The sequence below is a fragment of the Streptomyces caniscabiei genome, assembly GCF_014930365.1.
GTDB classification, from domain to species: Bacteria; Actinomycetota; Actinomycetes; order Streptomycetales; family Streptomycetaceae; genus Streptomyces; species Streptomyces caniscabiei.
The window spans coordinates 1-57,671 of the sequence record NZ_JABXWI010000018.1; the positions used below are offsets into that span (position 1 = coordinate 1).

The 57,671-nt window shown below is 71.3% G+C and carries 46 protein-coding genes and 1 pseudogene (1 of these 47 running past the window's edge); 30 read left to right on the forward strand and 17 right to left on the reverse strand.

Annotated features, from left to right (window positions below; all coding sequences use genetic code 11):
* Positions 1 to 102 (forward strand): annotated as a pseudogene (locus HW837_RS49140) (rodlin); the annotation flags it as partial.
* Between the two features lie 88 nt (positions 103 to 190).
* Here HW837_RS49140 and HW837_RS37995 read toward each other — a convergent pair.
* Positions 191 to 2,116 carry an AMP-dependent synthetase/ligase gene (locus tag HW837_RS37995; RefSeq protein WP_045557621.1) on the reverse strand — a complete coding sequence of 642 codons (1,926 nt, stop codon included), beginning with the start codon at positions 2,114 to 2,116 and terminating at the stop codon, positions 191 to 193.
* Between the two features lie 119 nt (positions 2,117 to 2,235).
* Between HW837_RS37995 and HW837_RS38000 the strand changes: the two genes are divergently transcribed.
* On the forward strand, positions 2,236 to 2,874 hold the full coding sequence (locus HW837_RS38000) for a chorismate mutase (RefSeq protein ID WP_093790971.1): 639 nt from the start codon (positions 2,236 to 2,238) through the stop codon (positions 2,872 to 2,874).
* A gap of 41 nt (positions 2,875 to 2,915) precedes the next feature.
* On the opposite strand, the gene HW837_RS38005 is transcribed toward HW837_RS38000, so the two are convergent.
* The 3 genes from HW837_RS38005 to HW837_RS38015 all read right to left on the reverse strand — a co-directional run bounded on the left by HW837_RS38005 (position 2,916) and on the right by HW837_RS38015 (position 8,282).
* On the reverse strand, positions 2,916 to 4,562 hold the full coding sequence (locus HW837_RS38005) for a vWA domain-containing protein (protein ID WP_045557623.1): 1,647 nt from the start codon (positions 4,560 to 4,562) through the stop codon (positions 2,916 to 2,918).
* A 169-nt stretch (positions 4,563 to 4,731) separates the two neighbouring features.
* A complete protein-coding gene (locus HW837_RS38010; RefSeq protein ID WP_045557624.1) occupies positions 4,732 to 5,628 on the reverse strand; it encodes an ABC transporter permease in 897 nt (298 codons plus the stop codon).
* Positions 5,625 to 8,282 (reverse strand): alpha/beta fold hydrolase, encoded by a 2,658-nt coding sequence (locus HW837_RS38015; protein WP_045557625.1) that lies wholly within the window; start codon positions 8,280 to 8,282, stop codon positions 5,625 to 5,627. The genes HW837_RS38010 and HW837_RS38015 overlap by 4 nt, the downstream gene beginning before the upstream one ends.
* 252 nt (positions 8,283 to 8,534) lie before the next feature.
* On the opposite strand from HW837_RS38015, the gene HW837_RS38020 reads away from it, so the two are divergent.
* Positions 8,535 to 8,711, forward strand: coding sequence for a hypothetical protein (locus HW837_RS38020; RefSeq protein WP_159040881.1), 177 nt, complete (start codon positions 8,535 to 8,537; stop codon positions 8,709 to 8,711).
* 85 nt (positions 8,712 to 8,796) lie between these two features.
* Here HW837_RS38020 and mmsA read toward each other — a convergent pair whose 3' ends face one another.
* From mmsA to iolC, 5 genes are read right to left on the reverse strand one after another with little or no spacing between them, the layout of a single operon-like run.
* A complete protein-coding gene (gene mmsA, locus HW837_RS38025) occupies positions 8,797 to 10,299 on the reverse strand; it encodes a CoA-acylating methylmalonate-semialdehyde dehydrogenase (protein WP_045557626.1) in 1,503 nt (500 codons plus the stop codon).
* A gap of 16 nt (positions 10,300 to 10,315) precedes the next feature.
* The gene (gene iolD, locus HW837_RS38030) at positions 10,316 to 12,217 is read right to left on the reverse strand and encodes a 3D-(3,5/4)-trihydroxycyclohexane-1,2-dione acylhydrolase (decyclizing) (protein WP_093790973.1); all 1,902 of its coding nucleotides are present in this window, start codon (positions 12,215 to 12,217) and stop codon (positions 10,316 to 10,318) included.
* Positions 12,214 to 13,062, reverse strand: coding sequence for a 5-deoxy-glucuronate isomerase (gene iolB, locus HW837_RS38035; protein ID WP_045557628.1), 849 nt, complete (start codon positions 13,060 to 13,062; stop codon positions 12,214 to 12,216). Before iolB ends, iolD begins: the two co-directional genes overlap by 4 nt.
* Positions 13,063 to 13,069: 7 nt before the next feature.
* Positions 13,070 to 13,942, reverse strand: a complete 873-nt coding sequence (locus tag HW837_RS38040) for a Cgl0159 family (beta/alpha)8-fold protein (RefSeq protein ID WP_093791020.1) — start codon at positions 13,940 to 13,942, stop codon at positions 13,070 to 13,072.
* A 38-nt stretch (positions 13,943 to 13,980) separates the two neighbouring features.
* A complete protein-coding gene (gene iolC / locus HW837_RS38045; protein ID WP_045557630.1) occupies positions 13,981 to 14,931 on the reverse strand; it encodes a 5-dehydro-2-deoxygluconokinase in 951 nt (316 codons plus the stop codon).
* A 125-nt stretch (positions 14,932 to 15,056) separates the two neighbouring features.
* Here iolC and HW837_RS38050 point away from each other — a divergent pair, with 125 nt between their 5' ends.
* The 3 genes from HW837_RS38050 to HW837_RS38060 all read left to right on the forward strand — a co-directional run bounded on the left by HW837_RS38050 (position 15,057) and on the right by HW837_RS38060 (position 17,170).
* Positions 15,057 to 15,974: a sugar phosphate isomerase/epimerase family protein gene (locus HW837_RS38050; protein ID WP_193382438.1), complete on the forward strand. Its 918-nt coding sequence runs from the start codon at positions 15,057 to 15,059 to the stop codon at positions 15,972 to 15,974.
* Between the two features lie 338 nt (positions 15,975 to 16,312).
* Complete coding sequence (locus HW837_RS38055; protein ID WP_045557632.1) at positions 16,313 to 16,516, forward strand: helix-turn-helix transcriptional regulator; 204 nt, start codon at positions 16,313 to 16,315, stop codon at positions 16,514 to 16,516.
* Between the two features lie 63 nt (positions 16,517 to 16,579).
* Positions 16,580 to 17,170 carry a GNAT family N-acetyltransferase gene (locus HW837_RS38060; protein WP_045557633.1) on the forward strand — a complete coding sequence of 197 codons (591 nt, stop codon included), beginning with the start codon at positions 16,580 to 16,582 and terminating at the stop codon, positions 17,168 to 17,170.
* Here the strand turns inward: HW837_RS38060 and HW837_RS38065 are convergent.
* Together HW837_RS38065 and HW837_RS38070 are read right to left on the reverse strand one after the other, a co-directional pair.
* Positions 17,151 to 18,194, reverse strand: coding sequence for a zinc-dependent alcohol dehydrogenase family protein (locus HW837_RS38065; RefSeq protein ID WP_193381083.1), 1,044 nt, complete (start codon positions 18,192 to 18,194; stop codon positions 17,151 to 17,153). The genes HW837_RS38060 and HW837_RS38065 overlap by 20 nt on opposite strands.
* A gap of 240 nt (positions 18,195 to 18,434) precedes the next feature.
* Positions 18,435 to 20,663, reverse strand: coding sequence for an MMPL family transporter (locus HW837_RS38070; RefSeq protein WP_193381082.1), 2,229 nt, complete (start codon positions 20,661 to 20,663; stop codon positions 18,435 to 18,437).
* A gap of 314 nt (positions 20,664 to 20,977) precedes the next feature.
* On the opposite strand from HW837_RS38070, the gene HW837_RS38075 reads away from it, so the two are divergent.
* The 3 genes from HW837_RS38075 (at position 20,978) to HW837_RS38085 (ending at position 24,283) form a co-directional block, all read left to right on the forward strand.
* On the forward strand, positions 20,978 to 21,559 hold the full coding sequence (locus tag HW837_RS38075) for a TetR/AcrR family transcriptional regulator (RefSeq protein ID WP_045557779.1): 582 nt from the start codon (positions 20,978 to 20,980) through the stop codon (positions 21,557 to 21,559).
* Between the two features lie 155 nt (positions 21,560 to 21,714).
* Positions 21,715 to 21,954: a heavy-metal-associated domain-containing protein gene (locus HW837_RS38080; protein WP_045557636.1), complete on the forward strand. Its 240-nt coding sequence runs from the start codon at positions 21,715 to 21,717 to the stop codon at positions 21,952 to 21,954.
* A gap of 34 nt (positions 21,955 to 21,988) precedes the next feature.
* Positions 21,989 to 24,283 (forward strand): heavy metal translocating P-type ATPase, encoded by a 2,295-nt coding sequence (locus HW837_RS38085; protein WP_193381080.1) that lies wholly within the window; start codon positions 21,989 to 21,991, stop codon positions 24,281 to 24,283.
* A gap of 727 nt (positions 24,284 to 25,010) precedes the next feature.
* Here the strand turns inward: HW837_RS38085 and HW837_RS38090 are convergent.
* Positions 25,011 to 26,300 carry a citrate synthase gene (locus HW837_RS38090; protein ID WP_060884628.1) on the reverse strand — a complete coding sequence of 430 codons (1,290 nt, stop codon included), beginning with the start codon at positions 26,298 to 26,300 and terminating at the stop codon, positions 25,011 to 25,013.
* A 258-nt stretch (positions 26,301 to 26,558) separates the two neighbouring features.
* Positions 26,559 to 28,820 carry an SF1B family DNA helicase RecD2 gene (gene recD2 / locus HW837_RS38095; protein ID WP_045557638.1) on the reverse strand — a complete coding sequence of 754 codons (2,262 nt, stop codon included), beginning with the start codon at positions 28,818 to 28,820 and terminating at the stop codon, positions 26,559 to 26,561.
* Between the two features lie 189 nt (positions 28,821 to 29,009).
* On the opposite strand from recD2, the gene HW837_RS38100 reads away from it, so the two are divergent.
* From HW837_RS38100 to HW837_RS38180, 17 genes are all read left to right on the forward strand, one after another.
* Complete coding sequence (locus HW837_RS38100; protein WP_143110752.1) at positions 29,010 to 29,579, forward strand: hypothetical protein; 570 nt, start codon at positions 29,010 to 29,012, stop codon at positions 29,577 to 29,579.
* A gap of 159 nt (positions 29,580 to 29,738) precedes the next feature.
* Positions 29,739 to 30,755, forward strand: coding sequence for a LacI family DNA-binding transcriptional regulator (locus HW837_RS38105; RefSeq protein WP_193381079.1), 1,017 nt, complete (start codon positions 29,739 to 29,741; stop codon positions 30,753 to 30,755).
* Positions 30,752 to 32,281 carry a sugar ABC transporter ATP-binding protein gene (locus HW837_RS38110; RefSeq protein WP_045557640.1) on the forward strand — a complete coding sequence of 510 codons (1,530 nt, stop codon included), beginning with the start codon at positions 30,752 to 30,754 and terminating at the stop codon, positions 32,279 to 32,281. The genes HW837_RS38105 and HW837_RS38110 overlap by 4 nt, the downstream gene beginning before the upstream one ends.
* Complete coding sequence (locus HW837_RS38115) at positions 32,271 to 34,232, forward strand: ABC transporter permease/substrate-binding protein (RefSeq protein ID WP_093790978.1); 1,962 nt, start codon at positions 32,271 to 32,273, stop codon at positions 34,230 to 34,232. The genes HW837_RS38110 and HW837_RS38115 overlap by 11 nt, the downstream gene beginning before the upstream one ends.
* Positions 34,233 to 34,345: 113 nt before the next feature.
* Entirely contained in the window at positions 34,346 to 35,251 is a 906-nt protein-coding gene (locus tag HW837_RS38120; RefSeq protein WP_045557642.1) for a ribokinase, read from the forward strand.
* Complete coding sequence (rbsD, locus tag HW837_RS38125) at positions 35,248 to 35,637, forward strand: D-ribose pyranase (protein WP_045557643.1); 390 nt, start codon at positions 35,248 to 35,250, stop codon at positions 35,635 to 35,637. Before HW837_RS38120 ends, rbsD begins: the two co-directional genes overlap by 4 nt.
* A 314-nt stretch (positions 35,638 to 35,951) precedes the next feature.
* Positions 35,952 to 36,284, forward strand: coding sequence for a hypothetical protein (locus tag HW837_RS38130; protein ID WP_045557644.1), 333 nt, complete (start codon positions 35,952 to 35,954; stop codon positions 36,282 to 36,284).
* 33 nt (positions 36,285 to 36,317) lie between these two features.
* Entirely contained in the window at positions 36,318 to 36,629 is a 312-nt protein-coding gene (locus tag HW837_RS38135) for a pore-forming ESAT-6 family protein (RefSeq protein ID WP_193381078.1), read from the forward strand.
* 41 nt (positions 36,630 to 36,670) lie between these two features.
* Entirely contained in the window at positions 36,671 to 36,988 is a 318-nt protein-coding gene (locus HW837_RS38140; protein WP_093790980.1) for a hypothetical protein, read from the forward strand.
* Positions 36,989 to 37,004: 16 nt separating this feature from the next.
* Positions 37,005 to 38,390 (forward strand): type VII secretion integral membrane protein EccD, encoded by a 1,386-nt coding sequence (gene eccD / locus HW837_RS38145; protein WP_093790981.1) that lies wholly within the window; start codon positions 37,005 to 37,007, stop codon positions 38,388 to 38,390.
* A gap of 655 nt (positions 38,391 to 39,045) precedes the next feature.
* A complete protein-coding gene (locus HW837_RS49145) occupies positions 39,046 to 39,984 on the forward strand; it encodes a CpaE/TadZ family protein (RefSeq protein WP_063819898.1) in 939 nt (312 codons plus the stop codon).
* Between the two features lie 70 nt (positions 39,985 to 40,054).
* On the forward strand, positions 40,055 to 44,089 hold the full coding sequence (gene eccCa / locus HW837_RS38155; RefSeq protein ID WP_093790982.1) for a type VII secretion protein EccCa: 4,035 nt from the start codon (positions 40,055 to 40,057) through the stop codon (positions 44,087 to 44,089).
* Positions 44,086 to 45,621, forward strand: coding sequence for a DUF6177 family protein (locus tag HW837_RS38160; RefSeq protein ID WP_193381076.1), 1,536 nt, complete (start codon positions 44,086 to 44,088; stop codon positions 45,619 to 45,621). Before eccCa ends, HW837_RS38160 begins: the two co-directional genes overlap by 4 nt.
* A gap of 128 nt (positions 45,622 to 45,749) precedes the next feature.
* Positions 45,750 to 46,904 (forward strand): ABC transporter substrate-binding protein, encoded by a 1,155-nt coding sequence (locus HW837_RS38165; RefSeq protein ID WP_193381075.1) that lies wholly within the window; start codon positions 45,750 to 45,752, stop codon positions 46,902 to 46,904.
* 49 nt (positions 46,905 to 46,953) lie between these two features.
* On the forward strand, positions 46,954 to 48,726 hold the full coding sequence (locus tag HW837_RS38170; protein ID WP_045557651.1) for an ABC transporter permease: 1,773 nt from the start codon (positions 46,954 to 46,956) through the stop codon (positions 48,724 to 48,726).
* Positions 48,719 to 49,846 carry an ABC transporter ATP-binding protein gene (locus tag HW837_RS38175; protein WP_193381074.1) on the forward strand — a complete coding sequence of 376 codons (1,128 nt, stop codon included), beginning with the start codon at positions 48,719 to 48,721 and terminating at the stop codon, positions 49,844 to 49,846. Before HW837_RS38170 ends, HW837_RS38175 begins: the two co-directional genes overlap by 8 nt.
* A 117-nt stretch (positions 49,847 to 49,963) precedes the next feature.
* Positions 49,964 to 50,668, forward strand: a complete 705-nt coding sequence (locus HW837_RS38180) for a hypothetical protein (protein ID WP_193381073.1) — start codon at positions 49,964 to 49,966, stop codon at positions 50,666 to 50,668.
* Here the strand turns inward: HW837_RS38180 and HW837_RS38185 are convergent.
* Positions 50,595 to 51,125 carry an ATP-binding protein gene (locus HW837_RS38185; RefSeq protein ID WP_193381072.1) on the reverse strand — a complete coding sequence of 177 codons (531 nt, stop codon included), beginning with the start codon at positions 51,123 to 51,125 and terminating at the stop codon, positions 50,595 to 50,597. The genes HW837_RS38180 and HW837_RS38185 overlap by 74 nt on opposite strands.
* A 157-nt stretch (positions 51,126 to 51,282) precedes the next feature.
* Here HW837_RS38185 and HW837_RS38190 point away from each other — a divergent pair, with 157 nt between their 5' ends.
* Entirely contained in the window at positions 51,283 to 52,134 is an 852-nt protein-coding gene (locus tag HW837_RS38190; protein ID WP_045557655.1) for a helix-turn-helix domain-containing protein, read from the forward strand.
* Positions 52,131 to 52,316 (forward strand): DUF397 domain-containing protein, encoded by a 186-nt coding sequence (locus HW837_RS38195; protein ID WP_193381071.1) that lies wholly within the window; start codon positions 52,131 to 52,133, stop codon positions 52,314 to 52,316. The genes HW837_RS38190 and HW837_RS38195 overlap by 4 nt, the downstream gene beginning before the upstream one ends.
* On the opposite strand, the gene HW837_RS38200 is transcribed toward HW837_RS38195, so the two are convergent.
* The 3 genes from HW837_RS38200 to HW837_RS38210 all read right to left on the reverse strand — a co-directional run bounded on the left by HW837_RS38200 (position 52,291) and on the right by HW837_RS38210 (position 56,457).
* Positions 52,291 to 54,780 carry a hypothetical protein gene (locus HW837_RS38200; RefSeq protein ID WP_193381070.1) on the reverse strand — a complete coding sequence of 830 codons (2,490 nt, stop codon included), beginning with the start codon at positions 54,778 to 54,780 and terminating at the stop codon, positions 52,291 to 52,293. The genes HW837_RS38195 and HW837_RS38200 overlap by 26 nt on opposite strands.
* Before the next feature lie 301 nt (positions 54,781 to 55,081).
* Entirely contained in the window at positions 55,082 to 55,651 is a 570-nt protein-coding gene (locus tag HW837_RS38205; RefSeq protein ID WP_045557657.1) for a dienelactone hydrolase family protein, read from the reverse strand.
* Between the two features lie 86 nt (positions 55,652 to 55,737).
* Positions 55,738 to 56,457: a DUF6333 family protein gene (locus tag HW837_RS38210; protein ID WP_078853428.1), complete on the reverse strand. Its 720-nt coding sequence runs from the start codon at positions 56,455 to 56,457 to the stop codon at positions 55,738 to 55,740.
* A gap of 140 nt (positions 56,458 to 56,597) precedes the next feature.
* Here HW837_RS38210 and HW837_RS38215 point away from each other — a divergent pair, with 140 nt between their 5' ends.
* Together HW837_RS38215 and HW837_RS38220 are read left to right on the forward strand one after the other, a co-directional pair.
* Complete coding sequence (locus HW837_RS38215) at positions 56,598 to 57,599, forward strand: helix-turn-helix domain-containing protein (protein WP_193381069.1); 1,002 nt, start codon at positions 56,598 to 56,600, stop codon at positions 57,597 to 57,599.
* 46 nt (positions 57,600 to 57,645) lie between these two features.
* On the forward strand, positions 57,646 to 57,671 hold the 5' portion of the coding sequence (locus tag HW837_RS38220; protein WP_177262017.1) for a hypothetical protein. 121 nt of this gene lie beyond the right edge of the window; 26 of the gene's 147 nt are visible here — the first part of the coding sequence; the start codon lies at positions 57,646 to 57,648; the stop codon falls past the right edge of the window.

The window sequence follows — 57,671 nt, forward strand, 5'->3', positions numbered from 1 at the left end:
TGCACCGAGAACTCCACCCAGGCCAAGGGTGACGAGCCGCTGTCGCACATCCTGTCCGACATCCCGATCCTCTCGGACAACGGCAACGGCGGCGGCAAGTAGCCCCCACGCCACCACCGGACAGCGAAAGCGGGTCGCCGAGCATCGGCGGCCCGCTTTCCTGTGCGCGCAGGGGTGCCACGCCCCCGGCTCACTTCCTGGCGTACAGCGATTCGATCGCCGCCGCGTACGCCGCTGTGACCGCGTGGCGTTTGACCTTCATGGAGGGGGTGAGCAGGCCGTTCTCCTCGCTGAACTCGCCTTCCACCAGTTTGAACTCGCGGATGGACTCGGCGCGGGAGACGGCCTGGTTGGCGTAGTCGACAGCCTGTTGGACGTCGGCGCGCATCCGGGGGTCGGTGACGATCTCGGCGAGCGGGGTGTCCGGGGACATGCCGCGGACGTGCAGCCAGTGGGTGACGTCCTCGGGGTCGAGGGTGATGAGGGCGGCGACGAAGGGGCGGTTGTCGCCGACGACGATGCACTGCCCGACCGGGGGACGGCTGCGCAGCCGGTCCTCCAGGACGGCCGGGGAGACGTTCTTGCCGCCGGAGGTGACGAGGATGTCCTTCTTGCGGCCGGTGATGGTGAGGTAGCCGTCGTCGTCGAGGGCGCCGAGGTCACCGGTGGCGAACCAGTCGTCGGTGAGGGCGGCGTCGGTGGCGACCGGGTTGTTCCAGTACGTGCCGAAGACGATGGCGCCCTTGATGAGGACCTCCCCGTCGTCGGCGATGCGGACGGCGGTGCCGGGGACGGGCTGGCCGACGGTGCCGGGGCGGGGCTTCAACGGCGGGACGATGGTGGCGGCGGCGGTGGTCTCGGTGAGGCCGTAGCCCTCGTAGACGATGATCCCGGCGGCGTAGAAGAACAGGTTGAGGTCGCGGTCGAGGGGGGAGCCGCCGCTGATGGCGTACCGCATGCGGCCGCCCAGCTCCCTGCGGACGCGGCGGTAGACCAGCAGGTCGTACAGGGCCCAGGCGGCGTACAGGCCGGGGGTCGGGCCGGGGCCCCGGTCCAGGAACTTGTCGAGGTAGGCGCGGGCGAAGCGGACGCCGAGGCGGTGGGCGCGGTCGAAGGAGGCGCCCCGGCCGAGGCGTTCGGCGGTGGCGCGGCCGGTGGCGTGGATCCGCTCGAAGAGGTACGGGACGCCGACCAGGAAGGTGGGGCGGAACTTCTTGAGCGCGGGCCGCAGTTCGTCGGGCTTGATGCTCGGGCAGTGGCCGATCTCGATGCGGGCCAGGAGACAGGCGATCTGGATGGTGCGGCCGAGGATGTGGGCGAGGGGGAGGAAGAGGAGGGTGGAGGCGACCTGGCCGGAGATCTCCTTGAAGATCGGGTGGAGCAGTTCGACCGTGTTGGCGGCCTCCGCGTGGAGGTTGGCGTGGGTGAGGACGCAGCCCTTGGGGCGGCCGGTGGTGCCGGAGGTGTAGCAGATGGTCGCCGCCGTGTCGGGGGTGAGGGCGGCGCGGCGCTTGGTGACCTCGTCGTCGGGGACACCCCGGCCGAGGTCGGCGAGGTGGGCGAGGGCCTCCCGGTCGATCTGCCAGACGTGCGGGGGCTGGGAGTGGCGGGCGGTGGCGGTGGCGACGGCCTCCGCGTTCTCGGGGGTCTCCACCACCACGAAACGGGAGCCCGAGTCGCGGACGATCCACTCGATCTGGTCCGGCGAGGACGTGGCGTAGACGGGGACGGACTGGCCGCCGGCCGCCCAGACGGCGAAGTCGACGACGGTCCACTCGTAGCGCGTACGGGACATCACCGCCACCCGGCCGCCGGGTTCGAGGCCGGCGGCGATCAACCCCTTGGCGGTGGCGGCGACTTCACGGGCGAAGGCGGCGGCGGTGACCGGGTGCCAGGTGCCGTGGCGGTCGGCGCGGCGCAGGACGACCGCGTCCGGGGCCTCCGTCGCGTTGCGGAAGGGAAGATCGGCGATGCTGCCACTGGTGGGCTGCGGGGCGAGGGCGGGCGTGCGCGCCTCACGGACGACTCCCCGCGCGTCCTTGACGACCTCGACCTCGACCCGGTCGAGCAGGGCGCCGCGCTGCTTCGCCCGGTTCAGGTCCTTGCGTACGCCCATCACGGCTCCCGAGGCCGACCCCTACATTACTGGCGAGTCAACTTACCCGTAAGTAAGAGATTTTCAAGGGTTTCGCCCCACTCCGGAGGCGGGTGGGGCACGTGTGATAGGCGTGGATCATGCGCCCCCCACGCCTCAGGTCCGTCCTGATATCCGTCGTATCCGTCTGCGTCTCGTCCGCCGTGGTGCTGACCGGTGTCGCACCGGCCGCCGCCGATTCCTCTTCCACTCCCCCTCGTACGGTCGCGGGCGCCCGGTCGCTCACCGTGCTGACCGATCTGTTCGCCGAGCGGCTGCTCGTGGCGGACAAGGTCGCGGCGGCGAAGTACGGGACGGCCACGCCGATCGACGATCCCGTGCGGGAGAAGGCGATCCTGGACGACGTGGCGGCGCGGGCCGTCGGGCTCGGCCTCGATCCGGACGCCGTCACCGCGGTCTTCCGGGACCAGATCGAGGCCAACAAGCTGGTGCAGCGCGGTCTTTACGCACGGTGGGACGCGCACCCCGAGGAGCGGCCCACCGAGCGGCCCGATCTGGTGAAGGAGGTGCGGCCGGTGCTCGACCGGATCACCACCGAGGTGCTGAGCGCGCTCCGGGAGACGGAGTCCTCGCGGGCCGGGGCGTCGTGCGGGCCCCGGCTGCGGGTGGCGGCGGTGCGGTCCGCGGTCGAACACCGGCTGGACCGGCTGCACGGGGAGGGGCTGGCGCGGGCGCTGCCCTCGGTCTGCGCGCCGAGGTCCTACGCCGTCAGCCCCTGACCCATCAGGTCCCAACCCATCAGGTCCTCACCCATCAGGTCCTAACCCATCAGGTTCTCCGCCGTCCTGATCGCCTCGGCCAGGGCGCGGAGGTCCTTGTCCTCGCGGTCCCTCGCCAGATCGTCCGCCCGGTCGCCCAGCCGGTTCAGGGAGGGGCGGGCCGGGAGGTCGGTCCAGCGGCCGTCCGTCTGGCGGAGGGCGTCGGCGAAGTACGCGGCCACGGCGGCGACCTGGAGACCGTACGGTGCGGAGGTCCACAGGCCGCTGTGGACCTCCGAGGCCTCCAGACCGGCCGATTCCTCGTGCGGGGTACGGGTGTCGGGGTCGAGCCAGCGGACGGTGGCGGTGGCGAGGTGACCGGCGTCGGTGCCGTCCTCGGTGCGGACGGCGTAGAGGGCGGTGACCGTGTGGCCGGGGCCGACCTCGCCGCCGTCGACGCGGTCGTCGCGGAAGTCCTCGTCGGCGACCTGCCGGTTGTCGTAGCCGATCAGGCGGAACTCCTCGACCGTCGCCGGGTCGAAGGAGACCTGGACCTTGGCGTCGCGGGCGGTGAGGTCGACGTGGCGCGGGAGTTCCTCGCAGAAGACCTCCTCGGCCTCCTCCTCGGTGGACACGTAGGTGGTGTGGCCGTCGCCCCGGTCGGCGAGCTGTTCCATGAGGTCGTCGCCGTAGTCGCTGCCGACACCGACGCCGAAGAGGGTGATGCCGTGCTCACGGCGTTCGCCGGCGATGCGTTCGAGGATGGTGTCGGCGTCGGTGGCGCCGGTGTTGGCGAGGGCGTCGGAGAGCAGGACGACCCGGTTCGTCGCGCCCTTGCGCAGGCCCTCGACGGCGGTCTCGTAGCCGGTCTCGACGCCCGCCGCGAGGTTGGTGGAGTCGGTGGGCTCCAGGCTGTCGACCGCGTCCAGGATCTCGTCCCGGTCCTCGTCGAGGCGGGTCATCGGCAGCACGGTCTCGGCCTCGTCGCTGAAGGTGACGATGGCGACCGAGTCGTCGTCGCGCAGCCGGTTCGTCATCGTGCGCAGGGCGTCCTGGGCGAGGTCGAGGCGGCCCGGTTCGGCCATCGAGCCGGAGACGTCGATGACGAAGGTGAGGGCGGCGGGCGGGCGTTCGCGGTCGCCCCCGGCGGCCCGGGTGGCGAGGCCGACGCGGACCAGGGACCAGGGCCCGTCCTCGCCGGTGGTGCGGGCGCCGTCGACGGTCACCGAGAAGCCGTCGCCGTCGGGGCGTTCGTAGTCCTGGCGGAAGCTGTTGACGAACTCCTCCGGGCGGACGGTCGACGGGTCGGGCAGGCTGCCGTCGGCCAGGGTGCGGCGGGCGTAGCCGTAGGAGGCGGTGTCGACGTCGAGGGCGAAGGTGGACAGGTGGTCCTCGGGGGTGGGTGCGATGTCCTCGGACTCCTCGTCCCCCTCCCGCTGTTCACGGGGGCCGGTGCCCTCGGGGGCGGGGGCCGGGAAGCCGTCCGCCTTGCCGCCGTTCCCTCCCCGGTCGTACGAGGAGGAGTTGCCCCCGTCACCGCTGTTGCCGCAGCCGGTGAGGAGCAGGGCGCAGGCCGCGCCCAGGGCGATGAGTGCGGTGCCGGTCCGTCGTCGTGCCGTACGCCTCGATCCCGTACGCCTCGATTCCGTCGGCCTCGATTCCGTCGGCCTCGTCGTCGGCGTGCTCCTGGTATGGCGATACGTGTGCATCCGGGCCCCCTAGCCACGTCGTCCGTCGCCTTGTCGCGGGTTCTCGCAGGCGACTGTTGTGACTGTGACGGCGGTGGGGGCCCGGATGTGCGCCACGGGGAGTTGCGGATGCGTCTCGAAGCGGCCACGGCGGGGGCCCGTCGAGACCGGTGGGTGATCCTCCGGTGACCTAGGAGACGACGTCCTTGCGGCCGAAACCCCTGAAGGCCAGGGCGAACAGGATCAGGGCGTACGTTATCGAGATCGAGACGCCCTGGATCATGTCGGTGTACTCGGGCTGGGGGCGGACGACGTCCAGCCAGGCGTACTGCCAGTGCGCGGGCAGGAAGTCGCGCCAGTCGCCGAGGGCCGTCACCGAGTCGAGCACATTGCCGACGATGGTGAGGCCGACGGCGCCGCCGACCGCGCCCAGCGGCGCGTCGGTCCGGGTGGACAGCCAGAACGCCATACCGGCGGTGACCAGTTGGGACACGAAGATGTACGCCACGGTGATCACCAGGGCCTGCGCGGCGGCGCCCGCGGCGAGTTCACCGCCGGTCGGCAGCTCCAGCGGGCCCCAGCCGTAGGCGGCGGTGCCGACGGCGAGGGCGACGACCGGCAGCAGCACCAGCGCGGCGAGGCTGAGGGTGAGGCCGACGACGAGCTTGGACCACAGCAGCCGGGCGCGGGGCACGGGCGCGGCGAGGAGATAGCGCAGGGAGGACCAGCTGGCCTCCGAGGCGACCGTGTCGCCGCAGAACAGCGCGACGGGGATGACGAGGAGGAAGCCCGCCGCGGCGAAGAGGTTCACCGCGGCGAAGTTCGCGCCGGACGCCGTCGCCGTGTCCATCAGGTTGACCCGGTTGTTGCCCTCACCGGGCGAGCCGCCGACCTGGAAGGCGATCAGCAGCACGAGGGGCAGGGCGAACAGGATGCCGCCCATGACCATGGTGCGTCGGCGCTTCAGCTGGCGGACCAGCTCGACCCGCAGCGGGAGGGTGCGGCCGGCACGGTAGCCGTCGGCGACCTCGACGGGCCGCGTGGACCCGGGTTGTGCGTGCTCGGCACGCTCGGCCAGCGTGCTCATGCGGACTCTCCGATCAGGGTGAGGAAGGCGTCTTCGAGGCGGCGGTGGGGGCCGACCGACGACACGGGGACCTCCAGCCGTACGAGGTCGGCGACCAGGCGCTGGGCGCTGCCGTCGGCGTCGAGGCGGACCACCAGTCCGTCGTCGGCGCGGACGGCCGAGTCGACGCCCGGCAGGGCCGCGATCTTCTCGACGACCGGCTCGTCCACGGGCTCGGACGTGCCGATCAGCAGCGTGTCGCCGGAGCCGACGATCTCGCTCACGGGGCCCGCCTGGACGAGCTGCCCGTGGTCCATGACGACCAGATGCGTACAGGTCTGCTCGACCTCCGCCAGCAGGTGGCTGGAGACGATGACCGTGCGGCCGGCGGCCGCGTACCGGATCATGACCTCGCGCATCTCGCGGATCTGCGGCGGGTCGAGTCCGTTGGTCGGCTCGTCGAGGATCAGCAGGTCGGGCAGGCCGAGCATGGCCTGGGCGATGGCGAGGCGCTGGCGCATGCCCTGGGAGTAGGTGCGGACCGCGCGGGCCAGGGCGTCGCCGAGACCGGCGATCTCCAGGGCCTCGTCGAGGTGCGCGTCCTCGGCGGGGCGGCCGGTGGCGGCCCAGTACAGCTCCAGGTTCTCGCGGCCGGAGAGGTGCGGGAGGAAGCCCGCGCCCTCGACGAACGCGCCGACCCGGGAGAGGACCGGGGCGCCCGGCACGATCGCGTGGCCGAAGACCCGGATCCGGCCGCCGTCGGGCTGGATCAGGCCCATCAGCATGCGCAGGGTCGTCGTCTTGCCCGCGCCGTTCGGTCCGAGCAGGCCGAGGACCTGGCCCTTCTCGACCCGGAAGGAGAGGTCGCGGACGCTGTAGCGGTCGCCGTTCCTGTACTTCTTGCTGAGGTCGGTGATCTCCAGCGGGACCTCGGCGAGCGCCGGGTCGGGGGCCGGGGTGACGATCCGGCGGCGGCCGGTGACCAGCAGGACGGCGGCGATCACGGCGCCGGCGACGGGCAGGTACCAGACCCAGGCGGGCAGCGCGTCCGCGCGGTCGGCCCGGCCGAGGGGCGTGGGCACCTCCAGGTCGCCCTTGAGGGAGACGGTGTACGTCGCCGGGCTCGTCGGCGAGGCGTAGCCGAGGTCGGTGGAGGCGAGGACCAGGCGCAGGCTGTGGCCGTCGTCGAGTTCGTGGTCGATGGCCGGGAGGGTGAGGCGGACGTCCTTGCCGGACTTGGCGCCCTCGACGCGCAGCGGTTCCACGAGCTGGGAGGGCAGGACCTGGGACCTGCCGTCCGGGCCGACGTCGTACACCTTGGCGAAGAGGACGGCGTCGTCGCTGGTCGACTTGATGTGGACCGTGGCCGTGGGCGAGCCGGTGATCTGGAGGTCGTCGGCGACGGGCTTCGACTGGAACGCGGCGAACTGGCCGGGGAAGTCCAGGGAGATGCTGACGCCGAGCGAGGAGAGCTGGGCGAGGCCGCCGCCGGCGCCGAGGCCGGGGAGGGCGGAGATACCGGGCGGGTTGGCGCCGGCCGGGTTCTCGAAGCTCTGCTCACGGCCGGCGAGGGCGATCTTGGTGGGGTCGCTCTCCAGGCCCGGGTAGGTGTCGTCGGTGGTGCCGGCCAGGCGGGGCTCGCCGTCGCCCGAGCCGGTGCCGAGGGTGCGGGTGACGCGGAAGGCGGAGCCGGTGTCGGCGCCCTTGTCGTCCTTGAGGTAGCGGTCGAACCAGGCGTCCGTCCGGGCCTGGACCCGGCTGGTCTCCATGTCGCCGCCGTCGTGGCCGCCGGAGATCCAGTCGACGTCCACGGGAGCGCCGTTGGCCTTGATCGCCTCGGCGGCGGCGTCGGCCTGGCCGAGCGGGAAGAGGGAGTCGGTCTGGCCCTGCATCAGCAGGGTGGGCACCTCGATGCGGTCGCCGACGGCCTCGGGGCTGCGCGCGGCGAGCAGCTTCACGGCCTCCGCGTCGGGTCGTCCCGACTCGGCGACCCGCTGGTACATCTCGCACAGCTGGGTCTCGAACTTCTCGCAGCCCCCGCCGGTGTTGACGAAGAGCCCGGCCCACAGCTTCTTGAAGACGCCGTTCGGGAAGAGGGCGTCCGCCAGGTTCCAGTACGTGATCGCGGGCGCGATGGCGTCGACGCGGTCGTCGTACCCGGCGGTCAGCAGCGCGATCGCGCCGCCGTAGGAGGCGCCGGCCATGCCGAGGCGGGGGTCGCCCTTCTTGTCGAGCTGCACCTCGGGGCGTTTCGCCAGCCAGTCGATCAGTTTCGAGACGTCGGCGACCTCGCCCTCGGGGTCGTTCAGCCCGATCTTGCCGGTCGACTTGCCGAAGCCGCGGGCGGACCAGGTCAGCACGGCGTAGCCGTCACGGGCGAGGGCCTCGGCCTGCTGGCGGACGTCGTTCTTGCTGCCGCCGAAGCCGTGGCCGAGCAGGACGGCCGGGCGGCGGCCGTCACCGCCGGAGGTGAAGTACGAGGTGTCGATGCGTACGCCCTCGGCCGTCTCCATGGCCTGGTCGGCGCGTTTCACCGGCGCCGCTTCGTCCGAGGCGGTGGCCGTCCAGGTGCCCGCGCCGACGAGCACGACGACGGCGGCCACGGCGGCGACGGCCCGCCTCGGCCTCCGCCGCAGCGCTCCGCGCAGGCGCGGCCCGGTCAGTCGAAGATCCATGCGTCAACGGTACGGGGCCCCTACCGTGCCCCAGGGCCCCCTGAGGGGGGAAGAGTGGGACATCCCACGGTCGTACGGGGGGAATTCGGCATACAGCGGGTGCGGTATGCGGGGGCGGCGGACGGACTCGACAGCAACCTGATAAGTCAGCCCTTCAGAGTTGCTTGAAGTTTCACATTGACTCGTGGGGCAGTGATCCAACAAGCTGATGATCTATCGCAACCCCCACTGCGCGAAGGGATCAACGCAGCGATGCAACGACTCATCACCAAGGCCCTGACCACGGCCGCGGTCACCGCCGCCCTGATCGCCACGGCCGTCGGCATCACCTCCACCGACACCGGCCGGACGCCGTCGAACGGTCACTCCGTCTCGGCGGCGTGCTGGCCGAACACCCCGTGCTGGAAGGGTTGGGACGACAGGGGCTAGGTCGGCACGGTCGGCTCCTCCGACCCCCAGGTGACGTGACAGAGGGGGCGGCCGGTGCACGGCCGCCCCCTCGCCACAACAGGGCTCAGTGGTTGCGCGGGAAGCCCAGGTCGACCGCCGACGGGCCGTCGGCCGGGTCGGGCCAGCGGGTGGTTACCACCTTGCCTCGGGTGTAGAAGTGGGTGCCGTCGTTGCCGTAGATGTGGTGGTCTCCGAAGAGGGAGTCCTTCCAGCCGCCGAAGCTGTGGTAGCCGACGGGAACCGGGATCGGGACGTTGACGCCGACCATGCCGGCCTCGACCTCCAGCTGGAAGCGGCGGGCGGCGCCGCCGTCGCGGGTGAAGATCGCGGTGCCGTTGCCGAAGGGGGAGGCGTTGATGAGGGCGATGCCCTCGTCGTAGGTGTCGACCCGCAGCACGGTCAGCACCGGGCCGAAGATCTCGTCCTGGTACGCCTTCGCGGACGTGGGAACCTTGTCGAGGAGGGAGATGCCGATCCAGTGGCCGTCCTCGTGGCCCTCGACCGTGAAGCCGGTGCCGTCGAGGACGACCTCGCAGCCCTCGGCCGCCGCGCCCTCGACGTAGGACGCCACCTTGTCGCGGTGGACCGCCGTGATCAAGGGGCCCATCTCGGACGTCGGGTCGTTGCCGGGGCCGATCTTGATCTTCTCGGCGCGCTCGCGGATCTTCTCCACCAGTTCGTCGCCGATCGCGCCCACGGCCACGACCGCCGAGATCGCCATGCAGCGCTCGCCCGCCGAGCCGTACGCCGCACTCACAGCGGCATCCGCCGCCGCGTCCAGGTCCGCGTCCGGGAGGACCAGCATGTGGTTCTTGGCGCCGCCGAGGGCCTGGACGCGCTTGTGGTTGGCGGAGGCCGTGGTGTGGATGTAGCGGGCGATCGGGGTCGAGCCGACGAAGGAGATCGCCTTGACGTCCGGGTGCTCCAGCAGGGCGTCGACGGCCACCTTGTCGCCGTGGACGACGTTGAAGACGCCGTCCGGGAGACCGGCTTCCGCCAGCAACTCCGCGATCTTGATCGACGCCGACGGGTCCTTCTCCGACGGCTTCAGCACGAACGTGTTGCCGGTCGCGATGGCGATCGGGAACATCCACATCGGGACCATCGCCGGGAAGTTGAACGGAGTGATGCCCGCGACGACACCCAGCGGCTGGCGGATCGAGGAGACGTCCACGCGGCTGGCGACCTGCGTCGACAGCTCGCCCTTCAGCTGCACGTTGATGCCGCAGGCCAGGTCGACGATCTCCAGGCCGCGCGCGACCTCGCCGAGCGCGTCGGAGTGCACCTTGCCGTGCTCGGCGGTGATCAGCTCCGCGATCGCGTCCCGGTTGGCGTCGAGCAGCGCGCGGAAGCGGAACAGGATCTCCGTGCGCTTGGCCAGCGAGGACTGGCCCCAGGTGGCGAAGGCCTCCTTGGCGGTGCGGACCGCCGCGTCGACCTCGTCGACGGTCGCGAAGGCGACCTTGGTGGTGACCGCGCCGGTCGCCGGGTCCGTGACCGGCCCGAACGTACCCGACGCGCCTTCGACGGTCTTGCCGCCGATCCAGTGGTTGACGATCTTCGTCATTCCAGAAACTCCTTGCTTACAGATGGCGGCGTCGGGTTGAGACGTGCCGGTCGTACTCCTCGCGTGCCTTGACCGCCGACGCGCGCGTCGCGGTCTCGGCCACAGGTACATCCCACCAGGCCTGCGCGGGAGGCGGGCCCGACACTGTGTCTGCCGTTTGGGTCTCCACGTAGACACAAGTGGGAGTGTCGGCCGCCCGTGCCTCGGCGAGGGCGGCGCGCAGCTCACGGACGGTCTTGGCGCGCAGGACGCGCATGCCGAGACTGGCCGCGTTGGCGGCGAGGTCCACGGGCAGCGGGGCGCCCGTGAACGTGCCGTCGTCGGGATCGCGGTGCCGGTAGGCGGTGCCGAACCGCTCACCGCCGACCGACTCCGAGAGGCCGCCGATGGAGGCGTACCCGTGGTTCTGCACCAGCAGCACCTTGATCGGGACGTTCTCCTGCACGGCCGTGACGATCTCGGTCGGCATCATCAGATACGTGCCGTCGCCGACCAGCGCCCACACCGGGCGCCCGGGAGCGGCCAGCCGGACACCGATCGCGGCCGGGATCTCGTACCCCATGCAGGAGTAGCCGTACTCCAGGTGGTACTGGTCCCGCGACCGCGTCCGCCACAGTTTGTGCAGGTCACCGGGGAGGGAACCGGCCGCGTTGATGAGGATGTCGGACTCGTCGACGAGCTCGTCGAGGAGGCCGAGGACCTGGGCCTGGGTGGGCCGGGTGTCCGGCTCGTCGGCCTCGTAGCAGGCGTCGACGCGGTGCTCCCAGCGCTGCTTGTCCTCCGTGTACTCGGCGACGTACCCGTCCGCGACCCGGTGGCCGTGCACCTCCAGCGCCTCGGAGAGCGCTTCGAGACCCGCCCGCGCGTCCGCGATCAGCGGCAGAGCGGAGAGCTTGTGGCCGTCGTAGGGCGCGATGTTGAGGTTGAGGAAGCGGACGCCGTCGGCGGCGAAGAGGGTGTTCGAGGCCGTGGTGAAGTCCGTGTATCGGGTGCCGACGCCGATCACCAGGTCGGCGGTGCGGGCGAGTTCGTCGGCGGTCGCCGTGCCGGTGTGGCCGATGCCGCCCACGTCCTGCGGGTGGTCGAAGCGGAGGGAGCCCTTGCCGGCCTGGGTGGAGGCGACGGGGATGCCGGTGGCGTCGGCCAGTTCGGCGAGCGCCTCCTCCGCGCGGGCGTGGTGGACGCCGCCGCCGGCGACGATCAGCGGGCGGCGGGCCGCACGGATCGCGTCGATCGCGCCGGCCAGTTCGGCGACGTCCGCCGCCGGGCGGCGCACGGTCCAGGTGCGCTCGGCGAAGAACTCCTCCGGCCAGTCGTACGCCTCCGCCTGCACGTCCTGCGGCAGGGCGAGGGTCACCGCGCCCGTCTCGACGGGGTCCGTGAGCACGCGCATCGCCTGGAGCGCGGCCGGGATCAGGGCCTCGGGGCGGGTGATCCGGTCGAAGTACCTCGACACCGGGCGCAGCGTGTCGTTGACGCTGATGTCGCCCGCGTACGGCACTTCGAGCTGCTGGAGGACCGGGTCGGCCGGGCGGGTGGCGAAGATGTCGCCGGGGAGCAGCAGGACCGGCAGGTGGTTGATGGTGGCGAGGGCGGCGCCGGTGACCAGGTTGGTGGCGCCGGGGCCGATGGACGTCGTCACGGCGTGCGTCGACAGGCGGTTCGACTGGCGGGCGTAGCCGACGGCCGCGTGCACCATCGACTGCTCGTTGCGGCCCTGGAGATAGGGCATGTCGTCGGCGTACTCGATCAGCGCCTGGCCGAGGCCCGCGACGTTGCCGTGGCCGAAGATGCCCCAGGTCGCGCCGATCAGCCGCCGCCGCTCGCCGTCCCGCTCGGTGTACTGGGCGGACAGGAAGCGGACGAGCGCCTGGGCGACGGTGAGCCGCGCGGTGGCCGTGGTCGTGGTCGGGCTCATCGGTAGCCCTCCGTGTGGTCGGGGTGGAAGCAGATCTGCCACTTCCGCTCGGGGCCGGGGCCCGCCATCACGTTCAGGTAGTACATGCTGTGGCCGGGCTGCGCGATGGACGGGCCGTGCCAGCCGTCGGGCACGAGCACCGTGTCACCGGAACGGACCTCGGCGAGCACCTCGGCGCCGCCCTCGCGGGAGGGCGACACCCGCTGGTAGCCGAAGCCGTGCGGACCGTCGATCTCGAAGTAGTAGATCTCCTCCAGCTCGGTCTCCTCCCCCGGCCGGTTCTCGTCGTGCTTGTGCGGCGGGTACGAGGACCAGTTGCCGCCGGGGGTGATGACCTCGACGGTGATCAGCTTGTCGCACTCGAAGGCGTCGGCGGAGGCGAAGTTGCGGACCTGGCGGGCGCAGGTGCCGCTGCCGCGGTCCTCCACGGGGACCTCCGGCGCGGGGCCGTAACGAGCGGGGAGTCGTCGCTCGCACTTCGCTCCTGCCAAAGCGAAGCGGCCTCCCGCGCCGGAGGCGATCTGTACCCGGGCGTCGCGGGGCGCGTAGACGAAGTCGGAGACTCCGGCGAACACGCTCTCCCTGCCCAGGATTTCGAACTCGGTGCTGCCGCCACCGTCTGAATTGCCCGGTTCCTCCGACACCTGAACCGTACAACCGCCGCTCAGGGACAGCACGATCCACTCACTGTCCTCGGTCGCGAACGTGTGCGAGCCACCCGGCTCCAACTCCACGACGCGCAGGCTGCTGTGGGTCCAGCCGGCCCGCTTCGGGTCGATGTCCACGGCGTACCGGGCGTTCGCGGTGGCGCCCTTGGGTACGTACAGCTCGGTCTTCTGTGTCATGCGGCCCTCACAACAGTCCGACGGCGGTGTCCACGGCGGCGGTCACGTCGTCGTCCGCCGGGTAGAGCAGCGAGCGGCCGACCACCAGGCCCTGCACGGTGGGCAGTTGCAGCGCGCCGCGCCACTTCTCGTACGCGCCCTCCTGGTCCTCGCCGACGTCGCCGCCGAGCAGGACGGCGGGCAGCGTCGCGGTCTCCATCACACGGGCCATGTCGTCGGGGTTCTCGGTGACGGGCACCTTCAGCCAGGTGTACGCCGAACTGCCGCCGAGGCCCGCCGCTATGGCGATCGACCTGGTGACGGCCTCGGCGCTCAGGTCGTTCCTGACCTTGCCGGTGGCCGGGTCGCGGCGGCTGATGAACGGCTCGACGAACACCGGGAGTCGGCGCTCGGCCATGGCGTCCACGGCACGGGCGGTGGACTCCAGGGTGGTCAGGGAGCCCGGGTCGTCGTAGTCGACGCGCAGCAGGAGCTTGCCGGCGTCGAAGCCGAGGCGCTTCATGTCCTCGGGGCGGTGGCCGGTGAAGCGGTCGTCCAGTTCGAAGCTGGCGCCCGCCAGGCCGCCCCGGTTCATCGAACCCATGACGACCTTGCCGTCGAGGGCACCGAGGAGGAGCAGGTCGTCGAGGATGTCGGCGGTCGCGAGGACGCCGTCCACGCCGGGGCGGGACAGCGCGAGGCACAGCCGACCGAGGAGGTCGGCGCGGTTCGCCATGGCGAGCTTGCGGTCGCCGACGGAGAGGGCGCCACGGGCCGGGTGGTCGGCGGCGACGATCATCAGCCGGCCGGAGTCGCCGATCAGGGGGCGCCGGACGCGGCGGGCGGCGGCCTCGGCGATCGCCTCGGGGTGGTGGACCCGGGTGCGGACGAGGGCGGACACGTCGACGGGGCCGAGGGGGCCTGCTTGGCGGGTGGAGGTCACAGCACCGCTCCCGCCGCGACCGCTGTCTCGATCTCTTCCACGGTCGGCATCGCGGAGGAGCACTCCAGGCGGGAGGCGACGATCGCGCCGGCCGCGTTGGCGTACCGCATGATCTTCTCCAGGTCCCAGCCTTCGAGCAGGCCGTGGCAGAGGGAGCCGCCGAAGGCGTCACCGGCGCCGAGGCCGTTGAGGACGTTCACGGGCAGCGGCGGGACCTCGGCGGACTCGCCCTTGCTGTTGACCGCGAGGACCCCCTTGGGGCCCTGCTTGACGACCGCCAGTTCGACGCCGGCGTCGAGCAGCGCGCGGGCGGCGGCCTGCGGCTCGCGGACACCGGTGGCGACCTCGACCTCATCCAGGTTGCCGACCGCGACGGTGGTGTGCCGCAGGGCCTCCTCGTAGAAGGGGCGGGCCTCGGCCGGGTCCTTCCAGAACATGGGGCGCCAGTCGAGGTCGAAGACCGTCGTGCCTGCCCTGGCGCGGTGGGCGAGGGCGGCGAGCGTCGCCGTGCGGCTGGGCTCCTCGCTCAGGCCCGTGCCGGTCACCCAGAAGATCCTGGTTCCGGCGATCGCGTCGAGGTCGAGCTCGTGGGCGTCGATCTCCAGGTCGGGCGCCTTGGGGCGGCGGTAGAAGTAGAGCGGGAAGTCGTCCGGGGGGAAGACCTCGCAGAAGGTGATCGGGGTCGCGAGGCCCGGCACCGGGGTGACCCAGCGGTCGTCCACCCCGAAGTCGCGCAGCGCCTGGTGGAGGTAGTCGCCGAACGGGTCCTCACCGGTGCGGGTGATGACGGCGGTGGAGCGGCCGAGACGGGACGCGGCCACCGCGACGTTCGTCGCCGATCCGCCGAGGAACTTCCCGAAGGACGTCACCTGCGGCAGCGGAACCCCCGTCTGCAACGGGTAGAGATCCACACCGATCCGCCCCATGGTGATCAGGTCGTACGCCATCGAGTTCCCTTCACGCGCCGGTTCCCGTCAAGGTCTAGTCGCGCGGGAGCGACCCTGTCAATACTTTGTCCAGACATTCGGACTACCTATTGACACCCTCAGCTCCGGGGCTGAAGCTGACTCCCATGACGTCGTTGTCACCTCAGTCCTCACTTTCGCGCATCCGAGTCGGCTCGGCGCCCGACTCCTGGGGCGTCTGGTTCCCCGACGACCCCCAGCAGGTCCCCTGGCAGCGCTTCCTCGACGAGGTCGCCGCTTCCGGCTACGAGTGGATCGAGCTGGGCCCGTACGGCTATCTGCCGACCGACCCGGCGGTCCTCGCCGAGGAGACGGCCAAACGCGGCCTGAAAGTGTCGGCCGGCACCGTCTTCACCGGCCTGCACCACGGTCCGGACGTCTGGGAGAAGACCTGGGCGCACGTGGCCGACAACGCGGTCCTCGCGCAGGCCATGGGCGCCAAGCACCTCGTGGTCATCCCGTCGTTCTGGCGGGACGACAAGACGGGCAAGGTGCTGGAGCCCAGCGAACTGACCGTCGAGCAGTGGCGGCACCTCACCCAGCTCACCGAGCGGCTCGGGCGGGAGGTGCGGGAGAAGTACGGCCTCCAGATCGTCGTCCACCCGCACGCCGACACCCACATCGACAGCGAGGAGAACGTCGTCCGCTTCCTGGACGGCACCGACTCCTCCGTGGTCTCGCTCTGCCTCGACACCGGGCACTACGCCTACTGCGGCGGCGACAGCGTCAAGCTGATCGAGACCTACGGCGAGCGCATCGGGTATCTGCACCTCAAGCAGGTCGACCCCGAGATCCTGGCCGACGTGCGGGCGAACGAGGTCCCGTTCGGGCCGGCCGTCGCCCGGGGCGTGATGTGCGAGCCGCCGAAGGGTGTGCCCGAGCTGGGGCTGGTGCTGGCCGCCGCCGCGAAGCTGGACGTGGACCTGTTCGCGATCGTCGAGCAGGACATGTACCCGTGCGAGCCGGACGCTCCGCTGCCGATCGCCCAGCGGACGCGGGCGTTTCTGAGGTCCTGCGGGGCGTAACGCTCCGCTGGGGGCAGGGCGCCGAGAAGCGTCGGGGAACTGCGGGTTGTCGGCGGGCTGCGGGTTCGTCGTGGCTGGTCGCGCAGTTCCCCGCGCCCCCGAAGGGCGCTGCCGTCGGGCCCTTGTCATGAGGTGCTCGGCACTTGTGTCACAAAAGTTCCCCTTCTGTCACGTGTGTCACGTGTACGCGGGTTTTCCGTCACACATGACCCACGAGGGCGCGCGTCGATCACCGAGGGTCGTTGACCGGTCACAGGTTTGTGAATCGCCAGCGCAGCGCCCGGCTCCCCCTACGGCCTTCCCGGCCGCGCCGTGGTGCGCGCAGGGAGGTGCCACTGATGACGACCGACCGACTTCTCTGGTCGTACAAGGACATCGCGGCGCACATCCGTGTGCAGCCCGACACCGTCCGCTCGTACCGCAAACACGGGCTGCTGCCGCCGCCGGACCATGTGGAGAGCGGCAAGCCCTACTGGTACGCCGACACCATCCGCGCCTGGGTCGCCTCCAGACCGGGCAACCGGGGGCGGAAGGTCGACTGAGACGGTCCCTCGTCGCGTTCTATTCGCTTGTCCCCGGGTCCGCGCCTTGTCCAGGATCCGGGGATGAGCCTTTTCGAGAACCCCGTCCTCACCGGTGAGAAGGCCGTGCTGCGGCCGTTCAGGGAGGACGACGCGCCCGTGATGGCGCGCATCCTGGCCGACCCGGAGGTCGTCCGGCTCACCGGCAGCCCGACCGAGAGCTTCGAGCTGGACCGGCTGCGGTCCTGGTACGGCAGCCGCAACGACCAGACCGACCGCCTCGACCTCGGCATCGTGGACCGGGCGAGCGGTGACCTGGTGGGTGAAGCCGTACTCAACGAGGTCGACGAAGCCAACCGCAGCTGTTGCTTCCGGATCCTGATCGGTCCCGGCGGGCAGGACCGGGGGGTGGGCACGGAGGCCGTTCGGCTCACGGTCGGCCATGCCTTCGAGCACATCGGTCTGCACCGCGTCGCGCTGTACGTCTTCACCCACAACCCAAGGGCCCGGCGCGCCTACGAGAAGGTCGGCTTCGTGGCCGAGGGGATCGAGCGGCAGACCCTGTGGCAGGGCGGGGAGTGGATCGACGCCGTGCGGATGTCGATCCTCGCCCCGGAGTGGGCGGCCCATCGGGGGCGACCCGAGGGGGACCGGGTCAGCTCCACGGTTCGATGACCGTCACCCCGCTGCCCGGAGCCGTGCCCATCGCGGCGAGTGCCGTCGGTGCCGCGTCCAGGCCGATCGTCGCGGTCACCAGGAGGTCGGGGCGCAGGACGCCCTCTTCGACCAGCTTCAGCATCGTGGGGTAGGCGTGGGCCGCCATGCCGTGGCTGCCGAGGAGTTCCAGCTCCAGGGCGATCGCGCGGGCCATCGGGACCGGGGTGGTGCCTGTCTCCGAGGGCAGCAGCCCCACCTGGACGTGGCGGCCCCGGCGGCGGAGGCCGTTGACGGAGGCCGCGCAGGTGGCCGGGGAGCCGAGCGCGTCCAGGGAGAGATGGGCGCCGCCGCCCGTGAGGTCGCGGACCGCCTCGGCCGTGTCCTCGACCGCCGACGCGTCCACGCACTCCGCCGCCCCGAACTTCCGGGCCAGCTCCAGGGCCCGGGGCGACACGTCGACGGCGATCACCCGGGCTCCGGACGCCGCCGCCACCATCACCGCCGAGAGGCCCACACCGCCGCAGCCGTGGACGGCGACCCACTCCCCCGCCGCGACGCGGCCCTGCGCCACCACCGCGCGGAACGCCGTGGCGAAGCGGCAGCCGAGCGAGGCCGCCGTGCCGTACGACAGGTCGTCCGGCAGCGCCACCAGGTTCACGTCGGCGTGGTCCAGGGCGACGTACTGGGCGAACGAGCCCCAGTGGGTGAAGCCGGGCTGTGTCTGCCGCTCGCACACCTGCTGGTCGCCGGCCGCGCAGGCGGGGCAGGTGCCGCAGGCGCACACGAACGGGACGGTGATCCGGTCGCCGGGGCGCCAGTTCTTGACCGCCGCGCCGGTGGCCTCGACGGTGCCGGCCAGTTCGTGGCCGGGGATGTGCGGGAGTGTGATGTCGGGGTCGTGGCCCTGCCAGCCGTGCCAGTCGCTGCGACAGAGGCCGGTTGCCTCTACGCGGACGACTACGCCGTGGGGGGTGGGGGTGGGGGTCGGGACGTCTTTTGTCTTGGGCGTCTTTCCGAACTGCTCGAACACTACTGCGCGCATGTGCCCCATCCTTCGAATCGGGGCCGGTGATCGTCGGCGGCCCGGCCCCGGTCAGCATCGCATCGTGGGTGCTTGGGGTTTTCTCGCCCCCGCCGCCCCTACCCGTCCCATCCACCAGGGGGCTGCGCCCCTTCGACCCCCACGCGTCCGTCCGGTGGGGGCTGGTCGCGCAGTTCCCCGCGCCCCTGAAAAAGCAGGGGCTGCGCCCCGTGCTTTTTCAGGGGCGGAAGGCCCGTGGCTTCAGGGGGCCGAATGCGTCGCTACCGGCTCCGGTTCTGGTTGAGGGGTGGGGGTGGGCTTCGGTGGGGCCGCTTCTGTCAGGCCGAACCTGTTGTGGAAGCGGCGTAGTGGGGGTGGAGCCCACCATGTCGCGCGGCCTGTGAGGCGCATGACCGCGGGGACCAGGAGGCTGCGGATGACCATGGCGTCCATGAGGACGGCCAGGGCTATGCCGAGGCCGAGCATCTTCGTGTTGGTGACCCGGGAGGTGCCTATGGCGACCATGACGACGGCGAGGATGACGGCGGCGGCGGTGATCAGCCCGCCGGTGCGCTGGAGTCCGAAGCGGACCGAGGCGGTGTGGTCGCCGGTGTGGTCGTACTCCTCCTTGATGCGGGAGAGCAGGAACACGCCGTAGTCCATGGAGAGTCCGAAGGCCACGCAGAACATCAGGACCGGGAGGGTGGTCTCTATGGAGCCGGGGCTGGTGAAGGCGAGCAGGCCGGAGAGGTGGCCGTCCTGGAAGACCCACACCAGCGCGCCGAACATCGCCGTCAGGCTGAGGGCGTTGAGAAGGACCGCCTGGAGGGGGATCAGCACACTGCCGGTGAGCAGGAAGACCAGGATCAGGGTGACGATCACGATGAAGGAGAGGGCCCAGGGGAGACCGTCCCCTATCGCCGCCTTGGTGTCGACCAGCACCGCCGCCGTGCCCGTCACCGAGGTGTCGAAGGGGGCGTCCGTCGCCCGGATCTCCTCGACCAGGTGCTGCGCGCCCTCGTCGACCGCCTCGCCCTTCGGCTGCACGGTGAAGTAGGCCCAGTCGCCCTCGACCAGGGGACCCTCCACCCTGAGCGCCTCGGGGAGGTCCGCCAGACGCTCCTTGTAGGCGGCGTACTCCGCCTTCGTCGCCTCGCCCTCCGCGAGCACCGACAGGCCGCCGCCGGGAGTGCCCGGGAAGCCCTCGCGCAGATGCTGCTGGACCACGTGCGACTCGGCGGTGGAGGGGAGTTGGCGGTCGTCGGCCGTGCCGAACCTCACCCCCAGGAAGGGCAGGCCGAGGAGAAGCAGACCGGCGGTCGTGGCGACGGCGAAGTACGGGGCGCGGCGCATGACGAGGGCCGCCGTGCGGCCCCAGGCCGCGCCCTCCTCCTTGGCCGGGGAGCCGTCGCCGGTCTTCGGCCCTCGGCGCTTGAACAGCTTGCGCAGGTCCAGGGCGTTGACGCGGTCGCCCAGGAGGACGAGCGCGGCCGGGAGGAGGATCAGGGCCGCTGCCGCCGCCAGCAGGACCACCGCGATGCCCGCGTAGGCGAAGGACTTCAGGAAGTACTGCGGGAAGACCATCATCGCGGCGAGGGAGACGGCGACCGTGAGGGCGGAGAAGAGGACCGTGCGGCCGGCCGTGCGCAGGGTGGTGGCGACGGCCGTCAGGGAGTCTGCGCCGGTGGACAGCTCCTCGCGGAAGCGGCGCACGATGAACAGGGCGTAGTCGATCGCGAGGCCCAGGCCCATGGCCGTGGTGAGGTTCAGGGCGAAGACCGACACGTCGGTGACCTCGGTGAGGCCGCGCAGGATGGCGTTGGTGCCGAGGATCGCGACGATGCCCACGCCGAGCGGCAGCAGGGCGGCGACCGCGCTGCCGAAGACCATGACCAGCAGCACGAGGGTCACCGGCAGGGCGATCATCTCGGCCCGCAGCAGGTCCTCCTGGATGGTCGTCTGCATCTCGTGGCGCACGGCGAGGATGCCGCCGACCTTGACCTCGACCGGGCCGTGCGTGCCGCGCAGCTCGGGGGCGATGCGGTCCAGGGTCTTGTTCACGGCGGTGTCGTCGCCGGTGAGGCGGGCCGCTATCAGTGCCTCGGTCCCGTCCTCCGAGCGCAGCGTCGGGGCGCCGGTCAGCCAGTAGGAGCCGACGCCCGTGACGCCCTTCTCGGCGGTCAGCCGCTCGGTCAGCTCCTTCGCCTCGGCGGCGACGGCCGGGGCGTCGACCGAGGTCTCGCCCGCGTCGACCAGCAGCAGGAAGTTCGGCTGGGAGTCGGGGAACTCGCGCTCCAGAGCCTTGGTCGCGTAGGTGGACTGGGCGGCCGGGTCCTCCCAGCCGCCGCTGCCGAGCCGGTCGGCGACATCGCTGCCCGCGACGACCGCGAGGGCGGTGAGCACCAGGGCGACGAGGAGGGAGAGCCGGGGGCGGGCGGTCACGAACCGGGTCCAGCCTCCGGGTCGGGGTGGCCGGTTGACTTCGGTCATGGTGCGGTGTCCCCTTCACTCTGACTCACTGTGATCCGCGCTGTGATCCACGCTGTGCGCAGCCGGGCAGCAGGAAGCGCCAAGCCATACACTGGCAAACACGAGAGATCGCTCGCGTTTCTCCAGAATGCGAGCGGCCACTCGTGTTTGTCAATCACGTCCGGAAAGCTGGGGATAACCGCGTGCCCACCCACCAGGAGAAGGAACAGCCCCAGGCCGCAGAGCAGCCCCGGAGCGACCGGCGGTCTCCGGCCGAGGAGGGATCCCGGGCCAAGGAGCAGCCGCGCCGCCGCCAGGCCCGCGGCGAGCGCCGTATCGCCCAGCTCCTCGAAGCGGCGGCCTCCGTGTTCACCTCCACCGGGTACGCCGCCGCCAGCACCAATGCCATCGCCCGCGAGGCGGGAGTCTCACCGGGGACGCTGTACCAGTTCTTCCCGAACAAGGAAGCGATCGCGATCGAGCTGAGCGAGCGGCTCATGCGGGAGATGCGCGAGACGTACGGCGTGGCGCTCGCCCCGGTGGATCCGGCGACCCCGCTGGAGGCGGCCGTGTCCGCCGCCGTCGACCGTTTCATCGACTTCAACCACCGCCACCCGGTGGTCTACACGCTGATGCACGGCCCGGACGTCCCCGGCCGGATCGCCGAGCAGCACGACGCCCTGCACGCGGCCCTGGCCGCGCGGATCGAGGCGCTGCTCACCCCCCTCCTGCCCGGCACGCCGGCCGCCGACATCACGCGCACCGCGCACGTCTGCATGGCCATGTACAAGGCCGGCCTGGAGCTGGTGCTCGGCCGCGAGGGCGAGGAGCGCGAGGCGTACATCCAGGAACTGAAGAACGTGCTGCTCCGCTACCTGGAGCCCCTGGTCTGCGACCGCCCGCCCGCGGGCCCCTAGGGTCCCCCGCGCCCCACGGCCCCGCGCCGCCCCCTCTTGGATTCATACCCCTAGGGGGTATAAGGTGGTTGTCCTGAAGGGTTACCCGACCCCGACACGGCCCGGGACACGGGTCGCGGATTCCGCCCCCACACGCCCCGATGAGGAGTAACGACATGACCACCGAGACCGACACCCAGGGCACCGTCACCGCCGTCTACAAGGTGAGCGGCATGAGCTGCGGGCACTGCGAGGGCGCTGTTTCGGGCGAGATCACCCAGCTCGACGGCGTGTCCTCGGTGAAGGCCGTCGCGTCCACCGGCGAGGTCACCGTGGTCTCGGCCGCCCCGCTCGACGAGGAGGCCGTGCGCGCCGCCGTCGACGAGGCGGGCTTCGAGCTGGTCGGCAAGGCCTGAGGCCGGGCGCCGCCACGGACGTACGGGCACGGACATGACGAGCACCACCGCGGCCGCCGCCATAGGAGACCCCGTCCACGAGGTCGAGCTGACCATCGGCGGAATGACCTGCGCCTCCTGCGCGGCCCGCGTCGAGAAGAAGCTCAACCGCCTGGACGGGGTAACCGCCTCGGTGAACTACGCGACCGAGAAGGCGAAGGTCACCTACCCCGCCGGGACGGAGGTCGCCGACCTCATCGCCACCGTGGTGAAGACGGGCTACACGGCCGAGGAGCCACCGCCCCCGACCCCTCCCCCGACCGAGGAGGACGAACCCCTCCCGGCGACGGAGGCGGAGGCGGAGGCGGACCCCGAACTCGCCTCGCTGCGGCAGCGGCTGGCCGTCTCGACGCTGCTCGCGGCGCCCGTCGTCCTGATGTCCATGATCCCCGCCCTCCAGTTCGACAACTGGCAGTGGCTCTCCCTGACGCTGGCCGCGCCCGTCGTCGTCTGGGGCGGGCTGCCCTTCCACCGGGCCGCGTCCACCAACCTCCGGCACGGCGCGGCCACGATGGACACCCTCGTCTCCGTCGGCACGCTCGCCGCCTTCGGCTGGTCCCTGTGGGCCCTCTTCCTGGGGCACGCGGGCATGCCGGGCATGCGGCACGGCTTCGAGTTCACCGTCTCCCGGACGGCCGCCTCGTCGACGATCTATCTCGAAGTGGCCGCCGGGGTGGTCGCGTTCATCCTGCTCGGCCGCTATCTGGAGGCCCGCTCCAAGCGCCGCGCGGGCGCCGCCCTCAAGGCGCTGCTGAAGCTGGGGGCCAAGGACGTCTCGGTGCTGCGGGAGGGGCGGGAGGTGCGCATCCCGGTCGGGCGGCTGGCCGTGGGCGACCGTTTCGTCGTACGCCCCGGGGAGAAGTTCGCCACCGACGGCACCGTCGTGGAGGGCGCCTCCGCCGTCGACGCGTCCATGCTGACCGGCGAGTCGGTGCCGGTGGACGTGACCGTCGGCGACACCGTCACGGGCGCGACGGTGAACGCCGGCGGGCGGCTGGTCGTCGAGGCGACCCGGATCGGCGCGGACACGCAGCTGGCCCGGATGGCACGGCTGGTGGAGGACGCGCAGAACGGCAAGGCGGAGGTGCAGCGGCTCGCCGACCGGATCTCGGCGGTGTTCGTACCGGTCGTCATCCTGATCGCGGTCGCCACGTTCGGCGCCTGGCTCGGCGCCACCGACGACATCACCGCCGCGTTCACGGCGGCCGTCGCGGTGCTGATCATCGCCTGCCCGTGCGCGCTCGGTCTCGCCACCCCGACCGCCCTGATGGTCGGCACCGGCCGGGGCGCCCAGCTCGGCATCCTCATCAAGGGCCCCGAGGTCCTGGAGTCCACCCGCCGCGTCGACACCGTCGTCCTGGACAAGACCGGCACCGTCACCACCGGCCGGATGACGCTGAAGCGGGTGTACGTCGCCGGGGACGCCCACGCGGGCAGCGGTGACATCGGCGAGGCGGACGTCCTGCGGCTCGCCGGTGCGGTCGAGCACGCCTCCGAACATCCGGTGGGCCGGGCGATCGCCGCGGGCGCCGAGGAGCGCGTGGGCACGTTGCCGCCCGTCGAGCGCTTCGAGAACCTGCCCGGAAGGGGCGTACGCGGCCTCGTGGAGGGCCACGACGTCCAGGTGGGCCGATTCCCCGGCCGGCCGCTCCCCGAGGCCGTACAGAGCGCCAAGGAGGCCGCGGAGGACGACGGGCAGACGGCGGTCGTCGTCCTCCGCGACGGCGTGGCACTCGGTGTCGTCACCGTCGCCGACGCGGTCAAGGAGACCAGCGCCGAGGCGGTACGGCGGCTGCGGGCCCTCGGGCTCACCCCGATGCTGCTGACCGGGGACAACGAACGCGTGGCCCGGTCCGTGGCCGCGGCGGTCGGCGTGCGGCCCGAGCACGTGATCGCGGAGGTGCTGCCCGAGGACAAGGCCGACGTCGTCCGTGGGCTCCAGGGCGAGGGCCGCACGGTCGCGATGGTCGGCGACGGGGTCAACGACGCCGCCGCGCTGGCCGTGGCCGACCTCGGGCTCGCGCTGGGCACGGGGACGGACGCGGCGATCGAGGCGGGCGATCTGACGCTGGTGCGCGGGGACCTGCGGGTGGCCGCCGACGCCATCCGGCTGTCGCGGCGGACCCTGTCCACGATCAAGGGCAACCTGGCCTGGGCCTTCGGATACAACGTGGCCGCGTTGCCGCTGGCCGCCGCCGGATTGCTCAACCCGATGATCGCGGGGGCGGCTATGGCCTTTTCGTCCGTTTTCGTGGTAACGAACAGCTTGCGACTCAGGACATTTTCGTGACCGCCGGGCAAAAGTCCCTCTAGAGTCCGGAAGCAGCACCACATAAGCTCTTCACAAGGCTCGCGCATCATCCTTACGCTGGGACCTCGATCACCGATTTGGGTCTCTTGCGCATCTTCAGGACATTTCGCAAGAGACGCAGATCACAGTGGAGTGAACGTAACCACCGAAGGGGTTCGTGAGTCTAAGTTGGCGATGTCAGAAGCGTCTTGGGGGGCGTGACTGGCATCTGGGGATGTCTTGGGGGACGTTCCCGGAATTGCGTTGCCGGGGCACGTGCACCGGGGAGCTTTGAGCGGCCCTCCCGTACGTACGCGTCCCGGCAGACCGCACGCCGCAGCAGAACAGACACATACAGGTAGGACGACGAGCTCCGCTCGTCAGCTCAGCGAATTCAGGCGCTGTGCCCACCAGACGCCCGGCCGGATCCCGTGGGGGGAATCCGCACCGGGACATGGGAAGGCGCCCTGCTCGCCGGCCCGTGGGGGGACCAGCGTTGCAGGGCGCCTTCCTCTATTTTTTGGGGCTCGGTTCGCCTCCGGGGCGCTTCAGCCTGTGTCGAGAGGCCGATCGTGCTCGACCCTTCGGGCCTCCGCGCGTTCGGCCTCTCGACACAGGCGCGCCCCTTCGGCTCACTCGCCGTAGGGCGCCCTCTGCTTCAGCGGGCATGCAGTGGGCCCGTGCGGAACAGTTCTCCGCACGGGCCCCCTTGCTACAAGTACTCGGCTCAGCGGGCCTCTACCGGCACGAAGTCGCGCTCGACCACGCCCGTGTAGATCTGGCGCGGGCGGCCGATGCGGGAGCCGGGCTCCTTGATCATCTCGTGCCACTGGGCGATCCAGCCCGGCAGGCGGCCGAGGGCGAAGAGGACCGTGAACATCTCGGTCGGGAAGCCCATGGCGCGGTAGATCAGGCCCGTGTAGAAGTCCACGTTCGGGTAGAGGTTGCGCGAGACGAAGTAGTCGTCGGAGAGCGCGTGCTCCTCCAGCTTCAGCGCGATGTCCAGCAGCTCGTCGGACTTGCCGAGGGCCGAGAGGACGTCGTGCGCGGCGGCCTTGATGATCTTGGCGCGGGGGTCGAAGGACTTGTAGACCCGGTGGCCGAAGCCCATCAGGCGGACGCCGTCCTCCTTGTTCTTCACCTTGCGGATGAAGGAGTCGACGTCGCCGCCGTTGGCCTGGATGCCCTCCAGCATCTCCAGGACGGACTGGTTGGCGCCGCCATGCAGCGGGCCCCAGAGCGCGGAGATGCCGGCGGAGATCGAGGCGAACATGTTCGCCTGCGAGGAGCCGACCAGGCGGACCGTGGAGGTCGAACAGTTCTGCTCGTGGTCCGCGTGCAGGATCAGCAGCTTGTCGAGCGCGGAGACGACGACCGGGTCGAGGTCGTACTCCTGGGCCGGGACCGAGAAGGTCATGCGCAGGAAGTTCTCGACGTAACCGAGGTCGTTGCGCGGGTAGACGAACGGGTGACCGATCGACTTCTTGTACGCGTAGGCCGCGATGGTCGGCAGCTTGGCGAGCAGGCGGATCGTGGAGAGGTTGCGCTGCCGCTCGTCGAACGGGTTGTGGCTGTCCTGGTAGAACGTCGACAGGGCGCTGACCACGGAGGAGAGCATCGCCATCGGGTGGGCGTCCCGGGGGAAGCCCCGGTAGAAGTTCTTGACGTCCTCGTGCAGCAGGGTGTGCTGCGTGATCTCGTTCTGGAAGGTGGAGAGCTCGTCGACGGTCGGAAGCTCGCCGTTGATCAGCAGGTACGCCACCTCGAGGAAGGTGGAGCGCTCGGCCAGCTGCTCGATCGGGTACCCGCGGTACCGAAGGATGCCCTGCTCACCGTCGAGATAGGTGACGGCGGATTTATAGGCGGCGGTGTTCCCGTAGCCGCTGTCCAGGGTGACCAGACCGGTCTGGGCCCGGAGCTTCCCGATGTCGAAGCCCTTGTCGCCGACGGTGCTGTCGATCACCGGGTAGGTGTACTCGCCGTCGCCGTACCGCAGTACTACAGAGTTGTCGCTCACGTCATCCCTCACCGACGTAGTGCCTCTTCTTCGAGGTGCCCTGACTGTCTCTACCATCCCCCAATTGGCTCTGGAGAGTGCACTCGGGGTCGACCATCGGGCCCATCGACGGCACTCAGTGCCGCCAACTTGCTCATCCTGCCCCCTCCGTCCGACATCTGGAAGGGCTGTGTGACCTTTACGACTCATTTGATCGATCAAATTTCACTCACGGGTCACCGGAACCGCACGAGAGGTTCCCCCGAACGCGGCCCATGGCTACAAAACCCGTGGTGCGAGCCGGAAGTCGAGAGCCGTGCAGCGCCGGCCCGCCGAGACCGTGCGGACCGCCTGGCCGATCGCCTTGCGGGAGCCGACGAGGACGACCAGCTTCTTCGCCCTGGTCACCGCCGTATACAAAAGGTTGCGCTGGAGCATCATCCAGGCTCCGGTGGTGACCGGGATCACCACGGCCGGGTACTCACTGCCCTGGGACCGGTGGATCGTCACCGCGTAGGCGTGCGCCAGCTCGTCCAGTTCGTCGAACTCGTACCCCACCTCCTCGTCCTCGTCGGTGAGGACCGTCAGCCGCTGGTCGACCTGGTCGAGCGCGGTGACCACCCCGACGGTGCCGTTGAAGACGCCGTTCTCGCCCTTCTCGTAATTGTTGCGAATCTGGGTGACCTTGTCGCCGACGCGGAAGACCCGGCCGCCGAACCGCTTCTCGGCCAGGTCGGGGCGGGCGGGGGTGATGGCCTGCTGGAGCAGCCCGTTGAGGGTGCCCGCGCCGGCCGGGCCCCGGTGCATGGGCGCGAGGACCTGGATGTCCCGGCGCGGGTCGAGCCCGAACCTGGCCGGAATGCGACGGGCCGCCACGTCGACCGTGAGCCGCCCGGCCTCCTCCGTGTCGTCCTCCACGAAGAGGAAGAAGTCCTTCATGCCGTCGGTGACCGGGTGCTGACCGGAGTTGATCCGGTGCGCGTTGGTCACCACACCCGACTGCTGGGCCTGGCGGAAGACCTTGGTGAGGCGGACGGCGGGGATCGGGCTGCCGTCCGCCAGCAGATCGCGGAGTACCTCGCCGGCGCCGACGCTCGGGAGCTGGTCGACGTCTCCGACGAAGAGGAGGTGGGCCCCCGGGGGCACCGCCTTCACCAGCTTGTTGGCGAGGAGGAGGTCCAGCATGGAGGCCTCGTCGACGACCACCAGATCGGCGTCCAGGGGGCGGTCCTTGTCGTAGGCCGCGTCGCCGCCGGGCTTCAGTTCCAGCAGCCGGTGGACGGTGGAGGCCTCGGCGCCGGTCAGCTCGGCGAGACGCTTGGCGGCCCGGCCGGTGGGCGCGGCCAGCACGACCTTCGCCTTCTTCGCGCGGGCCAGCTCCACGATCGAGCGGACCGTGAAGGACTTGCCGCAGCCCGGGCCGCCGGTCAGCACGGCCACCTTCTCGGTGAGCGCGAGGCGTACGGCGGCCTCCTGCTCGGGCGCCAGCTCCGCGCCCGTACGCCCCCGCAGCCAGGCCAGCGCCTTGTCCCAGGCGACGTCGTGGAAGCCGGGCATACGGTCGGCGTCGGTGCGCAGGAGACGCAACAGCTGGGCGGAGAGGGAGAGTTCGGCACGGTGGAAGGGGACGAGGTAGATGGCGGTGACCGGGTCCGCGCCGGGGTCGGCGCCGGGGACCTTCTCCCGTACGACACCGGGGTCCCCCGAGTCCTCGTCCGGCAGGGCGAGTTCGGCCAGGCACTCGATGACCAGGCCCGTGTCGACCTGGAGGAGCTTGACCGCGTCGGCGATCAGGCGCTCCTCCGGGAGATAGCAGTTGCCCTGGTCGGTGGCCTGCGAAAGGGCGTACTGCAGGCCCGCCTTGACGCGCTCCGGGCTGTCGTGGGGGATGCCGACGGACTGGGCGATCTTGTCGGCGGTGAGGAAGCCGATGCCCCATACGTCGGCGGCGAGCCGGTACGGCTGGTTCTTCACGACGCCGATCGAGGCGTCGCCGTACTTCTTGTAGATGCGGACCGCGATGGACGTGGACACCTCGACCGTCTGGAGGAAGAGCATGACCTCCTTGATCGCCTTCTGCTCCTCCCAGGCGTCGGCGATCTTCTTGGTGCGCTTGGGGCCGAGGCCCGGGACCTCGATGAGGCGCTTCGGCTCCTCCTCGATGATCTGGAGGGTGTCCAGGCCGAAGTGCTGGGTGATGCGGTCGGCGAAGATCGGACCGATGCCCTTGACCAGCCCGGAGCCGAGGTAGCGGCGGATGCCCTGGACGGTGGCCGGGAGGACGGTCGTGTAGTTCTCGACGGTGAACTGCTTGCCGTACTGCGGGTGGGAGCCCCAACGGCCCTCCATCCGCAGGGACTCGCCGACCTGGGCGCCGAGCAGCGCGCCGACGACCGTGAGGAGATCGCCGCCGCCCCGGCCGGTGTCCACGCGCGCGACCGTGTAGCCGTTGTCCTCGTTGGCGTACGTGATGCGTTCCAGGACGCCTTCGAGTACGGCGAGACGTCGTTCGCCCGGGGGGTTCCCCGCCTGCTGAGCCATGATCCGACGGTACCGGGGTGGTGTGACAGGGGCGGAGGAACGTACGGCCGGCGGTGCGCTTCGGTGGGGGTGGCCGAAAGTGATGCACACAAGCCGAGTTCCATGGAGATACTGGTGCCACTGATCATATGTATCCGGCCCAGGGCAGTGCGGTCGGCTGCTTTCGGCACGTCGACCGTGGGAGCCGACTTGACGCCTCGCAAGGGAACTGGTCGGTGCGCCGCCTTCCTGTTGACGACCGTGCTGGCGACCGGAGCGCTCGCCGGGTGCGAACTTCTTGACGCCGCTTCCACCTCGGGCTGCGAGGGCACCGAGAGCCGGGTCGACAAGCTGAAGTCGTACGGCGTTCTCGACTCCCGGCCTACGGGGACGATCCTGCCCCAGGGCTTCGAGGACCTCGACGCCGGCTGCTGGGCGGACAGCGGCGAAGCCTGGTTGTACGCCGAGCGGACCTACGTGTTCCCCGGCGACAGGACCGAAGTGATCCAGTACTACCGGGCCGCGGCGGAGCGCGAGGGGTGGAAGCTGTCCCGGGACACGCGACAGGCCTTGGAGAAGGACCCGTCCGCGAGCCTGTGCTTCACCCGCGGCGGGACGGACGACGCGACGACGCTGGACGTCTATTTCCTGACCAAGGCGACCCTTGACGCGGAGGAGACCGAGACCGGGCCCGAGTTCGCCTCCGGGTTCGGCTACCGGGTGTCCGTCGGTTCCGCGGCGTCCACGGCCGACGATTCCCCGGCCGGCTGCTCGGACTGAACGGGCCCGCCCGCGCCTGGGGCATCGCCCCGGGTGGTGACCGGCCCCCCGGTCACGATTGGATTTCGGCCATGGCCGGGCCCTTGCCCCAGCTCCGTGTAATCGATTCCAATCCTCCATGACGTCGATGTAATCGATTCCACGAGGAGGTGGGCGGCGGTGGCGAGTATCAAGGACGTCGCGGCTGAGGCGGGGGTGTCCGTCGCCACGGTGTCGCGGGTGCTCAATGACCATCCGTCGGTCAGTGCGGACGCGCGGGCGCGGGTGATGGCCGCCGTCGCGGCGCTGGGGTACCGGCCGAACGCCGTCGCGCGGTCGTTGCGCACCGACCAGACCCACACCCTCGGGCTGGTCATCAGTGACGTGATGAACCCGTACTTCACCGAGCTGGCGCGGTCCGTCGAGGAAGAGGCGCGGGCGCTCGGGTACAGCGTGATCATCGGGAACGCCGACGAGCGGCCCGAGTTGCAGGACCACCATGTGCGGAACCTGCTGGACCGGCGGATCGACGGGCTGCTCGTGTCGCCCACCGACGGTGGTTCGCCGCTGATGCTGGACGCGATCCGTGCGGGCACTCCCATGGTGTTCGTGGACCGGTGGATCCCGGGCGTGGACGTGCCGGTGGTGCGTGCCGACGGTCGCGGCGCGGTACGGGATCTCGTCGCCCATCTCCACCGGCTCGGGCACCGGCGGCTCGCGATCATCGCGGGGCCGGCCGCGACCACGACCGGTCGGGAGCGCGTCGAGGTCTTCCGCGAGGCGCTCGCCGAGCACGGGCTGCCGCTGCCGGACGCCTACATAGGGCAGGGCGACTTCCAGGCCGAGAGCGGGCGGCGGGTGACGGAGGGGTTCCTCGATCTGGCCGAGCCGCCGCAGGTCGTCTTCGCCGCCGACAACCTGATGGCGCTCGGCGCGCTGGACGCCGTCCGCGCGCGCGGGCTGCGGGTTCCGCAGGACGTCGGGCTGGCCGCGTTCGACGACATCCCCTGGTTCGTGCACACCGATCCGCCGATCACGGCGGTGGCCCAGCCGACGGGCGAGCTGGGGCGGGCCGCCGTGCGCGCGCTCGTCGACCGTATCGAGGGGCGGCCCCCGCAGTCCGTCACCCTTCCCGCCCGTCTCGTCGTACGCCTCTCGTGCGGCGAGAAACACGCACAGAACAGGAGCACGTCGTGAGCGACCCTGACGAGTTGCTGCGCATCGAAGGCATACGCAAGACCTTTCCCGGTGTGGTCGCGCTGGACGGCGTCGACTTCGAGCTGCGCCGGGGCGAGGTGCACGTCCTGCTCGGCGAGAACGGCGCGGGCAAGAGCACGCTGATCAAGATGCTCTCCGGCGCCTACACGCCCGACGCGGGGCGGATCCTGGCCGGCGGCGAGGAGGTGCGCATCCATGGTGCGCAGGACTCCGAGCGGCTCGGGATCGCCACCATCTACCAGGAGTTCAATCTCGTTCCCGACCTGACCGTCGCCGAGAACATCTTTCTGGGGCGGCAGCCGCGCCGCTTCGGGCTGATCGACCGGAAGCGGATGGAGGCCGAGGCCGCCGAGCTGCTGGAGCGGGTCGGGGTCAGCGTGTCCCCCCGCGCGCGGGTGCGTGAACTCGGCATCGCGCGGCTCCAGATGGTCGAGATCGCCAAGGCGCTGAGCCTGGACGCCCGGGTGCTGATCATGGACGAGCCGACGGCCGTGCTGACGACCGAGGAGGTCGAGAAGCTCTTCTCGATCGTGCGCCGGCTGCGCGAGGACGGCGTCGGGATCGTCTTCATCACCCATCACCTGGAGGAGATCGCCGCCCTGGGGGATCGCGTGACGGTCATCCGGGACGGGAAGAGCGTCGGGCAGGTGCCGGCCACCACGCCGCAGGACGAGCTCGTACGGCTCATGGTCGGGCGGTCGATCGAGCAGCAGTACCCGAGGGAGCGGGCGGAGTCGGGTGAGGCGTTGCTCGTCGTCGAAGGGCTCACGCGGGACGGCGTATTTCACGACGTCAGCTTCGAGGTGCGGGCCGGTGAGGTCGTCGGCATCGCGGGGCTCGTGGGGGCCGGGCGTACGGAGGTCGTGCGGGCGGTGTTCGGCGCCGATCCGTACGACGAGGGCGCCGTGCGGGTCGCCGGTTCCGCGGTGCCCGGGGACGACGTGGGCGCCGCCATGGCCGCCGGGATCGGGCTGGTGCCCGAGGACCGCAAGGGCCAGGGGCTGGTGCTGGACGCGTCCGTGGAGGAGAACCTCGGCCTGGTGACCCTGCGGGGCGCGACCAGGGGCGGCTTCGTCGACCTCAAGGGGCAGCGGGCGAACGCGGCCCGGGTCGCAGAGCGGCTCGGGGTCCGGATGGCCGGGCTGCACCAGCATGTGCGCACCCTCTCCGGCGGCAACCAGCAGAAGGTCGTCATCGGCAAGTGGCTGCTGGCGGACACCAGGGTGCTGATCCTCGACGAGCCGACGCGCGGCATCGACGTCGGCGCGAAGGTCGAGATCTACGAACTGATCAACGAGCTGACGGCCGCCGGTGCCGCCGTGCTGATGATCTCCAGTGACCTGCCCGAGGTGCTCGGTATGAGCGACCGGGTGCTGGTCATGGCCCAGGGGCGGATCGCGGGCGAACTCGCCGCCGCCGAGGCCACCCAGGACGCGGTGATGGCGCTCGCCGTGTCCCACCCCACCACCCCTGTGACTGGAACGGAGGCCTCCGATGGCCGCTGACACGCTCAAGAGCACGCCGGGCGCGCGTGGCGCCTCGGGGACGTCGGGGCTTCGCCGGCTCCTGCTCGACAACGGCGCGCTGACCGCGCTCATCGTCCTCGTCGTCGCGATGTCGGTGCTGTCCGGCGACTTCCTGACGGCCGACAACCTGCTCAACATCGGCGTCCAGGCCGCCGTCACCGCGATCCTCGCGTTCGGTGTGACCTTCGTGATCGTCTCGGCGGGCATCGACCTGTCGGTGGGTTCGGTGGCGGCCCTGTCGGCCACCGTGCTGGCCTGGAGCGCGACTTCGGAGGGTGTCCCGGTCCCGATAGCCGTGCTCCTCGCCGTCGTCACCGGCATCGCGTGCGGTCTCGTCAACGGCTTCCTGATCTCGTACGGGAAGCTGCCGCCGTTCATCGCGACGCTCGCCATGCTGTCGGTGGGGCGCGGTCTGTCTCTGGTGATCTCGCAGGGCAGCCCGATCGCGTTCCCGGAGTCGGTATCGCACCTCGGGGACAACCTGGGCGGCTGGCTGCCGGTGCCGGTCCTGGTGATGCTGGTCCTGGGCGGTGTGACGGCCGTGATCCTGGGCCGTACGTACATCGGGCGTGCCATGTACGCGATCGGCGGCAACGAGGAGGCGGCCCGGCTGTCGGGGCTGCGGGTGAAGCGGCAGAAGCTCGTCATCTACGCGCTGTCCGGGCTGTTCGCCGCCGCCGCGGGCATCGTGCTCGCCTCCCGGCTCTCCTCGGCGCAGCCGCAGGCCGCGCAGGGCTATGAGCTGGACGCGATCGCTGCGGTCGTCATCGGCGGTGCCTCGCTGGCCGGCGGTACGGGCAAGGCGTCGGGGACGCTGATCGGCGCGCTGATCCTGGCGGTGCTCAGGAACGGCCTCAACCTGCTGTCCGTGTCCGCCTTCTGGCAGCAGGTCGTCATCGGTGTCGTGATCGCGCTGGCGGTTCTGCTGGACACCGTGCGGCGGAAGGCGGGGGCGACCCCGGTGGCGGCCGGTGCCGGTGGCTCCGGGGACCGGAGGAAGCAGGCGCTGACGTACGTGCTGGCCGCGGTGGTCGCGGCGGCCGTCGTGGGCGCGACCTCGTTCCTGCACACCGGGTCGTCGGCGGCGAAGAGCGAGAAGATCGGGCTGTCGCTGTCGACGCTCAACAACCCGTTCTTCGTGCAGATCCGGGCCGGCGCCCAGGACGAGGCGAAGAAGCTGGGCGTGGACCTGTCCGTCACCGACGCGCAGAACGACGCCTCGCAGCAGGCCAACCAGTTGCAGAACTTCACCAGCGAGGGCCTCGGCACGATCATCGTCAACCCGGTGGACTCCGACGCGGTGACCCCGGCGGCGAAGGCCGTCAACAAGGCGGACATCCCGCTGGTGGCCGTCGACCGCGCGGTGAACGGCGCGGACACGGCCGCGCTCGTCGCCTCCGACAACGTCAGCGGCGGAAAGCTGGCCGCCAAGTCGCTCGCCGAGAAGCTCGGCGGCAAGGGCGAGATCGTCATCCTCCAGGGCCAGGCGGGCACCTCCGCCAGCCGGGAGCGCGGCGCCGGCTTCGCCGAGGGCCTGAAGGCCTACCCGGGCATCAAGGTCCTCGCCAAGCAGCCGGCCGACTGGGACCGCACCAAGGGGCTCGACGTGATGACGAACATGCTCCAGGCCAACCGTGGCGTCGACGGTGTCTTCGCCGAGAACGACGAGATGGCGCTCGGCGCGATCAAGGCGCTCGGCGCCAAGGCCGGAAAGTCCGTCCAGGTCATCGGGTTCGACGGCACCGCCGACGGGCTGAAGGCCGTGGAGGCGGGCACGCTGTACGCGTCGGTCGCGCAGCAGCCCGCCGAACTCGGCAGGATCGCGGTGCGCAACGCGGTCGAGGCCGCCAAGGGCGAGAAGGTCGAGAAGTCGGTGATGGTGCCGGTGAAGGTGGTCACGTCCGAGAACGTGGCCGAGTTCAGCGGCTGACACGATGCGGTGGCCGGACGGGAGCACGCGGACCCGTCCGGCCGCCTCGGCGTTTCCGCCCGCGGCGCGACCGGCCGTCGGCGGCTCACTCCACCTGCACAGGGAGATGGATCATGTACGACTACGACCTCCTGGTCGTGGGATCGGCCAATGCCGACCTGGTGATCGGTGTCGAGCGCCGGCCGGGGGCCGGTGAGACCGTGCTCGGCTCCGACCTGGCCGTGCACCCGGGCGGCAAGGGTGCCAACCAGGCCGTCGCGGCGGCCCGGCTCGGGGCACGCACGGCGCTACTGGCGCGGGTCGGCGACGACGGCCACGGGCGGCTGCTGCTCGACTCGCAGCGCGCGGCCGGGGTCGACACGGCCGGCGTGCTGGTCGGCGGGGCGCCCACCGGGGTCGCGCTGATCACGGTGGACCCGTCGGGCGACAACAGCATCGTGGTGTCGCCGGGCGCCAACGGGAGGCTGACCCCCGAGGACGTACGGGCGGCGGATCCGCTGCTGCGGGCCTCGCGGGTGGTCTCGGCGCAGTTGGAGATCCCGTTGGAGACGGTGGTGGAGGTGGTGCGGCGGCTGCCGGAGGGGACGCGTTTCGTGCTGAACCCGTCGCCGCCCAGGGAGTTGCCCGCCGAGGTGCTGGCCGCCTGTGATCCGCTGATCGTCAACGAGCACGAGGCGCGGATCATCGTCGGGGGTGAGCCGTCGGGATCCCCTTCGCCGGAGGACTGGGCGCGGGCGCTGCTGGCGCTCGGGCCGCGTTCGGTGGTGGTGACGCTGGGCGCGGAGGGTGCGCTGGTCGCGACCGCCGAGGGCAGTGCGCGGGTGGCGGCGGTGAAGGTGGAGGCCGTGGACACCACGGGCGCCGGGGACGCGTTCACGGCGGCGCTGGCGTGGAGGCTGGGGGCGGGGTCGGCGCCGGCCGAGGCCGCCGCGTACGCGGCCCGGGTGGGGGCCGCCGCCGTCACCAGGGCCGGGGCGCAGGTGTCGTTCCCGACCGCCGAGGAGGTCGCGGCGCTGTGAAGCGGAGCGGGATACTCAACCGTCATCTGGCGGGCGCCATCGCCGAGTTGGGGCACGGGCACGGGGTGCTGGTGTGCGACGCGGGGATGCCGGTGCCGCAGGGGCCGCGCGTGGTCGACCTGGCGTTCCGGGCGGGGGTTCCGTCGTTCGCGGAGGTGCTGGACGGGCTGCTCGACGACATCGTGGTCGAGGGGGCGACGGCGGCGTACGAGGTGCGGGAGGCCAATCTGGAGGCGACGGCGCTGCTGGAGGACCGCTTCCCGGAACTGGAGCTGGTGTCCCACGAGAAGCTGAAGGAGCTGTCGGCGGGCGCGCGGCTGGTCGTACGGACCGGGGAGGCGCGGCCGTACGCGAACGTGCTGTTGCGGTGCGGGGTGTTCTTCTGATCCCCCTGCTCCGACCACCGGCATATGTTTCGAGGGGCCCGGTTCAGTGGACCGGGCCCCTCGGCTTTCCCCTCCGTATCAAGACCCCCGCGATCCCCCCGGATCCCCCTCCGAGAAGTCCTGATGCCACGTACGACCCGCGAGGTGGGGGGAGGGTTGCACGGCGGCCCAAAGAATTTTGCGCGGGACCACAAGGCTGTTCGTATTGTGTTCCGATGGTGTCACCGGCCCGGCAAGCGCGTTGCGGGTGCAACGCGTTGTGGGAGAGCATGTTCGAGACGTAGGTGACCCAGACACACGGGGGTGGACACGACGTGAAGTTCGACATGGGGTCGACGACCCTGGCGGAGCTCGGGAAGAGCACGCTCGGTTCGAGCGACGATCTCGGGACCCTGATCCAGCTGCTGATCAGCGCGGCCGAGCCGCTGGAGGGCAAGTTCAACGGCGCGGGCAAGGCGGCGTTCGACTCGTTCAAGAACCGCGCGGACGAGATCACCGCCGATCTCAACGGCTCGCTCGCCGCGATCCTGGGCGGTCAGTCGGGCATGGACAACGCCTTCGGCACCGGTGACGTGGAGTCCCAGGACAACGCCAACCAGAACATGGGCCTGGCCAACTTCGACGCGGCCCGCTTCGGCGCCCGATAAGCAGCGACGAGCAGGAACGAGGGGGAAGTACTCATGGCTCAGAAGCAGGACCGCCGTTCGTACGACACCGGGGCCTCCGGCGAGGTGCAGACCGCGCTCGGCACGATCGTGGGGCAGCTGGAGCGGGTGCTCGGCGACCGTGACGCCGCCGTCAAGGCCGCGATGACCGAGTTCCAGGCGGACGGTGTCTCGGACGACTACCACGGCAAGGAAGAGCGCTGGAAGAAGGCGGCGGACGAGGTCCGCGAGATCATCCGCCTGGTACGCACCACGCTCGAACAGAACGACGGCACGGCCCAGTCCACGCTGGCCAAGGCCCGCGCCGCGGTCGACCAGATCGGCTGACCGGACGGCGCTGAGCGAGAAGTGAACGGGGTTCCGTAGCCGTGGCGGCGCAGGATTACGACAGCCAGTTGCTGGAGTCGGTGTCGGTGCGGCGTCGACGGCTGCGGGACGCCCTGTTGTTCGGGGCGCAGCGGCAGCGGCGCTCGGTGGACGAGCGGATCGGGAAGGTCTTCGCCGGGATCGTCATCGCGGCGGTGCTGTGCGCGGGATGTGTGGGGTGGTCGTTCGTGTCGAACCGCATCATCGGCAAGAGCCCGTACGGGAGTTCGGTGCAGCCGTCGGTGACGCCCTCGGGGACGCCGTCCTCATCGGGCTCCCCGTCGGCTTCCACCGCCCCGACCAGCTCTTCTTCCCGGTGATAGGTTCGAAAACGTGATGTCTACGGGGACGTTGGGGCAGGCCACGGGTGGTGCGCGGACGGCGCTCAGCCGGGTCACGCTGGTGGGCGAGCGGCGGCGGGTGGACCTCGTGCTGCCGTCGCGGGAACCGGTCGGGCTGCTGCTGCCGGAGATCATGCGGCTGCTCGACGACCGGGTGGGCGAGCGGCCCGAGTTGCGGCATCTCGTCACGGCCGACGGTTCCGCGCTGGCGCACGACAGCACCCTGGAGACCGCCGGGATCCCGGACGGCGCCGTGCTGCGGCTCGTCCGGGCCGAGGACGCGCCGTCGGCGCCCGTCGTGCACGACGTCACCGACGAGGCGGCCGAGGATCTCGACGCCCGGGGGCTGCGCTGGGGGCCGGCCACGCGCCGGGGCACCGCCGGACTCGCCACGGTCGGCTGGGCCGTGGCCGCCGGACTGTTCGCACGGGACGCGTACGAGCCCGGGGTCGTCGCCGGTGCGCTCCTCGGGGTCGCGCTGGTGGCGGCGCTCACGGGCGCACTGCTGGGGCGGGCCGGGAAACGGGGCCTCGCCACCACGCTGATCTCGACGGCCGGCGCGCTGGGACTGCTGGGCGCGTCGACGCTGGCGGAGGCGCAGCGGTGGGCCGGGATGCCGCAGGCCGCCGCCATGGCCGGGGCCGGGGTCGCCACGCTCGCCCTGCTCGGGCTGTTCACGCCGCTCGGGCGGGGTGGACTGGTCGGGGCGGGGGCGCTGGCCGGGGTCTCGGTGTGCTGGCTGGGTGTCGCCGGGGTGGTGTCGGGGACGGCGTCGTCGGTGTCGGCACAGGCCGAGGTGGGGGCCGTGCTGGCCGTGGTCTCGGTGGTCGTGCTCGGGCTGCTGCCCCGGCTGGCGCTGATGGCGTCGGGGCTCTCCGGGCTCGACGACCGGCGCTCCGGGGGCGCGTCCGTGAGCCGTTTCCAGGTGTCGGCGGCGCTCACCGCGACGCACCGGGGGCTGGCGCTGGCGACGGTCACGTTGGCCGTGTCGGCCACCGCGGCCGGGGTGTTCGCGCTGCGGGCGCCCACGAAGTGGACCGTGCTGCTGACCGCCGTCACCATGGTCGTCCTCGCGCTGCGCGCGCGGGCGTTCCCACTGGTCGCCGAGGTGGTGGTGCTGCTCGGCGCGGCGACGGTGCTCGCCGTGCGGCTGGTCTCGGCGTGGCTGGACCACACCGGCGGGGCGGCCGGGCCGGTCGCCGTTCTCGTGCTGCTCGCCGTGCTGCCGCTGCTGGTGCTCGCCGTGCAGCCGGCCGAGCATGTGCGGGTACGGCTCCGGCGTCTCGGCGACACCCTCGAATCGATCGGCGTCATCGCCCTGTTCCCGCTGCTCATCGGGGTGTTCGGCGTGTACGGACGACTGCTCGACACGTTCGCTTAGGAGCTGGGGGCCGCACATGGCGCAGGCAGGGGACTGGCAGCGGGATGTGCTGCGCGAGCTGGGCCGACAGGAAGCGGTCGGCGGGGCCGCCGAAGCGACCCCCGAGCCACTGGCCCGCCGCGCCGAGCCGACGCTGAGGTTGGTGCGCTCGGCTCCGCCAGAGCCGCCGGAAGGGCAGAGGACGCCTGAGGGGGTCGAGCCCGTGGGCAGGCCTGAAGGGGCCGAGCCGCCGGGCGAGCCTGGAGGGGCTGGGCCTGGAGGCGCGTCTCAGGCCGGGGCTCCCCGTAGCTCCGCTCAGCCCTGGGCGCCCGGTGGTGGCGTTCCGGTCGAGGGCGGGCAGGCCGGGGGCTCGGTTCGCTTCGTGTCCGGAGCGGACGAGGGCGGGCAGGCCGGTCGTCCGGAGAACCCGGCGGCCGGGTCCTTCCCCGCGCCCACGAACCCCCCGGGCCCTGCGGCCCCCGCGCCCACGGCGGCCGCGTCCTCCCCCGCGCCCACGAACCCCCCGGGCCCTGCGGCCCCCGGGCCCATGAATCCCCCGCACGCCGCGCATCCCCCGCACCCCGCGACCCCTGGGACCCCCGAGCCCACGAACCCCCTGGCGCCCACATCCCCGGCCCCCACCACCCCCGCTCCCCCCGCCCCGCGAGACCCCCGCGTGCCGCAGACCCCGGTGCACGCGCCGGACTCCGTGCCCACCATCGATCCGCGGCTCGCCCATGCGCTCGGGCGGCCGCAGCGCGGGGAGTCCGTCGCTCGGCGGACGGGGCGGTCGATACGGAAGCTGACGGGGTCGGCCGCGCAGGACGTGGCCGAGGAGACGCGTATCGCCCGGGAGTTGCAGCAGCCGGTGACCACCGGGCGGGTCGTCGCGGTGACCTCGATCCGGGGCGGCGTCGGCAAGTCGACGATCGCCGCGCTGCTGGGACGGACGTTCAACCACTACCGCCACGACCCGGTGCTCACCCTGGAGGCCGACGCCGCGCTGGGCACCCTGCCCGTGCGGATGGGTGCCGACTCCGTGCGCTGGGCGGCGGCCGACCTCGCGCGGATCCTCAACCCCGCCATGCAGCTCACCGATGTCACCGGCTACCTCGTGCCCGTGTCGGACGGCGGCTGGCTGCTGCCCGGCAGCCAGGGCCGCGTCGGCGCCCCGCTGGACATCCGTACGTACCGCACGGTGACCCTCGCGCTGCGCCGCTACTTCGCGGTGACCGTCGTGGACTGCGAGACCCTGCCGGGCGAGGTGGCCCGTACGGCGATGGACACCGCCCACGCGCGCGTGGTCGTGGCGCCGATGACCGCCGAGGGTGTCAACGGCACCCGCCAGGTCCTGGACTGGCTCGGCCAGTTGCCGCACTCCGCGCTCTCCTCGACCGTCGTCGCGCTGACCGCCAACTCCCCCGACGTCACGCTGGACCGCGCCACGGCCGTCGCCCACCTCAAGGAGTCCGGCGTCCACGTCGTCACCGTCCCCTACGACCGCCACCTCGCCCAGGGCGGACCCATCCGCACCGCCCTGCTGGGCCAGGAGACCCGCGCGGCGGCGATCACGCTGGCCGCGGAGGCCATGACCCGCGCGGTGAGGATGCGATGAGCGGCCACCGCCACAGGCACCGCCGTCACCGGCGCACCGCCCACCCGTATGGAGAAGAAGGGGTCCGTTCGTGACCCAGGAGTTGATCCACCGGCCCGCTCGGAGCACCCGGCCGCTCGGTGCCGCCGGGGCCCGGACGATCGAGCCGCCGCCGAACCTCCCGGAGGGCAAGGCCGGGACCGCCGCCACCGCGCTGCTGCCGATGGCCGGTGTCATGGGCTCGGTCGTGATGATGACCGTGATCCGCAACAGCCAGTTCGCGGCACTCGGCGCGATCGTGCTCGTGTTCGCGCTGCTCGGCGCGGTGGCCCTCTTCCTCTCCCAGCGCGGCAAGGCGCAGCGCACCCGGCGCACCCAGCGCGAACGGTATCTGGAGTATCTGGAGGAACTGCGCGAGGAGTTCGGGGCCGAGGAGCGGGAGCGGCGGGCGCTCGCGCGGGTGCTGAATCCGCCCCCGGAGGCGCTGTACGACCTGGTGCGCGACCCGGCCCGGCTCTGGGAGCGGCGGCGGCAGCACGCGGACTTCCTGCGGGTGCGCGTCGGCACCGGTGACGTACCCGTGGCGGACCTGGCCATCGGGCAGAACCAGGGCGGGGTGATGACCCCGCCGGACCCGTTCATGCTGAACGAGGCGCGGGCGCTGCTGGCGCGCTACTCCGTCGCCACCGACTGCCCGATCACCGTGCCGCTGGACCGCGCGGGCAACGTCAGCGTGGTCGGCGACCGGGAGGGCGTGCTGCGGGTGGCCCGCGCGCTCCTCGTCCAGGTCGCCGTCTCGCACGCCCCCGACGACGTGGCCATGGCCCTCGGGGTGCCGGGCGAGCGGCTGGCGGACTGGGAGTGGGCGAAGTGGCTGCCGCACGTGCTGGACGCGCAGGAGCACGACGGCCCGGTGGCGGCCCGCCGGATCGCGCCGAGCCTGCCGCAGCTGGCCCGGCACTTCCGGCACGAGCTGGGCCGGCGCGCGTCGTACGCGGCGGAGGTCCGCCGGGGGCTCGCCGACCGCGGGGCGCTCGGGCTGGCGTCCCGTCTGCTCGTCGTCAGCGACGAGTACGGGGAGACTGCCGCCGAACTGCCGCGCCCGGACACGGCGGTGGGCCTCGCGGACATGGGCGTCACCGTGCTGCATCTGCTGGCGGAGCAGGTGCACGAGCCCGATCACGTGTCGGTGCGGATCACCGTGCGGGACGATCAGGTGGTGGTGGAGGACCTGCGAGATCCGGACCCCCTGGCCATCGCGGCCCGCACCGCCGTCCCGCCCGCGCACGGCACCTGCGACCAGGTCGGTGCCGCCGGTGCCGAGGGGCTCGCCCGGCTGCTCGCGCCGCTCAGGCTGTCCGCCGAGTCGGCCGCCGAGGGCACCCCCGTCACCGGGCCCGTCGACTTCCCGGGCCTCCTCGGCATCGACGACCCGGCCCTGCTGAACCTGCACGACCTGTGGGCGCCGCGCGGTGAGCGGGAGTTCCTGCGGGTGCCCATCGGGGTGACGGACCGTCACGAGCCGGTGCTGCTCGACCTCAAGGAGTCCTCGGAGCTGGGCATGGGCCCGCACGGGCTGTGCGTCGGCGCGACCGGCTCGGGCAAGAGCGAACTGCTGCGCACCCTCGTGCTGGCGCTGGCCGCCACCCACTCCCCCGAGGACCTGGCCCTCGTCCTGGTCGACTACAAGGGCGGCGCGACCTTCGCCCCGTTCACCGAACTCCCGCACGTGGCCGGTGTGATCACCAACCTGGAGAACCAGGCGGGGCTCGTCGAGCGTGTGCACTCCAGCCTCGCGGGCGAGGTCAAGCGGCGGCAGCAGGTGCTCAAGGACGCGGGGAACGTGGCCGACATCGGGCACTACGCCGCCCTGCGCGCCACCCGGCGGCCCGACCTGGAGCCGCTCCCGCATCTCTTCGTGGTGATCGACGAGTTCGGTGAACTGCTCACCGCCAAGCCGGACTTCATCGATCTCTTCCTCTCCGTCGGGCGCATCGGCCGCTCCATCGGCGTGCACCTGCTGCTGTCCAGCCAGCGCATCGAGGGCGGCAAGCTGAAGGGGCTCGACACCTATCTCTCGTACCGGCTGGGGCTGCGCACCTTCTCCGCCGACGAGTCGCGGACCGTGCTCGACACCACCGACGCCTTCCATCTGCCTCCGCTGCCGGGCTTCGGGTATCTGAAGGTGGACACGTCGACGTACGAACGGTTCAAGGCGGGGTACGTGTCGGGCGCGTACCGGGGTCCGGCGCTGGTCGCGCAGGAGGACGACACCCCGTTGGCCTGGCCGTATCCGACGTACAACACGCTCGGCGGCGAGCCCGCGGCCGGTGCGGGGGCCGAGGAGCCGAAGGCGACCAAGCGGGAGACCGGGCCGACCGTGATGTCGGTGATGGTGGACCAACTGGCCGCCGCCGCACGGCCGGTGCGGCGGATCTGGCTGCCGCCGCTGCCGGACGCGATCACGCTGGACGCGGCGGCCGGACCCGTGCGGGTGGACGAGCGCGGGCTGCGGCTGGCCACCGGGGAAGGCCCCTTGCGGGTGCCCCTCGGCGTGCTGGACGATCCGGCGAAGCAGTGGCAGGGGCACTGGGTGCTCGATCTGACGGTCGCGGGCGGTCACGCGGCGGTGATCGGCGGCCCGCAGTCCGGCAAGACGACGCTGCTGCGGACGCTCGCGCTGTCGCTGGCCACCACGCACACGCCCGCCGAGGTCGGCATCTACGGACTGGACCTGGTCGGCGGCGGACTGTCCGCACTCGCCGGGCTGCCGCACGTCGGCGGGATCGCGGGTCGGGCGGACCGGGAGCGGGCCGCGCGGACGGTCGCCGAGGTGCGGACGATGCTGATCGAGCGGGAGGAACTGTTCCGCGAGCACGGCATCGATTCGGTGGATCAGCTGCGGCGACTGCGCGCGCAGGGCGGACTGCGGGAACTGGGGTCGACGGACATCGTCCTGCTCATCGACGGATTCGGCGCGCTGCGCGACGAGTTCGCCGAGCTGGACGACACGGTCGTGGAGCTGCTCAAGCGCGGCGGCGGCTACGGCATCCACGTCGTCGGCGGCATGCTGCGCTGGAACGACGTACGGATCGCGACGCAGTCGATGTTCGGGACGCGGGTGGAGCTGCGGCTGAACGACCCGAGCGATTCGAGCGTGGACCGCAAGCTCTCCGAGACGCTGTCGCCGGACACCCCGGGGCGCGTCCTGACCGACGGCAAGCTGTTCGCGCAGGCGGCCCTCCCCCGCCTCGACGGACGGCCGTCGACGGGTGATCTCGCCCCGGCACTGGAGGACGCGGCCCGCACCATCCGCTCCACCTGGCACGGTGAACTGGCCGCTCCCGTAAGGGTGTTGCCGACCCGGCTGGCACCGGACCGGCTGCCGTCGGTGGTCGCCGAGCCGCACCGGGTGCCGATCGGCGTGGACCAGGACGCCCTCGCGCCCGCGCTGCTGGACCTGTTCGGCTCGGACCAGCATCTGCTGATCCTCGGCGACAACGAGTGCGGCAAGACGAACCTGCTGAAGCTGGTCGCGGCACGCCTCGTGGAGCGGTACTCGGACGAGGAGCTGGTCTTCGGGGTGTTCGACCCGAGGCGCGGCCTGCGGGGCGTGATCCCGGAGCCGTACCGGGGCGGGTACGCGCACAACGCGAAGCTCGCGGCGGGGCTGTCGAACGGGATCGCGGGCGAGCTGGAGAAGCGGATGCCCCAGAGCGCCGACCCGGACGCGCTGACGGACGAGCCCGCGTTCGAGGGCCCGCGGATCGTGATCCTGGTCGACGACTACGACATCCTCACCACCGCCGGGCAGCAGCCGCTGGCCCCCTTCCTGCCGTACGTGTCGTCGGCGCAGGACATCGGGCTGCACTTCGTGATCACCCGCCGGGTGGCGGGGTCGTCCCGGGCGATGTACGAGCCGCTGTTGCAGACCCTCCGCGAGACCGGCACGGCCGCGCTGCTGATGACCGGTGAGCGGAGCGAGGGTCAGCTCTTCCCCGGCCTGTACGCCTCGGCGCAGCCGGCCGGGCGGGGCACGCTGGTCCGCCGGGGCCGGCCCCACCAGCTCGTCCAGACCGCACTCGACAGCACCGCACTCACCAGCGAGGAGGGCGCCCGCCCGTGACCAAGGACGTCATCGCCCTGACCCCGAAGATGCCCGATGTCTGGGCCCTCATGACGAGCCTGTACGCCGGCGGCTCCGAGCTGGACCTGTCGGCGGCGGCCGAGGGCGCGGTCGTCCAGCTGCACGGGCCCGGTGGCCGCCCGCTGGTGTCCGTGGAGTCGCCGGTGCTGGTCCAGGTGCCCGGTGAGGCGGAGCGGCTGCTCGGGCAGCGCGCGGCGGTCCCGTACTGGTGGACGGAGGCGCGGGCGTCCACGGCCGTCCCCGAGGCGGAGCGGCTCGCGGAGGTGGTCTGCGGGCGGCTCAACGCCCTGCTGGGCGGCTCGACCTGGCCTCCGGGGGCGGCGGCGAGCACCCAGGTGGTCGATGTGTCCGCCGTGCCGTCGGCGGGGTCGGGGCAGCCGGCCGTGGACGTGGTGACCGACCACGCGGCCGTCGTCCTCATCGACCGGCCGGTGGTGGCGCTGACCAGCTGGCTCGCGGAGATCATGCGGACGGCGGCGGTGTCCCGGCGGTCCCTCCAGATCGTCACGCCGCGCGGCGTCCGTCTGACCCCCGCCGCCCGGACCGCGCTGGCCCGCGTCCCCAACCGCTGGGTCGTCCAGGACCCGGAGTGCGGGTACTACGACGGGCTGTCGGGGGCGGTGCTGCGCTGGCGGGACGGCGCGTTCTCGCCCGCGCTCGCGGAGGACGGGACGGCGGCCGTGGCCCCGGCGTTCACCCGCCGCACGACGGACGGTGACGCGCCGGGCGGCACCACGGACGGCGCCACGGGCGACGCGTCCGAGGGCGAGGGCACGGGCGCGGGCACGTCGGACGGCCCCGCCCCGGAGGGCGCCGCCGACGACGTCCCCGGCCGCCAGTTGCTCGTCGCCCTCCGTACGGTGCACAGGGCCGACGAACATCTGCTGCTGGGCCGCGGCCTGGAGGCGGCCTGGAAGGCGCTGACGGGCACGGCACCGGCGGGCTGGGGCACGGCCGAGCCGGTCAACCTCCCCTGGTCACCACGGCAGTTGACCGACCTCGCCCGGGAGCGGGCGCCCGAACCCTCGCAGCTGATCGTCGTCGGCACACCGGACCGGCCCGCGACGGCGACGGTCCGGGTGACCCGGACGACGAAGGGCGTGGAGGAGGACGTGGTCCTCACCATCGGCTACGCCGCCGGTGAGCACCCGCCGCTGGACCGCGTCGAGGCGCTGGCCGACACCCTGGTCCGGGAGCACGGCCTGCGGACCCTGCTGACCTCGGTGCGCGTGGCCCGCGCCGACCTGACGACCGCGCCCCGCCTGGAGGGACCGCCGCTGCCGGCGACCTTCACGCTCGGCCCGGACGACGTGCACACCGTCGGCCTGGACCACGCGCGCCGGCCACCGGTCGAGGTCCGCCCGAAACAGCTCGGCCCGACGTCCCGCCCGGCCCTGCACTACCCCCTCGGCGACGGCACGGACCCCGCCTCCTGGACACGACTCCAGCAGCTCACGGCCCATCTCCGCGACGATCATTCCCGGCCATCCACCCCTGCTCAGCAAGGGTGACTCGCGTCACTAACTCAACGACCAATACGAGCAGTACGAGCTCTGACAGGAGAAGGATTTACCGGCCTGACCTGGGTCTCTAACCTCCCGGCAACAGCTGCCAGAAGGCACGCGCCAGGAGGAGAACCATGGCCAGATCCAGCCAGCCCAGCACCCGACGCATCGTCGTCACCGCGTGCGCCGCGACCCTCGCGCTCGGCACCCTGGCCGCCTGCGGCGGCGGTGGGACCGACGCGCCGAAGGTGGCGGAGAACAAGATCTCGGCGGGCCAGGTGCCGGACTACTACCCGGCGGACTACGCCGACCTGATCGCGGCAGCGGAGAAGGAGGGCGGCAAGCTCACCGTCTACTCCAACCTCGGCGACGAGAACATGGCGCCGATCGTCCGGGACTTCAAGAAGAAGTACGACTTCATCAAGACCGTCTCCGTCAACGAGCTGGACAGCGACGAGCTGTTCCAGAAGACCCTGTCGGAGAACGCGGCCGGTTCCTCCCCGGCGGACGTGCTGATCTCCAGCGCGGCGACGGCGTGGGCGGACTTCTCGGCCCGCAAGGACACCGTCCTCACGTACGAGTCGCCGGAGCTGAAGGAGCTGGGCGAGAGCGCCGAGCTGCTGCCGAGCGTGTACTCGCTGTCGCAGGACCCGATGACGATCGCGTACAACACGTCGCTGATGGAGACCCCGCCCACCACCCTGACGGACTTCGCCAAGATCGTGACGGAGGACGAGGCGACGTACAAGAACAAGGTGACGGTCCGCGACCCGGAGGGCTCGTTCGGCTTCACCGTCACGCGGGCGCTGACCGAGGGCAACCCGGAGGCATGGGACGACCTGGAGAAGATCCTTCCGCTGACCCGTCCGGAGACCTCCTCCGGCACCCAGCTGGAGAAGATCGTCGCCGGTGAGTACACGGCCGGCTTCCTGATCAGCGCCTCCCCCGCCTACCCGGTCGTCGAGGACAGCGCGGGCCTTGTGAAGATCGTCTTCCCGAAGGACGGCACGGTCGTCCTGCCGCGCGGCATGGGCATCGCCGCCGAGGCGCCGCACCCGGCGACCTCGAAGCTCTTCATGGACTTCGCCCTCTCCGAGGAGGGTCAGCGCGCGGTCGCCGAGGGCGGTCTGGCCTCCTACCGCGACGGTGTGAAGGGCGAGGGCCTGCACACCTACCAGGAGGTCGTGGACGCCGTCGGCGAGGAGAACATCATCCACGTCGAGTACAAGGCGGTCTCCAAGGACGACTCCGCGGCCTGGCTGGAGCGCTTCGACGGACTCCGCAAGTAGACGGACTCCGTAGGCAGGCAGCTCTCAAGGACGATCGGAGTCAGCTCAGATGTCAACCCTCACCCAGCCACCCCGCACACCGGCGGACGAGACACCCGCGGAGACGTTCCGGCCACCGCGCTACCGCCGCCCCTTCGGCATCGGACGGGACACGCTCGTCCAGTACGCGGTCCTGGCGTTCCTCGCCGTCCTGGTGCTGGCCCCGATCGTCCCGACCCTCTACCAGAGCATCCGCAACCGCCCGCTCTACGAGGCGGGCGGGGCGTTCACCCTCAGCGGCTACACCGACCTCTTCACCAAGGCGGGTTTCGGTGAAGTCGCCCTGAACACGCTGCTGTTCGCCTCGCTGACGACGGTCCTCAGCCTGGCGATCGCCATCCCGATGGCGATCGTGGTGGTCCGTACGAAGTTGCCCGGCGGCCGACTCATCGCCCTCGCCATGCAGTGGCCGTTCTTCATCTCGTCGCTGATCCTGGGCTTCGGCTGGATCATCATGTACGGCCCGGCCGGGTTCGTCAGCGTGAAGGTGCAGCAGATCTTCGGCTCGGTGCCGTGGAACCTGTACTCGATCCCCGGCATGGCGCTCACCGAGGCAGTGGCGCTCGCCCCGATCGCGTACGTCTTCTGCGCGAACGCGCTCAGGCAGTCCGACGCCTCGCTCGAATCGGCCGCGCAGGTCTGCGGGGCCGGCCCCTTCCGGATTCTGGCGCAGGTGGTCGTGCCGCTGCTGCGGCCCCCGATCGTCTACAGCGCGATCCTCGTCTTCTCCGTCTCCATCGAGACGCTGAGCGTGCCGCTGCTGTACGGCCAGCCGGTCAGCATCGATGTCTTCTCAACTTTCCTCTACCACAACGGACTTCAGTCGGTGGACCCCGACTACACGATGCTGGGCGCGGCCTCGACCGTGATCCTCGTGGTCACGCTGAGCCTGGTCGCCGTCCAGGCGAAGCTGCTGAAGGACGCGGCGCGGTTCGTGTCCGTGCGCGGCAAGGTCACCCGGCCGCGCAAGCTGGACCTGGGCTGGCTGAAGTGGGTCAGCATCGCGTGCATCTGGTGCTACGTGATCGTGGGCGCCCTGATCCCGATCGCCGGCCTGGTGATGCGGTCGTTCACGCTGGTCTTCACGCCGCTCCAGTCGCCGTTCCGGACGGTCACGACGAAGAACTACGAGCTGGTCTTCGACTCCGACAACTACGTGCAGTCGCTCTACAACAGCATGATCGTGGCCGGTGTCGGCTCGGTGGTCGTGTCCGCGCTCGCCGTGTTCGCGGTGATGGTGGCCCGGCGGTCGACCTTCCGCTTCGGCCGGGCGGTGGAGTACCTGGCCCTGATCCCGCAGTCCCTGCCCGGCATCATCATCGGTATCGGCTTCTTCTGGGCCTTCGCGCTCGCGCCCTTCGGGATGGGCTCGGTCCTCCAGGGCACGATCTACGCCGTCGTCATCGCCTTCGGCATGCGGGCCCTGCCCAGCGCGTTCGGCTCGGTCGCCCCGGCGATCATGCAGATCGGCGGTGAGCTGGACAACGCGGCCCGGGTCTCCGGCGCCGACTGGCTGATGACCTTCTTCCGCGTCCTGCGGGCCCTGATCACACCGGCGTTCGCGGGAGCGCTCGTCCTCACCTTCGTGATCATGCTCAAGGAGTACTCCCCGGCCGTCTTCCTCTCCTCGGCCGACAACAACATCCTCGGCACCACCATGCTCAGTCTCTGGACGCAGGGCAGGGCCGGATCCGTCGCCGCGCTGGCCACCCTCCAGATCGGCATCACCGCGGTCTTCGTCGCACTCGCTGGACTGCTCATGAAGGGAAAGCACCATGCCTGAGGTGACCGTCAAGAACCTCGCCAAGACGTTCGGCGACAACTCCGTCCTGCGGGACGTCACCTTCACCATCAAGGACGGCGAGTTCTTCACGCTGCTCGGCGCGAGCGGCTGCGGCAAGTCGACGACGCTTAACTGCATCGCGGGTCTGGAGCAGCCGACGGAGGGCTCGATCGCGGTCGGCGGACGGACGTTCGTGGACGCCGGCGCGGGGGTCTTCCTTCCCCCCGAGGAGCGCAACCTCGGCATGGTGTTCCAGTCGTACGCGCTGTGGCCGCACATGACCATCGCGAAGAACCTGGCGCTGCCGCTGAACATCCGCAAGGTCCCCAAGGAGAAGCAGAGGACGCTGATCCACGACGCCCTGGACAAGGTGGGCCTCGCCGCGCTCAGCGGCCGCTACCCCCACCAGCTCTCCGGCGGCCAGCAGCAACGCGTCGCCCTGGCACGGGCGTTGGTCTACTCCCCGACGGTCCTCCTCCTCGACGAGCCCCTCTCCAACCTGGACGCCAAACTCCGCGAGCAGGCCCGCGCCTGGCTGAAGCGGCTCCAGGAGGAGCTGGGCATCACCACCGTCTACGTCACCCACGACCAGGACGAGGCCCTCGCGCTCAGCGACCGGATCGCCGTGATGGAGGGCGGCAACATGATCCAGATCGGCACGCCGCACGAGATCTACGAGAAGCCGGCCGCGCCCGCCGTCGCCGCGTTCGTCGGCCGCTGCAACTTCCTCACCGGCAAGGTGGTGAGCGTCGACGGCACCCGGCACACCGTGCTCCTCGACGCCGGCGGGGAGATCGTCCGCGTCGACAGCGACCGGCGCGTCCCGACGGGCGACTCGGTCACGGTCGCGGTCCGCCCCGAACGCCTGGAGGTCGTGGCCCCGGCCGAGACCCCGGCGGGCGTGAACCGCCTCGACACCCAGGTCGTCACCAGCTCCTACGTCGGCTCCCGCTACGAGTACGACGTCCGCCTCGGCGACCAGGTGGTCCAGGTCCTCAGCGGCAACGGCGGCCTGGCGGGCGAGGTCTCCCTGGTCTTCGACCCGGGGCACGCGCTGCTGTACGCGGACCGGGTGGAACTGCCGGAGGACCAGCGGGACCTGCTGACGGTGACGTCCTGAGGTCGTGATGTCGTAGCCGGGCGAGCGGCGGCTGCCGGGACACGGCAACGGAGGGCGGGGCAAGGCTGCCCGCCGCCTCCGTTGTCCGCCCGGCCGCCGCCGCGTGAGGCTGTGGCCATGAGAATCGGCGCGGCGCTGCTCACGTTGTCCCTCGTCCCGCTGCTGGCCTGTGTCCTGGTGTTCACCGTGTGGCTGCCCCGGGACATGGACCGCTACGAGGCGTACTGGGCGGCCGTGCCGTGTACCGCTGAGGTCCCGGCCAGGGCGTGGGAGGACTGTCTGCGTACGGCCTCCTTCACCGTCGACAGCACCCGGAACGAGGCGAGCAGAAGCGGCGGTTTCGAGGCGACGCTGTCCGGCGGGCCCTTCTGGAACGGGACCGTGGCCTTCGGCGACCCGGGCCCGCTGCTGGAGCGTCTGCGGTCCGGGGACCGGGTCACCGGCACCGTCTGGCGCGGGGACGTCGTGGTGCTCGGCCGGGGAGACGTGTGGCAGAGCACCTCCGAGGAGCCCCGCGACGAACCCCAGATGACAGCCGCGATCGGCACGTTCGCGGGTCTGCTGGCGGCTCTGGGGTTCTGGCTCGGCGGGATGCGGCTGACCGGTCCCCGTGACCGTGAGCACCGCACCTGGGCCGGATACGGCCGGCCCCTGCTCATCGCCCTGCTCGTCGCGTCCCTGGGCACGGGACTGCCGTCCGTGTGGCTCGGCCTCCCGTGGTGGCTCGTGCCCGCCGTGGTCGTCCCCGTCATGGTGTACACGGCCTGGCAGCTCCACCGGTACCGCGCCGCTTCGGCGGTCGGCGCTCCGGGATCCTCTTGACCAGGGACAGCCAGCGGGGCAGGTCGATCTCCACCAGTACGGTCTTGCCGGGCGGGACGCGGTCCTGGACCTCCCAGCGGTCGGCGAACGCGTCGACGAGGGTCAGGCCTCGGCCGTTCTCCGCGAGGGGGTGGGCCCGGGGTACGGCGCCGGGGCGCGGGGGCAGGCGTTCGGCTCGCGTGTCGGTGACCTCGATGCGGAGGGAGCCGGTGGGCAGGGAGAGGCGGAGCTCGAAGTCCCGGCCCGGGACGCGGCCGTGCGTCACCGCGTTGGCCGCCAGCTCCGCCACGACCACCGCCGCCCGCTCCGACTCCTCCGAGCCGTAGCGGATGCCCCAGGCGTGCAGCTGTTTCAGGGCCACGTGTCTCGCCAGGCGGGCGCCCAGCGGGGTCGAGCTGAAGCGTCGCGTGAACGTCGGTGCCGTGAGCGTGTGTCGCGCGGCGGGCGGTGCGGTCATGCGGCCAATGTGGCCTGCGGAAAGGCCCGTTCGCCAGCTCCACGCCGCGTACGCTGGGCGAGCGTACGCGGTTACGCACTGGACGGTACTGGTGACGTGCCGTAACCATGGGCGTTGAACGGTGTGGTTCGGTGGGCGGGTGCGCGGGAGGTGGCCGATGGTGGCCGACAGCGGCGGCGTGGTGGGGATCGGCGGGGGCGGCGAACCGGAGTCGTCCGACAGCCTGCGGACGTTCGGGGCGATGGTCCAGGCGTTGCGCGAGCACGCGGGGCTCAGCCGGGAGGAGTTGGCCGAGGTCATCGGTTACTCCAAGCACATGGTGGCGTCGGTGGAGCTGGGGAGGAGGATGCCCGACGCCGCGTTTGTGGAGGGGGTGGATCGGGCGCTGGGGAATACGGGCGCACTGATCCGGGCGGCTCAGCATCTGGGGCGGCAGCCGGGGTTGGCGGCTTGGTTCAGGAAGTGGGCGGGGCTGGAGGCCACGGCGATCACGCTCTACACGTATGAGTGCCGGTTGATTCCTGGGCTCTTGCAGACGGAGGCCTACGCGCGAACGCTGTTCAACCACCAACTGCCGCCCCTGGGTGACGAACAGGTCGAGGCCCAGTGGGTGGCTCGCGCGGAACGTCAGCGACTGTTGCGGGAGCGGCCGAACACCGAGTTCAGCTTCATCCTGGAGGAGGGGTTGTTCGTCCGGCGGACGGGAGGCGTCGAGACGACGCGGCAACTCATCGAGCACGTCCTGGAGATCGCCGAGCTGCGGAACATCGAGATTCAGGTCATGCCGCAAGTGCGCGAGACTCACGCCGGGCTCGACGGCCCCATGCAACTGCTGGAGACCGCCGAAAACCGCTGGTACGGCTACTGCGAAGGGCAGCGAGGCGGCCTGCTCGTATCCGACGCGAAAGAGGTCAGCGTCCTGCACAAGCGGTATGCCAGGATGCGTGCACAGGCTCTCACCTCCGAAGACTCCCTGGGCCTGTTGCGGCGGATGCGAGGGGACCTATGAGCACCAACGACCTTGCCTGGTTCAAGTCGAGCCACAGCAGCGGCGGGGACGGCGACTGTGTCGAAGTAGCCGCCGCCCCCTCTGCCGTCCACGTCCGCGATTCCAAGAACGCGGACGGGCCTCAGCTCATCCTCTCCTCCGGCGCCTGGGCCGACTTCATCCCGTACGCCTCCCGAGGCTGATCCCGCGGCGGCGCATCCACCACACCAGTCCGCCTCCCACGGCGGCCAGCGCTGCCGCGAGCGCGGCGAAGAGGCCCACCGGGGTGTCCGAGCCGGTGTCGGCGAGGTCGCCGCCCGGCGGCTTCGGCCGGTCGCCGGGGGCACCCGGGGTCGGGTCGTGGGACGGCGTCGGGTCCGGCTTGCCCGGGTCGTCGCTGGGATCGCCGCTCGGTGTCGGGTCGGGATCCTGCGTCGGCGGCGGCTTGGGCGTGTCACCGCCACCGCCGGAGTCGGTCACCTTGCCGCCACCGAAGTAGAGCGTGTCGGTGTCCCGGTAGGACGTGTCGTCGGACTTGCGGGAGTTGACGGTGGTGTTGTCGAGGTCCCGGTTCTCGACGGTGAACTGCGTGCGGGTGATGTTCCGCTTGGGCTGCTTGGAGAAGTCCACGCCGCCGACGATGTAGACCCGGACGCCCTGCGCGGTGTCCACGTCGTACGTGAACTCGCCCTCGGTGTAGATCTTCCGGTACTTGCGGAACAGCTCGTCCTTGTCCCAGTTCTGGTTCGGCGCGCGCAGCGGCCACGCCTTGACGTCGTCACTGTTGATGATCGACCGGAAGTCGGTCGGGTTCTTCACGTCCTGCTGCCGGATGTACTCGGCGGCGACCCGCGAGGTGTAGACGCGGCGCAGGTCGGCGTACTGCGGGGCCGTGTTGATCTGCTTCTCGACCTCGGGGACGATCATCGAGTCGATGACCGCCTGGGCGGCCGCGATCTCGGCGTCGTTCGGGTCGCAGATCGGCTCGCCGGGACCCTCGGTGACGGTCTCCTGCGCGGTCGACTTCAGGGCGAGCGGGGCGTCGAGGATGTAGATGCCGCCGTCCTGCTCCCGCACCTGCGCGGGCTTGGGCTCGATCCAGTTCCGCAGGCCCGGCATGCACGGGTTGCCGTTCTGCTTGGGCAGGGCCGCCCAGTACCGCCGACCGAGGTCGGTCTTGGGGTCCATGGCCTTGTAGAAGTCGTGCTTCATCTGGAGGTCGGCTTCGAGCAGGATGCGCCCGGCGTCGGTGGAGGCGAACTTGGAGTCCATGACGCGGTCGGGCTCGTCCGGATTGAGGTTCACCCAGAACTTGTCCGGCGTCAGCGCCAGCCAGGTGAACATCGCGTCGGAGGCGAGCTGCATCTTGGCCTCGCCGCCCCAGCCGGGGTTGGTGTCCGGGTCGGGCATCTGGTCGGCGCGCATGCTGTACTGCATGCCCTTGCCCTTGCCGAGGCCGCCGACGTAGCGCAGTTCGAGGCTGGTGAAGTCGATGCCGCCGGGGCCTCCCCGGGGGAGGGTGCCACGGGTGTCGAGGCGGCGGGCCTCGGCCTGGATCTGCTTGGCCTCCTCCAGGGTGCGGCCGGAGCCGAGGGCGCGCTGGTTGGCCGGGCCCCGGGTGCCGCAGCTGTTGGCGGAGGCGGCCAGGGGCTGCGCGCCGCCGGTCTGGCAGCCGGGGGCGAACCAGCGCTGGTGGTCGGAGTAGCCCTTGATGGGGGTGGTCCGCGCGACCGGGTTGTAGAGGCGCTGGTTGCCGCGTACCTGGTTGGGCTTGCCGCGCTCGCGTTCGAGTTCACGGTTGAAGTCGTCGATCGCGGCCTGCTGGCCGGCGGTGAACTTCTTCGCGCCGGTGTAGCGGAAGGTGTGGTCCTTCAGCGAGCGGGCGACGACGCGGTCCTTGGCGAGCTGGTCGGCCCTCGGCTTGGAGTCCGACTTGAACTCGTTGAACTCCTTGGTGCGCCGGTTGTAGGCGTCGTAGCGACGTTCGCCGACCTTGTTGCCCTCGGCGTCGAAGAGTTCGACGTAGACCTCGCAGAGCCAGTCGGGGCCGACGAGCTTGTAGTCGCGGACGAGTTTCGCCTCGAAGCCGGCGCCCTTCCTGAGGTTGGTCTGGTTGCGGATGTAGATCTTGTCGAACCACTGCTTGAACGGCTTCTTCTTGCCGGTGTTCAGCCAGCGGGCGTAGATCTCCATGGCACGGTCGGCGGGCTTGCCGGAGGCGTCGGCGATCTTCCGCCAGGCCTTGTAGTTCTTCTCGGTGTCGCCCGGGACCTGGGAGCGGGCCTTCGCCTCCTCCTCCGGCGTGGGGGTCTGAAGCCCGTCGTACGCCTGGCCGGGGAGGTCGAACTCGAAGTTGGTGGGGAGGTTGTCGGCCTTGTGGAAGTTGCCGAGCGGACTGTCGGGGAGCCCGGAGTTCGCCGGGGTCCTGGTGGCGGCCTTCAGGCCGTTGCGGACGTCGCAGCGGCGCTTGTCGTAGCCGGGCTTGAGTTTGGCCGAGACCGGCGGGCCGGCGGCGGCCGTGTCGCCGACGGGTATGCCGGGCAGGCCGGTCAGGGTGACGGCGGCGGCCAGCCCCGCGGCGGCCGTGAAGCGCGCTGTGAGCCGCCACCGTCTGGGTATCTGGAGAGCTCGATTGAAGATGACGTCTTCCCTCGTTGTGGGGGGCACTGAGGGGGTGTGGGTGGCGCGCGAGGCCCCCGTGACGTGTACGCGCCGCGGCTCACCCTAGGGCCCGAAGTCGGCGTAATCAGAGGGTTGTTGGCGTTGACGGCGTTGGTGATGTTGTCAGCGGAGCATCAAATGTGAGCGAAGGGTGGGCAGTTGGGACCGGTACGCGGCCGCGTCCGGCGAAGGGCACCTCGTCAGGGGCGCCCGACCGGCTCACCGACCGCTTACACCGCACCCCACAGCAGCCACACAGGACTCTCACACGACCCGGCGGCCGAACCCGGACCCCTGCGCCGGCCGCCTAGCGCGAGCCGAGGAACTCGATCGCCCGGCGGGTCAGGAGCGCGGCGGCGTCCGGGTCGTGGGACGGCAGGGAACTGTCCACGAACAGGTGCTGGTCTCCGGGGTAGAGGAACAGCTCCGCGTCGGCGCGATCGGCGACGAGCTCACGGGCCGCGTCGATGTCCTCGGCGAAGAACGGGTCGGCCTCCTTGGCGTGCACCTGCACCGGCACACCGTCGGGCCATGCCGCGCCGAACTCCGAGACGGGGATACAGGCGTCGATCAGCAGCGCGCCCCGCGCGCCCGCCCGCGTCTGCGCCAGCCTCTGCGCGGGCACCACACCGAGCGAGAAGCCGACGTAGACGACGTCCCGTGGCAGCGGTCCGGCCGCGCGGACACCGCGCTCGGCGATCTCCCCGAAACCGACCTGCCGTACGTAGCCCATGCCCTCCTCGATGGAGCCGAACGTCCGCCCCTCGAAGAGATCCGGCGTGTGGACGGTGTGGCCCGCCGCGCGGAGTTCGTCGGCGACGGCGACGACTCCGGAGGTCAGCCCCTGCGAATGATGGAACAGTACGACCTCGGTCATGCCCGACCCCTTGCCTCGTGGACAGCGAATGATCCGCAACCCTAGGACGGCCCACTGACACTCGCGGGCTGCCGCCCCGTCACCCGTCAGCCCTCGACGAAGTACAGCTCCTCCATCGTGGACGTGGCGAACTCGGTGTGGCGGACGCGGAAGGCCGTGGTGTGGAGGTGTCGGCGTCCCCAGGGGTCGGACCTGCCCAGGGCCAGTGCGGCGAGGTCGGCCCAGGGGATGTCGGCCGGGTCCTCCTCGTCCAGGCCGAGGTCCGCCAGCTTCTCGGCGGGGATGCCGAGCGCGGCGGCGACGGCGGCCGGATCGCCGGTCACCTCGAACGGCTCGTCCCCGGCCCAGCCGGCGGCGTGGAACATCGTCCCGTCGGGCAGCCAGACGAGGTCCTCCGTGTGGGTGGCCCCGCCGTGGAAGTCGACCCGGCCGACGATGCGTGCGTCCGGGTACCACTCGCGTAGCGAACGGGCCTCGGACAGCAGGGGGTTGTCGTCGCCGGCGTCGGCCAGCGCCGGGTCGCTGAAGCCGAGGACGTGGCCCCACACGGCGGCCTGGACGACGTCGAGGTCGGTCCGCGCGTACGGGTAGGGCACGTCGAGGACGGACCGGGGGCCGAGGTCCTCCAGGATCTCGTCGACGGTGCCGAAGGACGCGGCGAACTCGGCTGCGCGGGCGGGGTCGTTGGCGGGGAGCGTGCCCGCGTCGACGTCGAACGGCGGGAGCAGGACGGTGATGTTGCAGTGGCCCATGGAACCGCGCACCACGCGGTCGGGCGGGAGGGTCCAGAAGCTGTCGTCGGTCATGCGGGCCACCGTAGAGGGCGCGTTGGGGGTATGACGGGAGTGCTTCGCGGGTGCTTCGGGGGCGATGTGCCAGGATGCGGTGAATGAGCATCGACAAGCTCACCGAGTGGACCGACGAGCTGACCCAGGGGTGACCCGGCATGATCGGAACCGTGTTCCGGAGCGATGACGTGCCCACGGAGCACCGGTTCGACTACTGGGCGGAGTTGATGCACCGGGCGATCGCGCCCAGTCACATGAGCTGCGAGTTCGCCGACGACTTCTGGGCGCGGCAGCGGCTGTTGGAGCTGGGGCCGGTGCTGGCGTGGCCGACGGCGCATCTGGTGACCGGGTTCCGGCGTACCGAGAAACTGGTGCGGCAGTCCGACCCGGAGATGTACCACCTGTCGTTCGTGGTCGGCGGCGGGCTGGGGTTCGAGCATGTGGGGCGGGCCGAGGCGTACGGCCCGAGCGACCTGTGGGTGAGCGACACGTCACGACCGTACGAAGTGCACGTACCGGCCGGCCTGGGCCGTCAGGTGATCCGGGGCGTCGGCGTGGACTTCCCCAAGGCGCTGCTGCCGTTGCCTCCCGGCCGTGTTCGTCAGCTGCTGGGGCGGCGTCTGTCGGCGCGGGACGGGGTGGGTGCTCTGCTGACGGGTTTCCTCACCGGCCTGGAGCAGCAGGCGGACGCGCTTCAGCCGTCCGACGCGCCTCGGCTGGGTACCGTCCTGATCGACCTGCTGTCCGCCTGGTTCGCCCACGTGCTGGAGGTGGAGGACGCGTTACCGGCGGAGACGCGCGAGCGGGCGCTGACGACGCGGATACGGGCGTTCATCCAGCAGAACCTGCACGACCCGGAACTGACGCCGCCGGTGATAGCGGCGGCGCACCACATCTCGCTGAGCTATCTGCACCGGCTGTTCCAGCAGGACACCCCCGGCGAGACGGTCGCGGCCTGGATCCGCGCCCAACGCCTGGAGGGCGCCCGCCGCGACCTGGCGGACCCTGCCCTCGCCACCGCCCCCGTCCACACGATCGCCACCCGCTGGGGCCTGCCTCGCGCCTCCGACTTCACGCGGGCGTTCCGGGGGGCGTACGGGGTGTCTCCGACGGAGTACCGGGCGCGGGCGCGCGCGGGGGCCACGCGGGAGACGGGGTAGACCGGTCGGCAACGCACTCACCGCCGTCGCGCTCGGGCTCGCGCTCATGCGGGTCAGCTTCGCCGGTTACAT

Excerpts from the sequence above, each read along its gene's own strand:
- iolB (WP_045557628.1), bottom strand. The coding sequence starts at position 13,062 with ATGACACAGAAGACCGAGCTGTACGTACCCAAGGGCGCCACCGCGAAC.
- HW837_RS37995 (WP_045557621.1), bottom strand. The coding sequence starts at position 2,116 with ATGGGCGTACGCAAGGACCTGAACCGGGCGAAGCAGCGCGGCGCCCTG.
- HW837_RS38070 (WP_193381082.1), bottom strand. The coding sequence starts at position 20,663 with ATGACCGAAGTCAACCGGCCACCCCGACCCGGAGGCTGGACCCGGTTC.
- HW837_RS38195 (WP_193381071.1), top strand. The coding sequence starts at position 52,131 with ATGAGCACCAACGACCTTGCCTGGTTCAAGTCGAGCCACAGCAGCGGC.
- mmsA (WP_045557626.1), bottom strand. The coding sequence starts at position 10,299 with ATGACGAAGATCGTCAACCACTGGATCGGCGGCAAGACCGTCGAAGGC.
- HW837_RS38015 (WP_045557625.1), bottom strand. The coding sequence starts at position 8,282 with ATGGATCTTCGACTGACCGGGCCGCGCCTGCGCGGAGCGCTGCGGCGG.
- HW837_RS38050 (WP_193382438.1), top strand. The coding sequence starts at position 15,057 with ATGACGTCGTTGTCACCTCAGTCCTCACTTTCGCGCATCCGAGTCGGC.
- HW837_RS38060 (WP_045557633.1), top strand. The coding sequence starts at position 16,580 with ATGAGCCTTTTCGAGAACCCCGTCCTCACCGGTGAGAAGGCCGTGCTG.
- HW837_RS38000 (WP_093790971.1), top strand. The coding sequence starts at position 2,236 with ATGCGCCCCCCACGCCTCAGGTCCGTCCTGATATCCGTCGTATCCGTC.
- HW837_RS38120 (WP_045557642.1), top strand. The coding sequence starts at position 34,346 with ATGTACGACTACGACCTCCTGGTCGTGGGATCGGCCAATGCCGACCTG.
- HW837_RS38020 (WP_159040881.1), top strand. The coding sequence starts at position 8,535 with ATGCAACGACTCATCACCAAGGCCCTGACCACGGCCGCGGTCACCGCC.
- iolC (WP_045557630.1), bottom strand. The coding sequence starts at position 14,931 with ATGGCGTACGACCTGATCACCATGGGGCGGATCGGTGTGGATCTCTAC.
- HW837_RS38205 (WP_045557657.1), bottom strand. The coding sequence starts at position 55,651 with ATGACCGAGGTCGTACTGTTCCATCATTCGCAGGGGCTGACCTCCGGA.
- iolD (WP_093790973.1), bottom strand. The coding sequence starts at position 12,217 with ATGAGCCCGACCACGACCACGGCCACCGCGCGGCTCACCGTCGCCCAG.
- HW837_RS38085 (WP_193381080.1), top strand. The coding sequence starts at position 21,989 with ATGACGAGCACCACCGCGGCCGCCGCCATAGGAGACCCCGTCCACGAG.
- HW837_RS38005 (WP_045557623.1), bottom strand. The coding sequence starts at position 4,562 with ATGCACACGTATCGCCATACCAGGAGCACGCCGACGACGAGGCCGACG.
- HW837_RS38190 (WP_045557655.1), top strand. The coding sequence starts at position 51,283 with ATGGTGGCCGACAGCGGCGGCGTGGTGGGGATCGGCGGGGGCGGCGAA.
- HW837_RS38135 (WP_193381078.1), top strand. The coding sequence starts at position 36,318 with ATGGCTCAGAAGCAGGACCGCCGTTCGTACGACACCGGGGCCTCCGGC.
- HW837_RS38165 (WP_193381075.1), top strand. The coding sequence starts at position 45,750 with ATGGCCAGATCCAGCCAGCCCAGCACCCGACGCATCGTCGTCACCGCG.
- HW837_RS38010 (WP_045557624.1), bottom strand. The coding sequence starts at position 5,628 with ATGAGCACGCTGGCCGAGCGTGCCGAGCACGCACAACCCGGGTCCACG.
- HW837_RS38180 (WP_193381073.1), top strand. The coding sequence starts at position 49,964 with ATGAGAATCGGCGCGGCGCTGCTCACGTTGTCCCTCGTCCCGCTGCTG.
- HW837_RS38185 (WP_193381072.1), bottom strand. The coding sequence starts at position 51,125 with ATGACCGCACCGCCCGCCGCGCGACACACGCTCACGGCACCGACGTTC.
- eccD (WP_093790981.1), top strand. The coding sequence starts at position 37,005 with ATGTCTACGGGGACGTTGGGGCAGGCCACGGGTGGTGCGCGGACGGCG.
- HW837_RS38080 (WP_045557636.1), top strand. The coding sequence starts at position 21,715 with ATGACCACCGAGACCGACACCCAGGGCACCGTCACCGCCGTCTACAAG.
- HW837_RS38210 (WP_078853428.1), bottom strand. The coding sequence starts at position 56,457 with ATGACCGACGACAGCTTCTGGACCCTCCCGCCCGACCGCGTGGTGCGC.
- HW837_RS38170 (WP_045557651.1), top strand. The coding sequence starts at position 46,954 with ATGTCAACCCTCACCCAGCCACCCCGCACACCGGCGGACGAGACACCC.
- HW837_RS38175 (WP_193381074.1), top strand. The coding sequence starts at position 48,719 with ATGCCTGAGGTGACCGTCAAGAACCTCGCCAAGACGTTCGGCGACAAC.
- HW837_RS38215 (WP_193381069.1), top strand. The coding sequence starts at position 56,598 with ATGATCGGAACCGTGTTCCGGAGCGATGACGTGCCCACGGAGCACCGG.
- HW837_RS38055 (WP_045557632.1), top strand. The coding sequence starts at position 16,313 with ATGACGACCGACCGACTTCTCTGGTCGTACAAGGACATCGCGGCGCAC.
- HW837_RS38065 (WP_193381083.1), bottom strand. The coding sequence starts at position 18,194 with ATGCGCGCAGTAGTGTTCGAGCAGTTCGGAAAGACGCCCAAGACAAAA.
- HW837_RS38115 (WP_093790978.1), top strand. The coding sequence starts at position 32,271 with ATGGCCGCTGACACGCTCAAGAGCACGCCGGGCGCGCGTGGCGCCTCG.
- recD2 (WP_045557638.1), bottom strand. The coding sequence starts at position 28,820 with ATGGCTCAGCAGGCGGGGAACCCCCCGGGCGAACGACGTCTCGCCGTA.